The sequence below is a fragment of the Streptomyces sp. NPDC058701 genome, from assembly GCF_042715295.1.
In the GTDB taxonomy this organism is placed as follows: Bacteria; Actinomycetota; Actinomycetes; order Streptomycetales; family Streptomycetaceae; genus Streptomyces.
Map to the genome: position 1 here is coordinate 34844 of NZ_JBHXSY010000017.1, position 56754 is coordinate 91597.

Annotated in this window: 52 protein-coding genes and 1 pseudogene (1 of these 53 running past the window's edge); 28 read left to right on the top strand and 25 right to left on the bottom strand. The window is 72.7% G+C overall.

Translation table 11 applies throughout. The features are described 5' to 3' along the window. The first annotated feature begins 361 nt into the window (after positions 1-361). Positions 362-1024, top strand: a complete 663-nt coding sequence (locus ACFWW8_RS19775; RefSeq protein ID WP_386530259.1) for an NADPH-dependent F420 reductase — start codon at positions 362-364, stop codon at positions 1022-1024. Between the two features lie 90 nt (positions 1025-1114). Beyond that, positions 1115-1489 (top strand): MFS transporter, encoded by a 375-nt coding sequence (locus tag ACFWW8_RS19780; RefSeq protein ID WP_386530260.1) that lies wholly within the window; start codon positions 1115-1117, stop codon positions 1487-1489. Here ACFWW8_RS19780 and ACFWW8_RS19785 read toward each other — a convergent pair. Together ACFWW8_RS19785 and ACFWW8_RS19790 are read right to left on the bottom strand one after the other, a co-directional pair. Further along, positions 1479-1685: a cold-shock protein gene (locus ACFWW8_RS19785; protein WP_383932506.1), complete on the bottom strand. Its 207-nt coding sequence runs from the start codon at positions 1683-1685 to the stop codon at positions 1479-1481. The genes ACFWW8_RS19780 and ACFWW8_RS19785 overlap by 11 nt on opposite strands. Before the next feature lie 83 nt (positions 1686-1768). Further along, entirely contained in the window at positions 1769-2278 is a 510-nt protein-coding gene (locus ACFWW8_RS19790; RefSeq protein ID WP_386530261.1) for a DinB family protein, read from the bottom strand. A gap of 207 nt (positions 2279-2485) precedes the next feature. Between ACFWW8_RS19790 and ACFWW8_RS19795 the strand changes: the two genes are divergently transcribed. Further along, complete coding sequence (locus ACFWW8_RS19795) at positions 2486-3034, top strand: hypothetical protein (RefSeq protein WP_386530262.1); 549 nt, start codon at positions 2486-2488, stop codon at positions 3032-3034. Between the two features lie 2 nt (positions 3035-3036). Here ACFWW8_RS19795 and ACFWW8_RS19800 read toward each other — a convergent pair whose 3' ends face one another. The 3 genes from ACFWW8_RS19800 to ACFWW8_RS19810 all read right to left on the bottom strand — a co-directional run bounded on the left by ACFWW8_RS19800 (position 3037) and on the right by ACFWW8_RS19810 (position 6406). Then, the gene (locus ACFWW8_RS19800; protein WP_386530263.1) at positions 3037-3345 is read right to left on the bottom strand and encodes a hypothetical protein; all 309 of its coding nucleotides are present in this window, start codon (positions 3343-3345) and stop codon (positions 3037-3039) included. 341 nt (positions 3346-3686) lie between these two features. After that, positions 3687-5015, bottom strand: coding sequence for a hypothetical protein (locus tag ACFWW8_RS19805; RefSeq protein WP_386530264.1), 1329 nt, complete (start codon positions 5013-5015; stop codon positions 3687-3689). A 110-nt stretch (positions 5016-5125) separates the two neighbouring features. Then, positions 5126-6406, bottom strand: coding sequence for a DUF2254 domain-containing protein (locus tag ACFWW8_RS19810; RefSeq protein ID WP_386530265.1), 1281 nt, complete (start codon positions 6404-6406; stop codon positions 5126-5128). Between the two features lie 231 nt (positions 6407-6637). Here ACFWW8_RS19810 and ACFWW8_RS19815 point away from each other — a divergent pair, with 231 nt between their 5' ends. Beyond that, positions 6638-8485 carry a glycoside hydrolase family 15 protein gene (locus ACFWW8_RS19815; RefSeq protein ID WP_386530266.1) on the top strand — a complete coding sequence of 616 codons (1848 nt, stop codon included), beginning with the start codon at positions 6638-6640 and terminating at the stop codon, positions 8483-8485. Here ACFWW8_RS19815 and ACFWW8_RS19820 read toward each other — a convergent pair. The 6 genes from ACFWW8_RS19820 to ACFWW8_RS19845 all read right to left on the bottom strand — a co-directional run bounded on the left by ACFWW8_RS19820 (position 8482) and on the right by ACFWW8_RS19845 (position 16263). After that, positions 8482-10281 (bottom strand): cation:proton antiporter, encoded by a 1800-nt coding sequence (locus ACFWW8_RS19820; protein ID WP_386530267.1) that lies wholly within the window; start codon positions 10279-10281, stop codon positions 8482-8484. The two genes, ACFWW8_RS19815 and ACFWW8_RS19820, sit on opposite strands and share 4 nt — an antisense overlap. A 16-nt stretch (positions 10282-10297) precedes the next feature. Continuing rightward, positions 10298-11350 carry a cytochrome d ubiquinol oxidase subunit II gene (locus ACFWW8_RS19825; protein WP_386530268.1) on the bottom strand — a complete coding sequence of 351 codons (1053 nt, stop codon included), beginning with the start codon at positions 11348-11350 and terminating at the stop codon, positions 10298-10300. After that, entirely contained in the window at positions 11350-12858 is a 1509-nt protein-coding gene (locus tag ACFWW8_RS19830; protein WP_386530269.1) for a cytochrome ubiquinol oxidase subunit I, read from the bottom strand. The genes ACFWW8_RS19825 and ACFWW8_RS19830 overlap by 1 nt, the downstream gene beginning before the upstream one ends. Before the next feature lie 36 nt (positions 12859-12894). Continuing rightward, on the bottom strand, positions 12895-13734 hold the full coding sequence (locus ACFWW8_RS19835) for an SDR family oxidoreductase (protein WP_386530270.1): 840 nt from the start codon (positions 13732-13734) through the stop codon (positions 12895-12897). Between the two features lie 293 nt (positions 13735-14027). Further along, the gene (locus tag ACFWW8_RS19840) at positions 14028-15482 is read right to left on the bottom strand and encodes a gluconokinase, GntK/IdnK-type (RefSeq protein WP_386530271.1); all 1455 of its coding nucleotides are present in this window, start codon (positions 15480-15482) and stop codon (positions 14028-14030) included. 322 nt (positions 15483-15804) lie between these two features. Continuing rightward, the gene (locus tag ACFWW8_RS19845) at positions 15805-16263 is read right to left on the bottom strand and encodes a MarR family winged helix-turn-helix transcriptional regulator (protein ID WP_386530272.1); all 459 of its coding nucleotides are present in this window, start codon (positions 16261-16263) and stop codon (positions 15805-15807) included. Between the two features lie 69 nt (positions 16264-16332). Between ACFWW8_RS19845 and ACFWW8_RS19850 the strand changes: the two genes are divergently transcribed. Next, positions 16333-16734 carry a cupin domain-containing protein gene (locus ACFWW8_RS19850; RefSeq protein WP_386530273.1) on the top strand — a complete coding sequence of 134 codons (402 nt, stop codon included), beginning with the start codon at positions 16333-16335 and terminating at the stop codon, positions 16732-16734. 92 nt (positions 16735-16826) lie between these two features. Here ACFWW8_RS19850 and ACFWW8_RS19855 read toward each other — a convergent pair whose 3' ends face one another. Beyond that, entirely contained in the window at positions 16827-18347 is a 1521-nt protein-coding gene (locus ACFWW8_RS19855) for an MFS transporter (protein WP_386530274.1), read from the bottom strand. Positions 18348-18500: 153 nt separating this feature from the next. On the opposite strand from ACFWW8_RS19855, the gene ACFWW8_RS19860 reads away from it, so the two are divergent. After that, positions 18501-18941, top strand: coding sequence for a MarR family winged helix-turn-helix transcriptional regulator (locus tag ACFWW8_RS19860; protein ID WP_386530275.1), 441 nt, complete (start codon positions 18501-18503; stop codon positions 18939-18941). A gap of 43 nt (positions 18942-18984) precedes the next feature. Continuing rightward, a complete protein-coding gene (locus tag ACFWW8_RS19865) occupies positions 18985-19593 on the top strand; it encodes a HutD family protein (RefSeq protein ID WP_386530276.1) in 609 nt (202 codons plus the stop codon). Between the two features lie 79 nt (positions 19594-19672). On the opposite strand, the gene ACFWW8_RS19870 is transcribed toward ACFWW8_RS19865, so the two are convergent. Then, positions 19673-21538 carry a galactose oxidase-like domain-containing protein gene (locus ACFWW8_RS19870; protein ID WP_386530277.1) on the bottom strand — a complete coding sequence of 622 codons (1866 nt, stop codon included), beginning with the start codon at positions 21536-21538 and terminating at the stop codon, positions 19673-19675. A 477-nt stretch (positions 21539-22015) separates the two neighbouring features. Here ACFWW8_RS19870 and ACFWW8_RS19875 point away from each other — a divergent pair. Continuing rightward, positions 22016-22981, top strand: a pseudogene (locus ACFWW8_RS19875) (TerC family protein); the annotation flags it as partial. Positions 22982-23288: 307 nt separating this feature from the next. Here ACFWW8_RS19875 and ACFWW8_RS19880 read toward each other — a convergent pair. The 3 genes from ACFWW8_RS19880 to ACFWW8_RS19890 all read right to left on the bottom strand — a co-directional run bounded on the left by ACFWW8_RS19880 (position 23289) and on the right by ACFWW8_RS19890 (position 26669). Next, on the bottom strand, positions 23289-24335 hold the full coding sequence (locus tag ACFWW8_RS19880) for a LacI family DNA-binding transcriptional regulator (RefSeq protein ID WP_386530278.1): 1047 nt from the start codon (positions 24333-24335) through the stop codon (positions 23289-23291). A 212-nt stretch (positions 24336-24547) separates the two neighbouring features. Continuing rightward, a complete protein-coding gene (locus ACFWW8_RS19885) occupies positions 24548-26005 on the bottom strand; it encodes a glycoside hydrolase family 16 protein (RefSeq protein ID WP_386530279.1) in 1458 nt (485 codons plus the stop codon). A 445-nt stretch (positions 26006-26450) separates the two neighbouring features. After that, complete coding sequence (locus ACFWW8_RS19890) at positions 26451-26669, bottom strand: hypothetical protein (protein ID WP_386530280.1); 219 nt, start codon at positions 26667-26669, stop codon at positions 26451-26453. A 335-nt stretch (positions 26670-27004) separates the two neighbouring features. On the opposite strand from ACFWW8_RS19890, the gene ACFWW8_RS19895 reads away from it, so the two are divergent. Beyond that, on the top strand, positions 27005-27262 hold the full coding sequence (locus ACFWW8_RS19895) for an acyl-CoA carboxylase epsilon subunit (protein WP_386530281.1): 258 nt from the start codon (positions 27005-27007) through the stop codon (positions 27260-27262). A gap of 50 nt (positions 27263-27312) precedes the next feature. Here the strand turns inward: ACFWW8_RS19895 and ACFWW8_RS19900 are convergent, their stop codons facing one another. Further along, complete coding sequence (locus ACFWW8_RS19900) at positions 27313-28944, bottom strand: FAD-dependent oxidoreductase (RefSeq protein WP_386530282.1); 1632 nt, start codon at positions 28942-28944, stop codon at positions 27313-27315. Between the two features lie 275 nt (positions 28945-29219). On the opposite strand from ACFWW8_RS19900, the gene ACFWW8_RS19905 reads away from it, so the two are divergent. From ACFWW8_RS19905 to ACFWW8_RS19945, 9 genes are all read left to right on the top strand, one after another. Continuing rightward, the gene (locus tag ACFWW8_RS19905) at positions 29220-30317 is read left to right on the top strand and encodes a SchA/CurD-like domain-containing protein (RefSeq protein ID WP_386530283.1); all 1098 of its coding nucleotides are present in this window, start codon (positions 29220-29222) and stop codon (positions 30315-30317) included. 62 nt (positions 30318-30379) lie between these two features. Further along, complete coding sequence (locus ACFWW8_RS19910; protein ID WP_386530284.1) at positions 30380-30823, top strand: cupin domain-containing protein; 444 nt, start codon at positions 30380-30382, stop codon at positions 30821-30823. Then, positions 30820-32091 carry a beta-ketoacyl-[acyl-carrier-protein] synthase family protein gene (locus ACFWW8_RS19915; RefSeq protein WP_386530285.1) on the top strand — a complete coding sequence of 424 codons (1272 nt, stop codon included), beginning with the start codon at positions 30820-30822 and terminating at the stop codon, positions 32089-32091. Before ACFWW8_RS19910 ends, ACFWW8_RS19915 begins: the two co-directional genes overlap by 4 nt. Next, the gene (locus tag ACFWW8_RS19920; protein WP_386530286.1) at positions 32088-33326 is read left to right on the top strand and encodes a beta-ketoacyl synthase N-terminal-like domain-containing protein; all 1239 of its coding nucleotides are present in this window, start codon (positions 32088-32090) and stop codon (positions 33324-33326) included. Before ACFWW8_RS19915 ends, ACFWW8_RS19920 begins: the two co-directional genes overlap by 4 nt. A 38-nt stretch (positions 33327-33364) precedes the next feature. Further along, positions 33365-33619, top strand: a complete 255-nt coding sequence (locus tag ACFWW8_RS19925) for an acyl carrier protein (RefSeq protein ID WP_386530287.1) — start codon at positions 33365-33367, stop codon at positions 33617-33619. A gap of 1 nt (position 33620) precedes the next feature. Further along, on the top strand, positions 33621-34103 hold the full coding sequence (locus ACFWW8_RS19930) for an SRPBCC family protein (RefSeq protein ID WP_386530288.1): 483 nt from the start codon (positions 33621-33623) through the stop codon (positions 34101-34103). A 111-nt stretch (positions 34104-34214) separates the two neighbouring features. Further along, entirely contained in the window at positions 34215-34547 is a 333-nt protein-coding gene (locus ACFWW8_RS19935) for a TcmI family type II polyketide cyclase (protein WP_386530289.1), read from the top strand. A gap of 196 nt (positions 34548-34743) precedes the next feature. Further along, the gene (locus ACFWW8_RS19940; protein WP_386530290.1) at positions 34744-35670 is read left to right on the top strand and encodes a MurR/RpiR family transcriptional regulator; all 927 of its coding nucleotides are present in this window, start codon (positions 34744-34746) and stop codon (positions 35668-35670) included. A 317-nt stretch (positions 35671-35987) separates the two neighbouring features. Further along, on the top strand, positions 35988-36365 hold the full coding sequence (locus ACFWW8_RS19945; protein WP_386530362.1) for a hypothetical protein: 378 nt from the start codon (positions 35988-35990) through the stop codon (positions 36363-36365). Positions 36366-36484: 119 nt separating this feature from the next. Here ACFWW8_RS19945 and ACFWW8_RS19950 read toward each other — a convergent pair whose 3' ends face one another. Then, the gene (locus ACFWW8_RS19950) at positions 36485-36859 is read right to left on the bottom strand and encodes a toxin Doc (RefSeq protein ID WP_386530291.1); all 375 of its coding nucleotides are present in this window, start codon (positions 36857-36859) and stop codon (positions 36485-36487) included. Positions 36860-37507: 648 nt separating this feature from the next. On the opposite strand from ACFWW8_RS19950, the gene ACFWW8_RS19955 reads away from it, so the two are divergent. Continuing rightward, positions 37508-38011 (top strand): hypothetical protein, encoded by a 504-nt coding sequence (locus tag ACFWW8_RS19955; RefSeq protein ID WP_386530292.1) that lies wholly within the window; start codon positions 37508-37510, stop codon positions 38009-38011. A 76-nt stretch (positions 38012-38087) separates the two neighbouring features. Here the strand turns inward: ACFWW8_RS19955 and ACFWW8_RS19960 are convergent, their stop codons facing one another. Beyond that, positions 38088-40001: an FHA domain-containing protein gene (locus ACFWW8_RS19960; protein WP_386530293.1), complete on the bottom strand. Its 1914-nt coding sequence runs from the start codon at positions 39999-40001 to the stop codon at positions 38088-38090. Between the two features lie 170 nt (positions 40002-40171). Between ACFWW8_RS19960 and ACFWW8_RS19965 the strand changes: the two genes are divergently transcribed. Both ACFWW8_RS19965 and ACFWW8_RS19970 read left to right on the top strand, forming a co-directional pair. After that, positions 40172-41818, top strand: coding sequence for a serine/threonine-protein kinase (locus ACFWW8_RS19965; protein WP_386530294.1), 1647 nt, complete (start codon positions 40172-40174; stop codon positions 41816-41818). Between the two features lie 244 nt (positions 41819-42062). Next, entirely contained in the window at positions 42063-43334 is a 1272-nt protein-coding gene (locus ACFWW8_RS19970; protein WP_386530295.1) for an APC family permease, read from the top strand. 75 nt (positions 43335-43409) lie between these two features. Here ACFWW8_RS19970 and ACFWW8_RS19975 read toward each other — a convergent pair whose 3' ends face one another. The 5 genes from ACFWW8_RS19975 to ACFWW8_RS19995 all read right to left on the bottom strand — a co-directional run bounded on the left by ACFWW8_RS19975 (position 43410) and on the right by ACFWW8_RS19995 (position 48016). Continuing rightward, positions 43410-44345, bottom strand: coding sequence for a TIGR03571 family LLM class oxidoreductase (locus tag ACFWW8_RS19975; RefSeq protein ID WP_386530296.1), 936 nt, complete (start codon positions 44343-44345; stop codon positions 43410-43412). A gap of 82 nt (positions 44346-44427) precedes the next feature. After that, a complete protein-coding gene (locus ACFWW8_RS19980; RefSeq protein ID WP_386530297.1) occupies positions 44428-45045 on the bottom strand; it encodes a pyridoxamine 5'-phosphate oxidase family protein in 618 nt (205 codons plus the stop codon). Between the two features lie 4 nt (positions 45046-45049). Continuing rightward, positions 45050-45586, bottom strand: a complete 537-nt coding sequence (locus ACFWW8_RS19985) for an HPP family protein (RefSeq protein WP_386530298.1) — start codon at positions 45584-45586, stop codon at positions 45050-45052. A gap of 154 nt (positions 45587-45740) precedes the next feature. Next, the gene (locus ACFWW8_RS19990) at positions 45741-47150 is read right to left on the bottom strand and encodes a vanadium-dependent haloperoxidase (RefSeq protein ID WP_386530299.1); all 1410 of its coding nucleotides are present in this window, start codon (positions 47148-47150) and stop codon (positions 45741-45743) included. 248 nt (positions 47151-47398) lie between these two features. Continuing rightward, a complete protein-coding gene (locus ACFWW8_RS19995; RefSeq protein WP_386530300.1) occupies positions 47399-48016 on the bottom strand; it encodes a CGNR zinc finger domain-containing protein in 618 nt (205 codons plus the stop codon). 246 nt (positions 48017-48262) lie between these two features. On the opposite strand from ACFWW8_RS19995, the gene ACFWW8_RS20000 reads away from it, so the two are divergent. The 6 genes from ACFWW8_RS20000 (at position 48263) to ACFWW8_RS20025 (ending at position 55545) form a co-directional block, all read left to right on the top strand. Then, positions 48263-49183, top strand: a complete 921-nt coding sequence (locus ACFWW8_RS20000) for a LysR family transcriptional regulator (protein ID WP_386530301.1) — start codon at positions 48263-48265, stop codon at positions 49181-49183. 176 nt (positions 49184-49359) lie between these two features. Then, positions 49360-49779 carry a cupin domain-containing protein gene (locus ACFWW8_RS20005; protein ID WP_386530302.1) on the top strand — a complete coding sequence of 140 codons (420 nt, stop codon included), beginning with the start codon at positions 49360-49362 and terminating at the stop codon, positions 49777-49779. 147 nt (positions 49780-49926) lie between these two features. After that, positions 49927-50427, top strand: a complete 501-nt coding sequence (locus ACFWW8_RS20010; RefSeq protein ID WP_386530303.1) for a cobalamin B12-binding domain-containing protein — start codon at positions 49927-49929, stop codon at positions 50425-50427. Beyond that, positions 50424-51737 carry a methylaspartate mutase gene (locus ACFWW8_RS20015; RefSeq protein ID WP_386530304.1) on the top strand — a complete coding sequence of 438 codons (1314 nt, stop codon included), beginning with the start codon at positions 50424-50426 and terminating at the stop codon, positions 51735-51737. Before ACFWW8_RS20010 ends, ACFWW8_RS20015 begins: the two co-directional genes overlap by 4 nt. A 128-nt stretch (positions 51738-51865) precedes the next feature. Then, on the top strand, positions 51866-53848 hold the full coding sequence (locus ACFWW8_RS20020) for an FAD/NAD(P)-binding protein (RefSeq protein WP_386530305.1): 1983 nt from the start codon (positions 51866-51868) through the stop codon (positions 53846-53848). Beyond that, positions 53845-55545, top strand: a complete 1701-nt coding sequence (locus ACFWW8_RS20025; RefSeq protein ID WP_386530306.1) for an AMP-binding protein — start codon at positions 53845-53847, stop codon at positions 55543-55545. Before ACFWW8_RS20020 ends, ACFWW8_RS20025 begins: the two co-directional genes overlap by 4 nt. A 76-nt stretch (positions 55546-55621) precedes the next feature. Here the strand turns inward: ACFWW8_RS20025 and ACFWW8_RS20030 are convergent, their stop codons facing one another. Beyond that, the gene (locus ACFWW8_RS20030) at positions 55622-56194 is read right to left on the bottom strand and encodes a CGNR zinc finger domain-containing protein (protein WP_386530307.1); all 573 of its coding nucleotides are present in this window, start codon (positions 56192-56194) and stop codon (positions 55622-55624) included. Between the two features lie 153 nt (positions 56195-56347). On the opposite strand from ACFWW8_RS20030, the gene ACFWW8_RS20035 reads away from it, so the two are divergent. Next, positions 56348-56754, top strand: the 5' portion of a protein-coding gene (locus ACFWW8_RS20035) for a VOC family protein (RefSeq protein ID WP_386530308.1). 49 nt of this gene lie beyond the right edge of the window; 407 of the gene's 456 nt are visible here — the first part of the coding sequence; the start codon lies at positions 56348-56350; its stop codon lies beyond the right edge, outside the window.

Sequence of the window (56754 nt, forward strand, 5' to 3'; positions counted from 1 at the left end):
ATGTCGTCGGGTCGCTGGGGCGCGCGGGCGTCGCGGGTGCTGGCGCGGCTGTCGCGGTCCTGCCGGGCGCCCGCGGGCGGGCCCCCCCCCCCCGGCCCCACCGCTCCGGTGCGTCCCATGCACCGTGCCCGGTCGGTGGCCGGACAGGGCCCCGGGCTGGTCCCGCACGGCGCGAATTGGCCGGAATCTTTCCCGGGCAGGGAAACCGGGCACGTCAGAGCGGCGGTCCGCCGCAGGCGCGGCCACCCACCGGCGCGATCGGGACGCCCGCCCCCGGGTGCGGCCCGCTCCGTACGGAATGCGCCGCGGGTCGGCGGAGTTGGCACCGGCGCGACACCCGACACCGTGCACTGGAGGGCTCATGAAGATCGGCATCATCGGAGCGGGCAACATCGGCGGCAACCTGACCCGCCGGCTCACGGCCCTCGGGCACGAGGTGTCCGTGGTGAACTCGCGCGGCCCCGCCACCCTGACCGCTCTCGCCGAGGAGACCGGCGCCACCCCCGTCACCGTCGCGGAAGCGGCCCGCGGCGCGGAGATCGTCGTGGTCACCATCCCCTTCAAGAACATCCCGGACCTGCCCGCGGGCCTCTTCGACGGGGCCGCCGACGGCTTCTCCGTGATCGACACCGGCAACTACTACCCGCAGCAGCGCGACGGCCGGATCGCCGGCGTCGAGGACGAGGGGCTGACCGAGAGCCGCTGGACCGAGCGCAACCTCGGCCACCCGGTGATCAAGGCGTTCAACGGCACCTTCGCCCAGGACATCGTCGAGAGGCACCGCCCCGCGGGCTCCGCGGACCGGATGGCCCTTCCGGTGGCGGGCGACGACGAGACGGCCAAGGCGGCCGTACGCGCCCTGATCGACGAGATCGGCTTCGACACCGTCGACGCGGGAGGGCTCGACGACTCCTGGCGCCAGCAGCCCGACACCCCCGTCTACGGGCTCCGCGAAGGCGTCGAGGGCGTCACCAAAGCCCTGGCCGCCGCCTCCCCGGAGCGCCCGGACGGCTTCCGGGGCTGAGCCGCCCCCGCCCTGCCCCGCCCCGGCGTGCCGGGTGCCCCGCTCCGGGCGGTGCCGGGATGGTCGCAGAAATCGAAGGCGGGTGGTGGCATGAGCGCCTCCGCACGGGCGCAGTCGCGCCAGGGGCTCTTCTCCCGGCGCGACCAGGCCGTGATCGCGGCCGCCGCCATCTCCATGCTGCTGGTGCAGATGGACCTGCTCGCCCTCAGCCTCATGCCGCCCGTCATCGCCCGCGACGTCGCCGCCCCCACCCCCGACCTCCAGTGGCTGGTCAGCGGCTACATGCTGGCGCTCGGTGCCCTGATGATCACGGGCGGCCCGGCTGCCGACCTTCGGGGCCGGCGCCGCGTCCTCGTCGCCGGGCTGACCGGCTTCGGCGCCGTGTCCGTCCTGCGCGTCGCCACCCTGCTCTCGGTGCTCGGCGCGGCCGCGCTGGCGGTGCTCGTACGCCGGGTCAGGGTCTGACGCGGCGCGCCTCCATGCGGCCCCGGCCGAGTTCGATGGCGAAGGTGACCTGCTGTTCCTCCGAGAGGACCCTCGGCTCGGCCTCTATCTCCTCCCGCTCGACGTAGACGGGTGTGGTCTCGCCGAGGGGGAGGATGAACCCGTAGCCCCGCTCCCGGTTGTACGACTGGACGAACCCTGTGACACGCGGTTCCATCGTGCACCTCCCGTGCAACGACCCTGGCGCATCGGCACGGGTACCGCCTTCCGGGCGACTCCGTACGGGTGGCCGGCCCCTCCTTAGCGCCGCTCCAGCACGCCCCGTACGAAGGACGCCTGACCCGCGTGCTGGAGGTCGTCCGCCAGCACGCTGACCAGGCGTGCGCCCAGCGTCACCGGGGGGTCCCATTGCTCGTCCACCACCCGGTCCAGGTCGGCGGCGACCAGCCCGCGGACGTAGCCCAGGGTCTGCTCGTGCACCGCGTCGAAGTACCCCAGCAGCAGCTCGCCCGAGTCGACCCGGACCGAGCCCGCCTGCCGGGCCGTGTGCCCGTACCCGGTGGACCCGGACGGCAGACCCAGCGCGAAACGGGCCGCCCAGCCCTGGGACAGCCAGACCTGCTCCCGCCCGGCGGCGTCCGCCACGTGGTCGTCCTGGACGCGGGTCAGGTGCCACACGAGCCAGGTGACCGAGTTCGCGGCCGGATCGACCCGCGCGGCGAGCTGCTCCGCGGAGAGTCCTTCGACGGCCTCGTGCACGATCTCGTGGACGCGTTCGAATCCGTCGGCGATGACGTCCGTAGCCTTCATGCGCCCCACCATGCAGTCCGTACGGGCCCGCCCGCCGCGAACGACACGCCGCGGCCGGGCGGTGTGCACCCGGCCCGCTCCACCCGGGACCCGGGCCGGGCGGCCCGCTCCGGCCCGGCCGAAGTGTGGCCGTGCCCCGCGGATGCCATGCTCGGCTGTACGGGCCCGGGGGCCCGACCGCGTCACCCGAGTCCAAGGGGGTGTGCCGTGCCCGCTCCGCAGTCCGGATCCGGCCCACCGCCCGGGCCCCTGGCGCCGCCGCCCGCGCAGCGCGGACGCACCGGCCTCATCGTGGCCTTGGGCGTGCTCGGGGCGCTGTGCCTGGCGGCCGTCGTCGGTCTCCTGACCGGCCTCGGCGGGGACGGCGGACGCCCGGCGACGGACGGGGAGAGCGCCGCGCCGACGTGGCCCGGGACGTCCCCGTACCGGACTCCTGACCGGACTGCCGCCGTCGTGGAACCCTCCTCGGACCGGGGGCCCGTCGAGGACGTCACGATCACCTCGTGCGCCGTGGACCCCGCGACGGGCTGGCCGTCTGCGGCGCTCACCCTCACCAACTCCGGGGACCGGACCCGCACCTTCCTCGTCGGCGTCGAATTCCTGGCTCCGGACGGCGTCCGCCTCGCGGAGGGGGCCGCCGTCAGCAACGACCTCGCCCCGGGCCGGCGCGCCCACGTGACGGCGGCGGCACTCGTGCAGCTCAAGGGCGCCATCCGGTGCGAGGTGCTCAAGGTGGCCGTGCTGCCCGGCTCCTGAGGTCAGAACTCGCCGTCGATGCCGGTGACGGCCGGGGGCCCCAGCGGCGCGTCCTTCTCGGCGAACCCCGACCGCTCCAGGGCCCCGGCCGTGATCCGGACGGCCTCGGCTTCGGCGCCGGCCCGGTCGTGGGCCTCTACTTCGAGGCGGACGGAGAAGGTTCCCTCGTCGCCCAGCGTCAGCAGGTTCAGGTCCTCGGTCTCGCTCAGGTCGCTGTGGTGCGAGGACAGCCTCCGGACCAGGTCCGAGCGCGCCGCATCGCTGACGTCCGTCAGGAACGTGCCGGGCACGGTGATGACATAGGTGGTCACTGTTGCCTCCTCGTGTGGACTGGCAAGGCGGGTTCGCCTCGTTCAGGTGCCCCGGACTCGCGCTTCGAATCCTCCCGGACGACCGCCCGGATCCTCCGCGGGCCGGAGCCGACCCGCGGCGCCGGCGCCGCGGAGGGACGCCGCGACGGTCAGGGTACGGTTCGGACCGCCCGGGGACAGGCAGGCGAAGCGGACCGGGTCGGCGAGCCACGACAAGAGGGACGACAGGCCCTCGCCGGGCACCGCGGCGCGAGGTCAGCAGCAGGAGGAAGGCGCTGTCGTACGGGGGCCGAGGGTGATGGCCGTGCCGATCACGGCCGGGTCGAGGACCCTCGGCGCGTTCACCGACGTGGGTCGAGGCCGTCCGCTCGCCGGGGCTCCGTGGCCCGGCCGGTCCCGTCGTCCGCCAGGAACTCCACCAGGGCCAGGACCACGAGGAGGACGAGGGCGATGCCGAGGATGACCCAGCCGGTCGGATAGCTCCACAGGAAGACCGTCAGCACCGCCGCCGCCACCAGGATCCAGGTGATCCAGCTCCGGTGGCGCCGGACGAACGGGCCGACGGGCCCGGTGCGCAGCCCCGCGTGGTCCGCCGTGCCGCGGACCGCGCCGATGCCCGAGCGCCACAGCTGTCGCACGACCGTGGCCGAGCGGCCGGGACCGGTCAGCCAGGCGGCCAGGGCGACCACCACGCCGAGGACCACCGCCATCCGGACCGTCGTACGGAGGTAGTGCGTCAAGGCGTCGTAGATGCTCCCGGCGGCGGGCTGCGAGACGGTCTCGGGCAGCGCGTTCAGGTAGGCCACGCGGAAGACGGTCAGGGCGACACCGAGCATGAGCGTGGCGAAGGCGAAGGCGAGCGCCGCCGTGACGAGCACGCGGCGCCGGTGGCGGGAGAGGAGCACCCCGGCGGCGATCAGGAGCACCGAGAGCACCGGCAGCCAGTTGCCGGCGATCTGCAGCAGCCGGAAGCCGGTCTTGACCTTGCCGATGTCGTCCGCGCGCAGGACCGTGAAGTCGGTCTTGACCTCCGGGATCTTGCCGGCCGCGGTCATGCCCTCGTCGACGAGGCGTTGTTTGACCTGGTCGACGACCGGGCCCAGGTCGACGGTCACCGAGTCGTCGTTGATCTTCACCGCGCCGCCGCCGCTTCCGGTGAGGGCCTTGTCCACCGCGGCGTGGATGCGGCGGTTGGCGTCGGTCCAGATCCGGTCGAAGGTGTCCGAGGCGATGACGTCCTGCGCCTTGTCCCGGACGAAGCTGCGGACGGCGCCTTCGAGGGAGTCCCCGAGCTTGCCGAGCGCCTTCTCCAGGAGCGGACGGTCGCTCGGCGCCACGCCCTCCAGCAGCGTCGGGATGTCGATGTGCTCCATCACCGCGTCGGTGACCCGGGTTGCCGCCGCCGCCTGGACGTCCGGATCGGAGGCGAGCGGGGCGACCGTCTGCACGTAGCGGTCCGTGTCGCCCACCACGCCCGACGCCCACGCGGAGACGGCGGCGAGCGGGGCCAGTACGCAGCCGACGACGATGAGGACGGCGGCGAGGAACGCCTTCCACCGGTGCCGGGGCTCCCGGGCCGCCTTCTCCGCCTCCAGCGCCGTCACCCGTGACTGGAGCCGGTCCAGTTCGGAGGGCTCGGGACCGGGGGCCGCTCCGCCTTCGTGCGTCATGGCGCGTCCTCTCCTGCCGGTGGGGGTCACCTTGCAGCGCACCGCACGGCGGGCCCGGGCGCGAGCGTTGAACGGCCAAAGGGGTGAAGGACGCGTCCGGTCGGGCGGGATCAGCGCTCTGGGCGCCGACCGGTTCCGATGCCCTGCCGGTCGGCGGTTCGGGCGTCGGCGCGGCGGACGGGGTCCGCGAAGGCCCGCCCGACGGCCTCGTCGAGGAGGGCGAGTTCCGCGCGGACCGCGGGCAGGTGCTCGGACGGCTGGCTCCGGAGGAGGTCCTGGAGCAACGCGCGCAGCCGCCTGCACACCTGGAGGGAGGTGGATCCGTACTCGCGGATCTCGGTGACTCCGAGCTGCAGGTAGTCGTCCCAGCCGCGGCCGGGCACCACCAGCCGCGGCAGGCCGCGGCCGTCGGCGAGCACGTACCCGTCGCGCAGCCGCACCCGGCCGATCGCGTGCAGGAAGGAGTCGATGTGGTTGAGCACCTGGACCGCGGTCGTGGGGTCGTTGACGGCGGGGGAGAGCGCGCGGATCGCGATGTCGACGAGGATGCGCAGGGCGAAGCCGGGGTCCTGCTCGATGGTGCGCTCGGCTCCGAGGGCGACGAGCCCCGTCACGCGCCGCGGGTCGGGATTCCGCTCGGCCCCGTACACCTCGACGAGCGCGGTGCCGGGAGGCACGTAGTCGCCGACGTGGCAGGTCAGGACGAGGACGCAGTCGTGGCGGACGGCGGCCTCGACCAGCCCGGCCGCGTCGAACGCCTGGAGGACTCCGCCCCGCGCGGTCTCGACGCCGGTCACCGGGCCGGCGGGTGGCACGGAGACGCCCTCCGCGGCCAGGGAGCGACGGAGGTGATCCGCCGAGCGGACCACCACCCTTTCCCCCATGCGCCCCACGAGCTCGGCGATGGCCACCGGTCTGAGGTTGTGGGTGAACCGGTTGAGGTAGACGAGCAGGAGCAGGAGGCTGACGGACACGGCCACCCCGGACAGGGTCACCCCCACATCGGGGACGTGGTCCGACTCGATCTTGCGCAGCAGGGAGAAGGCGTACGCGAACGTCCCCGTGAAGGTGGCCAGCACGGCCTTCTGCAGGCGGTCTCGGTACCACAGGCGCATGTAGCGGGGCGACAGCGTTCCCGTGGCCTGCTGGATGACGAGGACGCCGATCGTCACGACGAACCCCAGCAGGGCGACCATGGCCCCGACGACGGCACTGAGCACGCCGCTCGCGGTGGTCGCGGAGTAGCGCCAGTCACCCGGCAGGAAGCCCGCGTCCACCCCCGAGACCCACTCGGCGAACGCCGCGCCCAGCAGGAGTCCGATCATGGGGACGATCCACAGACTCGCCTTGGCGTACTGCCGCAACCGGAACCGCACCGACCAGGACATCATCAACGGCTCCCCGGATTCGGCCCTGCATGGCGGCCCGGCCCTCCCACGCGGCCCTCCCATGCTAGGAGGGTGTCGTCGCATGCGCTCCTGGCGCGCCCGTCCCCCGGGCGTACGGACGACTCTGACGACACCCCCGGTCCGCCTCCCGGCCCCCGCGGCGCCGCGCCGTTCGGAAGGCCCGCCGGGAGTTCCGCCCTTACGCTGATCGGGTGAGGTCGGAAGGGGTCGTCCATGGCTGACTATCCGCTGATCGAGAACCACGGGCTGATCGGTGACCTGCAGACCGCGGCCCTGGTGACCACGGGCGGCACGATCGACTGGTTCTGTTGTCCGCGCTTCGATTCCCCCAGCGTGTTCGGTGCCCTCCTCGACTGGGAGAAGGGCGGGCACTTCAGCGTCAGGCCGGCGGACGACACCTACACCACCAAGCAGTTGTACCTGCCGGACACCGCGATCCTCGTGACGCGGTTCATGACCGAGTCCGGCGCCGGTGAGGTCGTCGACTTCATGCCCGTCACCGGCGGGACGGCCACCGACCGTCACTGCCTGGTCCGCATGCTGCGGTGCGTCCGCGGCAGCATGACCTTCCGGATCGAGATCGCCCCGCGGTTCGACTACGGGCGGCGGCCGCACACCCTGCGCGCCACCGAGAACGGCGCGGTCTTCTCCTCGGACGGCCTGGAGCTCACCCTGAGCGTGGTGCGCGAGCCGCAGGACGAGCGCCTGGTGCACTCGGTCACCGGAGGCGTCGACCTGCGCGTCGAGCTCGCCCTCGAAGCGGGGCAACAGCGCGGCCTGGTCATGATGTCGGCCGCGCCGGGGCCGCCGCGCGAGATCCGCGTCGCCGAGTTCCAGGAACTGTTCGACGAGACCCGGAACCACTGGCGCACCTGGCTGCGGCAGTCCCGGTACACGGGCCGGTGGCGCGAGACGGTGGAGCGCTCCGCGATCACCCTGAAGCTGATGACGTACGCGCCCACCGGCGCCATGGTGGCGGCCCCCACGGCCGGCCTGCCGGAGCAGCTGGGCGGCGAGCGGAACTGGGACTACCGGTTCACCTGGATCCGTGACGCCTCCTTCTCCGTGTACGCCCTGCTGGGACTCGGGTTCACGGAGGAGGCGCGGGCGTTCATGGGCTGGCTGGGCGACCGCGTGAAGGAGAAGGCCGGCAGCGACAGCGCCACGGGGCCGCTGAATGTCATGTACCGGGTGGACGGTTCCTCCGACCTGTACGAGGAGACCCTGGAGCACTGGGAGGGGTACCAGGGATCCGCTCCGGTGCGGATCGGCAACGGAGCCGCGGACCAGTTGCAGCTGGACATCTACGGCGAGGCGCTCGACAGCATCTCCTTCGCCCACGCGCACGGCATCCACCTCGACGTCCAGGGCTGGTCCTCGCTGCGCACCCTGCTCGACTGGCTCGTGGACCACTGGGACCAGGCCGGCGAGGGGCTGTGGGAGACGCGAGGCGGACGCCAGGACTTCACCTACGGCCGCGTGATGTCCTGGGTCGCGTTCGACCGGGCGCTGCGCCTCGCGGTCGCCCACGGCCGGCCCGCGGAGAGCGGGCGCTGGACCGCGGAGCGCGACCGCATCTACGACCAGATCCTGGAGCGGGGGTGGGACCCGGCGCGCAACGCCTTCGTCCAGCACTACGGCAGCGACGTGCTCGACTCCGCACTGCTGCGGATGCCGACGGTGGGGTTCATCACCCCCGACGACCCGATGTGGACGTCCACCCTGGAGGCGATGGACCGGGAACTGGTCAGCGACAGCCTCGTCTACCGCTACAACCCGGAGGCCTCGCCCGACGGACTGCGCGGCTCCGAGGGGACCTTCTCCCTGTGCACCTTCATGTACGTCGACGCCCTGGCCCGCGCCGGCCGGGCCGATCAGGCCCGGCTCGTCCTGGAGAAGATGATGACGTACGCGAACCACTTGGGCCTGTACTCCGAGGAGATCGCGCTGACGGGACGGCAGCTCGGCAACTTTCCGCAGGCGTTCACGCACCTGGCGCTCATCGACGCGGCCATCACCCTGGACGCCACGCTCAACCGCACGCGGCAGGGACCCGGTTAGGGCGAGTCCGGGCCCGCGGGCGGGTGCGGCCGGTCCGCGGGTGCGGGGGCCAGCACCACGACGAGGCCGTCCGCCAGCGGGACGTCGGAGCGCGTCGCGTCGACGGGTTCGAGCCGGCCGTCGACCCGGACCAGGAACAGCCGTTCGTGCCCCGGCGGGAGGGGCCCGGCCGCGGGACGGACCTCGAACCGGGCGCCCTGCTCGTACCGGTCCGCCAAGACGTGGCGGACGAGCGCACCGCCGAACAGGACGGCGCCCCCGGTGTACGGGGCGACGGCACCGTGGCTCTCGTGCGGTGGCCCCACCCGGTAGACGGGTCCTCCGACGTTGTCCTCGACCAGCACCGAGGCGAGCGCGTTGAAGTCGTCGTCATCGGTGAGCAGGTAGACCGCGTTGACCCCTTCGAGGCGGGCCCTGGGATTGGTGGCCGTGGCCAGCAGGTCTCCTCTGGCGAGCGTGATGCCCGCCTCCTCGATCCGCTTCCTCTCCTCGTCCGTTCCCGCCCACATCTGTACGTCGACTCCCGCCGATCGCAGGGCCTTGCCCAGTCCGACCGCCCACGGAGCGCCGCCCACCAGGAGGGGCAGCGTACGGTTCGGCCGTGCGACGCCGAGCATCCGGGCCACGGGGCCGGCGGTCAGGGCGTACAGCCCGACCGTCGAGACGATCACCAGAAAGGTGATGGGGAGGATCTCGGACGCCCCGGGCAGTCCCAGTTGGACGAGGGGGGCGGCGAAGGCCGCCGCGGTCGAGGCCGCCACGATGCCCCGCGGGGCCATCCATCCCGTGAACGCCCGTTCCCCCCTGGTCATGTCCTTCCCCAGGGTGGACACGAAGGCGACGAGCGGGCGCACCACGAGCACGAGGAGCGCGACGAGGGCGAGGGTCGGCAGGAGCACCGGCGTCAGCGAGGCCGGCGTGACGCTGGAGGAGATGGAGATGAACAACAGCCCGATGATCAGCTGGACCAGCGTCTCGAAGAAGGGCCGGCGGGCGGGCATGTCGAAGCCCCGGACGTTGGCCGCCGCCATGCCGGTGACGATGGCCGCGATGAGGCCCGTGTCGTCGCGGATGATGTCGCACCCCGCGGACACCGCGATCACCGTGGCGAGTTGGGCCAGGGTGCCGAGTGCTTCGCCGAGCCGGAGCACGTTCAGGGTCAGCCACAGGAGGCCGACTCCGACGGCTCCGCCAGCCAATCCGACGGCCAGGCTGATGACGAATTGACCCAGCTGGTAGCCGCGGCCGATGTCGATCTGGTGCGTCGTGGCGATGGCGTGGAAGACGAGCGCTCCGAGGATGGCCCCGATCGGGTCGGTCAGCGTGCCTTCCCAGATCAGCAGTCGCCTGACCTTGTCCGTCGGCCGGACGTACTGGAGCAGGGGACCCACGACGGTGGGCCCGGACACGACGAGGATCATGCCCACCATCGAGGCCACTCGGAGCGACATGTCGAACAGGGCCGGGCCGACGGCGCAGACCGCGAGGAAGGTGAACGCGACGCCGAAGAGGAGCAGTCTGCCCACGATCGCGCGGGTGTCGCCCGTGAGGTTGCGCAGGTCGAGGCCGAGACCGGCGTCGTACAGGATCACCGCCACGGACAGGGAGACCAGGGCGGAGAACTCCTCCCCGATCAGCTGGGCGGGATGGATGACGTCGGTCAGGGCGCCTGCCGCGAACCCGACGGGCAGGAGGAGGATCAGGGCCGGGACGCGGAGTTTGCCGGCGAGGATCTGGCAGACGGCGGCCAGGGCAACGATCAGGGCGATGCCCAGGAGGATGTCGTCCTCGCTCACGGCGCTTTCCTTTTCGTCAGGGGGTGTCGGACCGGTTGCCACGCGGGGGGACGGTCCTTCGCAGGTCGGCGTCGGTGAGGGGTTCGAGCTCGCCGTGGGTGTCCATCCAGTAGAGGAGGAAGACGGCCGGCCCGATGAGCAGCAGCGCGACGGCGCTGACCACCGTCAGCCAGGCCAGGGTCTGCGAGGCGCCCGCAGCGTCCGACACGGTCAGGGACGTGGGGATCAGGTAGGGGCGCTGCGCGAAGCCCCAGGCGAAGACCGCCGCGCCCACGACACCGACACAGGTGAAGCGGGCCCAGTGGGCCTTCGACCGCAGTACGAGCAGTGCCGTGGCGGCGAAGAACACCGCCGACACGACGGCGAGGGCGAGGCCCGCGCCGTGGGTGAGCCCGTGCCACACGTGGGGGGCGTCGGCGCGGGCGACGAGGAGCACGCCCACGGCCGTCGCGGCGACCGCGCCGAGGCTGACGAGGGCGCGGAGCCGGAAGTACCCGACGAGGTCGGGTGCGTCGAAACGGGCGGCGTCGGCGGTCAGGAACACGGCGCCCAGGAGCGCGGTCGCGGCGACGGTGAGGAGCCCGAACACGAGGGAGGCGGGGCTGGCCCACGCGTCGGTCGACGCCTCGGTGCCCGGGGCGATCCGGCCGGACGCGACGGCTCCGACCGCCGCCCCGAGGAAGAACGGGGTGAGCAGGGAGGCGACGGCGAACACGGCACCGTACAGCCGCCGTCGGGACAGCCGGCGAACGGGCTTGCGCAGGGCGAACCCCGCGCCGCGCAGGACCATGCCGAGGGCGGCCAGGGCGAGCGGGAGCCACAGCGCGGTGAACACCGTCTGGAACAGCACGGGGAATCCGGTCCACATGAGGACGAGGACGAAGGCCAGCCAGACGTTGTTGACCTCCCACACGGGGGCCATGGCGTGGTCGATCAGCCAGCGGGGGCGTTTGCCGCGCTCGGCTCCGCCGGCCGTCAGGTCCCAGAAGCCCGCCCCGTAGTCGGTTCCGCCGGCGCAGGCGTACGCGGCCACGGCCAGGAGCAGCACGAAGGCGACGAGGCCGGCCATCAGGCTCCACCGGACCCGGTCGGAGCGGATCCGTGCGACCCCGGCGCAGCGGGTCCGCCGTCCTCCGGGGACCGGTCCTGGCCGGCCGGGACCGCGGCACGCGGCCCGTAGGGCGTGACGGCCTCCGGTGCCTCGCCCGGTTGCCCGTCCGCCGCCTCGTCGGCCAGGCGCCAGCGGTCACGCATCTTCAACAGGACCATGAGGAACGCTCCGAAGACGGACAGGTACACCAGGATCACCAGGACGAACATGATCCAGAGGGTGGTGGAGCGCGTCGACGTCACGGCCTCGGCGACGCGCATGTTCTGGTAGACGATCCACGGCTGGCGAGCCACCTCGGTGGTGATCCAGCCGCACTCCACGGCGATGACGGAGCCGACGCCGGCGCACGCGGCGCTGCGGTAGAACCACTCGGAGCGCGGCAGTCGCCGGTGGCGCAGCCACACCAGGCCGTACCACAGGACGAGCAGGAGGAGCACGCTGCCGATGCCGACCATGATGTCGAAGGCCCCGTGGGCGATCGTGGCCTGGGTGGCGTTGGGCCGGTCGCTCGCCGGCACGGAGGACAGTCCCTGCACCACGGTGTCCGGGCTGAACCCGGCCAGGATGGAGTCGAGTTGGGGAACCTTGATGCCGCCGGTGACCGAGCCGTCCTCGTGGAGCCGGCCGAAGAGGTACTCCGGGACGTGGCTGTCGGTCTCCCAGACGATCTCGATGGCCGCGAACTTCACCGGCTGCTCGCGGAAGACCGCCCGGGCGATCGAGTCGCCGAGCACGATCTGCAGCGGGGTGGCCACGGCGGCGACGGTGAAGGGGACCGTGAACCCGAGCCGGTGGTAGCGGTCCCGTCGGCCGCGGAGCCATCCGACGGCGTAGACGCCCGAGACGACGAAGCCCGCGGTCATCAGCATCGCCATCACGAAGTGCCAGTACTGCGGCCCGAACATCGGGGTGAAGAGGGCCCTCCAGACGTTCACGTCGACCGGCTTGCCCTGCGCGTCGAGGGTGAATCCGCGGGGGGTGTTCATCCACGAGTTGGCGGCCAGGATGCCGAAGGTGCCGAGCAGCGCGGTGGCCGGCAGCGGCAGGCCGAGGAGGAAGTGCGTGCGGGGCCTCAGCCTGCGCCATCCGTAGAGGTAGATGGCGATGAGGACCGCTTCGAGGAAGAACGCCCATGCCTCGATGCCGAAACCGATGCCGAAGACGTCGCCCCAGCGGCCCATCAGCCCGGGCCACAGCAGGCCGAACTCGAACGAGAGCACGGTGCCGGTGACGACGCCGATGGCGAACTGCACGGCCATCACTGCCGACCAGCGCCGGGCGAGCAGCAGGGCCGTGGCGTCGTTGTGGCGCAGGCCGCGGTAGTGCATGACGAGGGTGATCAGCGGCAGTGCCACCCCCATCGGCACCAGGATGATGTGGGAGGCGAGGGTGAACGCCATGAGCTGCCTGGCCGGCAGCAGTTGGGAGGGCGCGTCCGCCGCCAGCAGGTGGACCAGGGTGTCCATAGGTTCCTTTGTCGCTCTGGAGACGCCGGAGGAGGCTCAGCCGCCGGTGCTGAAGCCGGGGTAGAGGGTCATTCCGCCGTCCACGTAGAGCGTCGCGCCCACGACGTAGTCCATGAGGTCTGAGGCGAGCGCGACGGCCGCGTGGGCGATGTCCTCGGGCTCGCCGACGCGCTCGTACGGGATGAGGCGGAGCAGGTCCTTGCGGGCCTCCGGCGTCTCCCACGCACTCCGGTTGATCGGTGTCCGGACAGCTCCCGGTGCGATCGCGTTCACGCGGATCTTCCGGGGGGCGAGCTCCTGGGCCAGGGTCGCCATCATCATCTGCACGCCCCCCTTGGACGAGGCGTAGTTCACGTGTCCCGCCCAGGGAATGACCTGGTGCACGGAGCTCATGCAAATGATCTTCCCGGCCGAACGGGACACCTCCGGGACCACGCCGCGCCGCAGGAACTCCTTCGTCGCCTCGCGCGCGCAGAGGAACTGGCCGGTGAGGTTGACGTCCAGCACCTTCTGCCACTGGGCGAGCGTCATCTCCTCGAACGCGGCGTCGCGCTGCAGCCCGGCGTTGGCGACCAGGATGTCGATCGTGCCGAACTCCTGGACCATCCGGTCCATCATCGCCACGACCTGGTCCTCCCGGGACACGTCCGCCTCGTACGCGGCGGCCCGCACACCGAAGGAGGCGATCTCCTCGACGACCTTCGCGGCTTCGTCCGCGTCGGCCACGTAGTTCACGACCACGTCGGCGCCGGCCCGGCCGAGGCCGATGGCCGTGGCCTTGCCGATTCCGCTGTTGGCGCCGGTGACCAGCGCCTTCTGGCCCCTGAGCAGGCCGGCGGGGATCACTTCCCGCGGTGCGCCCTCGGTGGAACTCACGATCGACTGCCTCCTCGACTGTCCGATCCGGTCCGCCGGACAGCGGCCCGACCGGTCCGCAGGCCACGCAAGCACCCTCGGCGCGGATCGTCCGGCCAGCTCGCGGCGCCCTTGCGCCACACGGCCGAGCGGCAACGCCCGGTCGGGGCAATGCGAGGCCCTCACCTGCGCGAGCCTCAGCCGAGCCGCGCGTCCCCCCCGTGGGCGCGGGGGCCGCTCGCGCGGCTCCTCGTACAGTGCGCGGAAGACGTCGGCGCCGGTGGGACCCGGCGTCGACGCCGAGGCGTCCGCGGTCACCAGGAGCCCCACGGCGTCAGGCCCCACCGGAAGACGTGGCGTGCGCCCGGCTCCAGCACCGTGAGCGCGGTGCCCGTGCGGAAGGCGTCGGCCGGGCAGGACATCGGCTCGACGGCGACACCCCGGCGGCGCCGCGCGGGCTCGGCGAGGGTGTCCCCGGTGTAGATCTGCACGTACCGGACGCCCTCGACGAGCCGTACGTCGATGCCGTGCCGCCCCGACGGGTGCGCCAGCCGGACCACGCCGTGCCCGGCCCGGTCCAGGGCGAGGCCCGTGTACGCGGTGTCCAGGCGCGCCTCGCCGATCGGCCGGGCGGTGCGGAAGTCGAGGGCCGTGCCCTCGACCGGCTCCTGCCCCGCCGGCAGGCCGTGTGCGTCGGTACGGAGGCGGTAGTGGGCCGGCACGGTGAGCAGCGCGGTGTCCACGAGGTCGGTTCCCACCGTGAGGTAGGGGTGCTGGCCGATGCCGTACGGCGCGGCCGTGGTGCCGGCGTTCGTGGTGGTGACGGTGGTTTCGAGGCCCGCCGGACCGAGCCGGTACGAGGCGGCGACCTCCAGGCGGTGCGGGTAACCGGGCTGCGGGAAGAGGGTCGTGCCCACGGTGATCGCGTCCTCGGCGCGGGCGAGCAGCCGCCACGGCACCCACCTCAGGAGGCCGTGGATCGCGTTGCCGTTCTCCGGTTCGGTCAGCGGGAGGCGCCGGTCCTCGTCGCGGAAGCGGTAGCGGCCGCCCGCCACCCGGTTCGGCCAGGGCACCAGGAGCTGGCCCCGGCCGCCGGTGACGGGCTCATCGGCGGCGAATCCGTCGAGCAGCGGCCGCCCGTCCACCTCGTAGAGGCGCAGTGCTCCGCCCAGTTCGACCACGACCGCCGCCTGGGCGCCGTGGTGGAGCCGCCACTGCTCTCCGGACGCCGTGGCCGTGGGGGGAGCGTGCGGCTCCCCGGTCGGGACGACGGGAGGGGCGGGCGCGTCCGCTGCGAGCCGTGCGACGACGGCCGAGACCACGGCCCCGGGCGGCCGGTCGACGTCCACGACCCAGGCACACTCGTCGGGTCCGGGTTCCTGCAAGTCGGCGAACTGGCTGTCCAGCAGGGCAGGGGGGAAGAAGTGTCCGTGTCTCGACAGCAGCCGGGAGCGGATGAGTTCGGGCGAGCCGTGCAGGTGCACGAGGCGTACGGCGGGACGTCCCGCGACCAGCTGGTCCCGGTAGGCGCGCTTGAGCGCGGAGCAGGCGACCACGGCGGGTTCCCGGGCTTCGACCCGTCGGCCGATCCAGCCGGAGACGGCGGCCAGCCACGGGCTCCTGTCGGCGTCGGTCAGGGGTTCGCCGGCCGCCATCCGGGCCCGGTCGTCCGGGGTGTGGAAGACGTCGGCGTCCTGGTAGGTCCAGCCGAGCCGCTCGGCGAGCAGCCGCGCCACCGTGGACTTGCCCGACCCGGCCACGCCCGTCACGATCACCACGATCGCGGGCGCGCTCGCGCCGGGGTCCCCGAAAGGGCCAGGGGTGGCCGGGGCCGCCGGCGGTGACTCGCCGCGTGGCGTCGCTCCGAGCCGGACCGCGTCCTGCGGCGGCCTCCGCGGAGTCCCCGAGCCCTCGTGATCCACCCGTACGCCCTCCTTCGCGCGGCTTCACCGGCACGAACGGCCGCGTCCGGTCCTTCCACTCTCGGCGCGCGCGGCCCGTCGTGCATGTCGTGCGTGTCGTGCCCGTCGTGCACGACGGTGCCCCCGAGGGCGGCAGCGGCGCGCTGCCGTCCGGCCGGGGGCGGGGCCCTCACCAGACCGGTCGCAGCGGCGGCGGCTCGCGGCCGTCGGTCAACGCGCCCACCAGCCGTCCGAGCTCGCGCCGCAGCGCGGCGAGGTCCGTCTGCCCGGCGAGTTCGGCCTCCAGCCCGTGCAGGATCCGTCCGGCGACCGCGAGGTGCCGGTACGCGGCGTCGGTGAGCACCACGAGCTTGCGCCGCCCGCCGGCGGGGTGTGGCTCGCGCCGTACGTAGCCGCGCTTCTCCAGGTCGTCGACCAGCTGCCCGGCGGCCTGTTTGGTGACGCCCAGCCGCTCGCCGAGCTCGCTGCTGGTGGCGCCCGGGCCCTTCAGGATCTGGAAGGTCATGCCGTGCACCGGTCTCAGGTCGGCGTATCCGGCCGCTGCCAGGCGCCGGGTGAACTCGGCCAGCACCAGCTGGAATCCCAGCCCGAGCAGGAAGGTCAGTTCGGGTCCTTCGTCGGTCTCCACGGAAACATGGTGGCACAGGTGGGTCAATGTGCTTTACTCGTGGCGAGTAAAGTTTCTTTACTTGTTGTCGTGTCGTATCGATCCACCTCGGGAGCCACCATGCGCGTCGTCCGTCCCTCGGCCGAGAACGTCACCGTCTCGCCCAACGCCACCATGACCGGGCACGCCTCGCCCAGCCGCGGCAGCGCGGAACTCAGCACCTGGCACGTGGTGATGGAGGCCGGTTCCGCCGGACCCGAGCACCTCGTCAGCCGCGAGCAGGTGTGGACCGTCACCGCCGGCGCCCTGGACGTCACCTGCGCCGGCCGCACCGAGCGGGTCTCCGCCGGGCAGATCCTGATCCTTCCTCCGGACGTCCTGCGTCAGGTGCGTGCCGCGGAGGGGTCACAGGCGTACGTAGCGATGCGCGCCGACGGCGTCGTCGAGGTGCCCGGCACCGAGGGCACCCGGGTCCTGCCCTGGGCAGCGTGAACGCCCGACCCGGGCGCCGGCCGCGGGGCGGTCGGCACCCGGGGGCGGGGGAGCGGTGGCCGGTCGGGCGGGGCGCCGGACCGGCCACCGCGTCATACGGTCGCGGCCGGCACGGTCGCCTTCGCCTTCGCCTTGGCCTTCGCCGCCCGGGCGGTCTCGGCGGATCCGGCGGCCACCGTCCCGTGCCCGTCCCGCAGGCCGAGCCAACTGATCAGCGCGACCAGGGCGAAGGCGGCCGCCCCGATGCCGAAGGTGAGGGTGAACCCGGATTCCGCGGGCAGCGGCGGGACGCCCGCCGACAGGTGCTCGATGGTCTTGGACGCCAGGATCGTCGTCACGACCGCGCTGCCGATCGCGCTGCCCGTGGAGCGGGAGATCGAGTTGATGCCGTTGGCGATGCCGCTCTGGTGGTGCGGGACGCTGGCCATGATCACGGCGGGCATGGCCGCGTAACCGAAACTGACGGCCGCGCCGACCACGAGGCCGGCTCCGATCACCGAGGCGCTGTGCTGGTGGTCCAGGGCGAGCCAGGCGAAGCCCGCGGTGCCGAGCCCCGCCGCCAGCCCCAGGGCCGCACGCGGGCCCCGGTGCCGGACGAGCCGCCCGCCGACGGGCGAGGCGAGGAGCGAGACGATGGCGCCGGGCAGCAGGAACTGCACGGAGGCGCGCAGGATCGAGGCGTCGAAGCCGTAGCCGGTGAGGGCTTCGGGCATCTGAACGAGGTACGAGACGCCCAGGAAGTTCGCGAACATGCCGAAGCCGACGAGGATGCCGGCCGCGTTCGCCATGAGCACCGGGCGGTGGACGAACATCCGCATGTCCACGAGGGGCTCGCGGACCTTGAGCTCGGTCAGCACCCAGACGGCGGTCATCACGGCGGCCCCGGCGAAGCTGCCCAGCGTGCGTCCGGAGGCCCAGCCCCACTCGTGGCCCTGGGAGATGGGCAGCAGGAGCAGCAGCAGGGCGGCGCCCAGGGTCAGGGCGCCGAGGAAGTCGGTGCGCCCGCCGGTCTTGTGGCGGGTGGCGGGGACCAGGAGGACGACGGCGAGCAGCGCGAGGGCCGCGAAGCCGGTGGCCATCCAGAACGCGTTGCGGTAGTCCGCGCCGGCCCCCGAGGTGAGCAGCCCGGTGGCGACGAGCGCGAGCCCGCTGCCGAACGCGAGCGTGCCGCTGACCAGGGCCATGGCGCCCGGCAGCTTCTGCGGGCGGACCTCCTCGCGCAGGACGGACAGGGCCAGCGGGAAGATCGCGGTGGCCGCTCCCTGGAGCACCCGGCCCAGGATCAGCAGCGGCAGCGAGGACGCCAGGGCGGCCACCACGGAACCCGCGACCATCACGCCGAGCACGGCTACCAGGGTCGGCTTCTTTCCGTGCTGGTCGCCGAAGCGGCCCAGGAGCGGGGTGAAGACGGCCGCGGAGAGCAGGGTGGCGGTGGTCACCCAGCTCGCGTTGGCGGTGGAGGTGCCGAGGTCGTCGCGGATGAGCCCCAGGATCGGGACGGGCAGGGTCTGCATCATCGACACGACCATGGCGGCCAGGCTCAGTGCGAAGACGATGACCGTCTCGTTCCGGTGCCCGGAGTCCGGCGGGGCGGCGGGGGAGGGGGTGCTCATGACGGGCGGGACCTCTTAGGGCGTCTAGGGCTTCGGTGCTTCAGATCGCAGATGCTTGATGTCATCAAGCAACTCGGCCGACGGTAGACGTCAATAGTTAAGGTGGTCAAGTAAACAATTGATAATGTCAAGGATCCTGCGTACGCTCCAGGCATGAGCCACCCCGTCCCGTACGCGCCCTCCAAGCTCGAACTGCTGGAGCTGCTCGCCGCCATCGGCACCGCCCAGTGGCGCGACTTCGCGGCCGCAGCGGCCCGCCACGGCCTCACCTCCACCCAGGCCAAGGTCCTCGCCCAGCTCGAAGGCCCCCTGCCGATGCGCGGCCTCGCCGCGCTGCTCGTCTGCGACGCCTCGAACGTCACCGGGATCGTCGACCGCCTGGAGGCCCGCGAGCTGGTGCGCCGCGAGCCCGCTCCCACCGACCGGCGGGTCAAGAACGTCGTCGCGACGGACGAGGGCCGCGAGGTCATCCGCCGCGTACGGGAGGAGATGCAGGCGACCCGGGGGGCCCTCGACACCCTCGACGCGGCCGAGAGCGCGACCCTCTACGCCCTGCTGGAGCGCCTGCGGCCCACGATGGAGCAGGACGCCTGAGCGGCGTTCCCGGAACGGTTCGCCGCCCGATAGGGTCGGCGTCGTGAACAACGGCGACGGGGTCCGGATCCTGAGGGCGGCCGGCCGTACGGCCACCGCGTGGAAGAACGGCGGCGGCGTCACCCGCGAGATCGCGGTACGCCCCGAAGGAGCCGGCGCCGACGACTTCACCTGGCGCGTCAGCCTCGCCGAGGTCGCCGCCGACGGGCCGTTCTCGGCCTTCCCCGGCGTCGACCGCACCCTCACCCTCGCCGAAGGCGCCGGCATGGACCTCACGGTGGGCGGGGTGCGGCGCGTCGTGGACGAACGCTTCGCCCCGCAGGACCTCCCGGGTGACCAGGACACCGACTGCGGGCTGCTCGCGGGCCCGGTCGTGAACTTCAACGTGATGTACCGCAGGGACGCCGTGCGGGCGCAGACCGCCGTCGTGCGGGGCCGGCTCGGCCTCGCCGTTCACCCCGACGAGACGCTCCTGGTCGTGGCACTGGACGGGCCCGCCGCGCTGGAGCCGCCCGACGGATCCGGCGGCGAGGAGCTGGCCCCGTACGACGCCCTGCTGGTGGCGGGGCCGTACGACGGTGTGCTGCGCGCGGACGGGCGCACGGCGGTGGTGCGCTTCACGGGGTCCGTCACCGGCGCCGCTCCCCGGTAGCCGACTCCGTCCGCTCCGCGTGCTCCGTCCGTACGGGCGGCCGTCGGCCCGGGTGCTGGCCCCCGCCCGCGGTGCCGCGTCAGCGGACGCCCAGCTTGACCCACTTCGCGGCGCTGGGAACGCCCTTCGCGTCGAGCAGGAACAGCATGTAGTACCCGGGCGGGGCGTCGGCCGAGGTCGGCGGGGTCCGGAGCCCGATCACCGTGCCCCGGGTGCCGGTGCGGCGGAGTTCCAGGTGGCGCTGGCTGGTGTTCACCGAGTGCGTGACCGTCGACGGCGCCAGCAGCACGGCCCGCACGACGTCCGCGGCGGTGGAGCTGACGACCTCGAAGACCTCGTCGTGGCCGAGCTCGCGCGCCGGGACCCGGTCGAGCGCCGGGCGGGTGCCCCGGTGCAGGTAGGCCGGCTCGTACAGCTCGATGCTGCCGTCCATCGTGTCGTCGATGTCCGGGTCGTTCGCGATCTGCTGGAGCTCGTCCCCCGTGACCATCACCCGGCCGTCCGGCATCACCAGCGCGTTGGAATGGTAGCCGCGGGGCAGCCGCTGCGCCGGCCCGAGCCGCCACCGCCCGTACGCGTCCCGCAGTTCGACCTGCCGGTACTTGCCATCGGCCCGGGGGTTGAAGGGCCCGTGACCGTAGTCCCGGGTGTCGAGGGCGCCGTTGACGGTGAGCAGCGTCCCGTCCGGCAGGATCAGCGTGTCGTCCTGGGTGCGGCCGAAGGCCCGCGGCGCCTCGGTCGTCCAGCGCCCGCCCGACAGCCGGTACGTGGAGGGGTCGCGCGGATCGCCCCCGAGGACGAGCACCGAGTCCGGGCCGCGGAAACCGGCCGGCAGCGGTACCGCCGAGCCGTACCCCCGGAAGTCGGCGGGCCGGCGCGGGAGGTCGGTGCGCACCTCCCTGACCGGGTCGAACAGCCACTGCTGGTCGGCGTCGCGCCCCAGGCCGTAGATCATCCCGTCCCGCAGCGAGAACAGGTGCGGATAGTCGTTGCGGAACGGCGCGTCGGCGCGGAGCCGTTCGGCGGAGAGGTCCACCGGGATGTCGAACGGCCGCCGGGGAACCGGATGCTTCAGCGCGGGGAAGCGCTCCACCACCGGGGTCGGAGTGCCCGTACCGCGCTCGGACTGGCCGGACATGATGATCTGGCGGCCGTCGGCGGCGGTCACGGCCGAGGGGTACCAGCGGCCGACGGCCATGTCCCGGTTGCGGTACCAGTGCTCGGTCCACGGGTCGAACACGAACGAGAGCTTCGCCCCGCTGCCGCCCTTCCCGCCGACGTTGCCGCCGAAGACGCCGAGCATGCCGTTGGGGAGGTAGGCGTGCCCGGCGCAGAAGAACGGCGCCGGGCGCGGGGCGTGAGCGCCGTCGGGCATCAGGACCACGGGCGGCGCGACCTTCTTGAAGGCGTCGGCGCCGGTGCCCCTGGACGGGTCCCAGAGATAGCCGCGGCCGGCGTTCGTCCGGCCCACCGTGCTGGTGGGGCCGGTCTCCTTCGTGGGATCGGCCTCCACCCGCTCGAAGGAGAAGAGCAGCACCTTGCCCGTGGGCAGCTGGGCCACGTGGACCCCGAAGTCGGGCGAGGGGAAGAACCGCGTGAAGCGGCCGTACCGCGCCGCGGGGAAGGCCTTGTTCGCCTCCAGCTGCGACTCCTGGTGTGCGGCCAGGCTCGCCGTGCGCTTCGCCTGCGGATAGCCCTGGGTCCCCTTGACCGTCTCCCGGAGCCGTGCGTGCGTCCGGGCGTGCTCCGCGCCGAGGACGGCGGCCTCGTCGGCCCTCGGCGCGGGTCCGCCGCCGTGACCGCGGCTCCCTGGGCGCCCGTCGGCCGCGGGCCCCTCGTGCCGGGCCGGGGCGGCGAGGGCCGGGGCGGCGGCCGCGGCCGTGAGGATCAGGGCGGAGGCGATCAGCCATGCCGCCGCGGTGGCGGACCGGTGGGCGCGGGACATGGAACTCCTCACCGCAGGAGGCCCGGCGCGGTCCTGGCCGGCTCCGGAGCCCCTGAACATCGGATTGATGGCGCCGATGTTAGGAGAAACCGGACCCGCCGCACCGATGCGACGCGGCACGGAGCCGTTCGGCCGACACCACCCCCTCCGATCGCCGTCCGTCTTTCGTTCGGGTCAGCCCCGGATCGCCGGCCACTGCCTCCGCCGCCCCTCGGCCGGAGGTGGCGGACGGCCGCGACCCCCGGGGCGGCGACGCCCCGTTCACCGCCGCCGAGCCGGAGCAGCCGTTTCCCGCTGCCGTCGGGGGCCGGGGATCGGCCCGACCGTGCGTCGAACGGGAGGTCCACGGGCACTGGCCGCCCGGGGGCGTGCCCGGTTCCCTCGCCGGCTGCTCCGCGTGCCCGCGCGGGCGTGATGCCGCACACTGCGGTATAGGGGTCCGCCTACCCGCGTGCGGGCCGTGGCGAGGTGTCGGACGTGCTGGAAGTACCGCTCTGGTTGTGGGCAGCGTTCGCCGTGACCGTGGTGGTGGCGCTGGCGGTGGACCTGCTGGCCCACCGCACCGCGCACGTCATCGGCTTCAAGGAGGCCGCCGCCTGGAGCGTGCTGTGGGTGGGGCTCGCGCTCGTCTTCGGCGCGGTCGTCTTCGTGATGCTCGGCGTCGAGGCCGGCACCGAGTACACGACCGCCTGGCTGCTGGAGAAGAGCCTCTCGGTCGACAACCTGTTCGTCTTCGCCGTGATCTTCGCGTACTTCAAGGTGCCCCGCGCCTACCAGCACCGCGTGCTCTTCTTCGGCGTCATCGGCGCGCTCGTCTTCCGCGGGATCTTCCTCTCCCTCGGCGTGGCCGTGGTCAGCCGGTTCACCGCCGTGCTGTTCGCCTTCGCGGCGGTGCTCTTCTACAGCGCCTACAAGCTCCTCAAGGACGCGGAGGACAGCTTCGACCCGGGCAAGAGCTTCGCCGTACGGATGCTCCGCAAGATCATGCCGGTGAGCGACGAGTACGCCGGGGCGAAGTTCTTCGTGAAGAAGGCCGGCGTCCGGATGGCGACGCCGCTGCTCGCCGTGGTCGCCGCGATCGAGGCCGCGGACCTGATCTTCGCCGTCGACAGTGTCCCCGCCGTCCTCGCGGTCAGCGACGACGCGTTCATCGTCTACACCAGCAACGCCTTCGCCATCCTGGGCCTGCGGGCCCTCTACTTCATGCTCGCGGGGCTCCTGGACCGCTTCCAGTACCTCAGCAAGGGGCTGGCGATCATCCTCGCCTTCATCGGCGTCAAGCTCATCCTCCAGGCGTCCCACAAGATGATCAGCCCGAGCATTCCGGAGATCCCCTCGCCGGTCAGCCTCGCGGTGATCGTCGTCATCCTGTCGGGATCCGTGGTGCTCAGCGTCAGAAGGCCGCCTGCGGCGACATCGGGCGGGGATGACGGCGCGGATGACGGTGGGGATGCCGACGCGGATGACGTCGGTGGGGATGAAACGCGGGGATTCACGCGGGGAACGAAGCCAGCACTTCCCGACCCGCCGGTTCGGGCTTATCGTAAAGAGATGGTCAAGGCAAAGAGTGCGGTCGACACGTACACGTGTCCGACCTGCAAGCAGTCCGTGCCGTCGGCGGTCCACCGCCACAAGTCCCTCGGTGTCTTCGTTCCCACGTGGGGCCCGGGGCCCTGCCAGAACCGCGATTGCGTCAGCTACCGGCTGGAACCCGACCGGAAGTCTCCCCGGACCCCGTAGCGAGCCGGCTTCACGCCGAGGAACGCTCGACCAGGGACGTGGCGGTGATGACCGGGCCGGGCGCGGGGCGCCCGTCGCCCGCGCCGCCGTTCAGGATGCCCAGCAGCAGCCGGGCCATCAGCCGCCCCATCCCCTCGACGTCCTGGCGTACGGTCGTCAGCGGCGGATCGGCGCTCTCAGCCACGAGCTCCGCGTCGTCGAAGCCGACCAGCGCCACGTCCCCGGGAACGGTCAGACCGCGTTCGCGCAGCACCCGCAGTGCGCCCGTCGCCATGAGGTCGTTCCCGGCGAACACCGCGTCGATTCCGGCGTCGCGGTCCAGCAGCCGCGCCATCGCGCGCGCCCCGCCCGTCGCGGTGAAGTCCCCCTCGACGATCAGCTCCGGGTCGGCCAGCGGCAGCACGTCCCGGTACCCGCTCAGCCGGTCGGCCGCCGACGTCTGGTCCAGGGGCCCCGCGATGTGCGCGATCCGCTGCCGGCCGCGGTCCAGCAGGTACCGGACGGCGTCGCGCGCGCCCCCGCGGTTGTCCGCGTCCACGTACACCACGTCCTCGGCCTCCCCGGGCCCGGCCGTCCACTCCGGCCGCCCGCCGTAGACGGTGGGCATCCCGATGCGACGCGTGATCGCGGGCAGCGGGTCGTCGGTGTGCAGCGAGAAGGCGAGCGCCCCGTCGACGTGGCCGCCCGCCAGATAGCGGTCGATGCGGTCGTAGTCGCCGCTGTCCTCCACGAGCAGTAGGACCAACTGGGTGTCGTGCGCCGTCAGTTCCTTGCTTATGCCGCGCACCTGCCGGGAGAAGAAGGGGTCGGAGAAGATCCGGATCTCTGGCTCGGCGATGATCACCGCGACGGCGCCGGTGCGCCGGGTCACCAGGGCCCGGGCCGCGGGGTTCGGTACGTACCCCAGGTCACTGATGGCCTCGCGCACCTTGTCCACCAGGCGCGCGCGGACCCCGTCGCCGCCGTTGACGACGCGCGAGGCGGTGGCGCGGGACACCCCCGCACGTGCGGCGACCGCCTCCAGGGTGGGGCGGTTCCCGGGACGGGGTTCGGGCACGGGTGCTCCTCCTGATGTCCGGGGCGCTCGCCTCGCCCGCCGGACAGCAGGGTAACCGGTACGGCCGGGAGGCCCCGGCCGTACCGGCAGGTCACCAGCCGATGCCCGGGAGCGGGCCGGTCGGCGGGTCGGCGTCGTGCCCGCGGAGCGGACGGCGCGGGCCGCTCCGGTGCATGGCGCGTGCGGTGTGCATCAGGGCCTCATCGCTCGGGTCAGTGGCCGAAGGCGAACCAGTTGACGTTGACGAAGTCGGAGGGCTGGCCGCTGGTGAAGGTCAGGTAGACGTCGTGGGTGCCCGTCACGGCGGTGATGTTGGCCGGTACCGTTCGCCAGCTCTGCCAACCGCCGGTGTTCGCCACCGAGAAGCTGCCGATTGGCGGAGCGGTCCTGCTGTCGAGGCGGACCTCCACGAGGCCGCTGACCCCGCCCGCGGCGCCGCTCGCCACCCGGCCGAGGAACTGCCGCGCGGGGGTGGCGCCGAAGTCCACGCCGTCGTAGCGCGCCCAGTCGCCGTTGCCGATCGTCGTGAGGTCTTGGCCGCCACCGGTGTCCGTGGTCGTTTCCCGCTGCACGCCCGCCTGGCCGTCGTGGGACTCGGCCTGGATCGCGGCGTACGCGTCGCGGCCGCCGGGCGGGGGTGTGGTGGGGGGCGTTGTCGGCGGCGTGGTGGGCGGGGTGGTCGGGGGAGTCGTCGGCGGGGTCGTGGGCGGGGTGGTGCCACCGGTCGAGCGGAGGACCGACACGTAGTCGACGACCATCGGGTGGCCGGGCTGGGTGCCCGCGTCGGGGCCCCCGCCGAAGGCCGCCGGGAACTCCCCGCCCATCGCCACGTTCAGGATGATGAAGTAGCCGTGGTCGGTCGCGTTGGTCCAGGTCGCCGTGTCCACCTGGCTCGCCCGTACGGTGTGGTAGTGGGAGCCGTCGACGTAGAAGCGCATCTCCTCCACCGCCGTCGACCTGTCCCACTCCACGGCGTACGTGTGGAACCCGGACTGGCAGCTGGTGCCGGGGCAGACGGTCTGGCCGCCGATGCCGGACTTCTCGTTGCAGGGGCCGCCCGGGCTGGTGCCGCAGTGCATCGTGGCCCACACCTGGTTGATGCCCTGGACGTTCTCCAGGATGTCCAGCTCGCCCACGCCCGGCCAGTTCCACCAGTTGCCGCGGTAGGGCGCCCCCAGCATCCAGAACGCCGGCCAGTACCCCTTCGCCGCCGGACCCGTCACGTTCGGCATCTGGATGCGCGCCTCGGTGCGCATCTTCCCGCCCGCCGGAGGCTCGAAGTCGGCCCGTCTCGTCTCTATCCGGCCCGAGGTCCAGTTGCCGGCCGCGTCCCGCCTCGGGGTGATGCGGAGGTTGCCCGCGCCGTCGAGCGAGACGTTGGCGGGGTCGGCGGTCATCGTCTCGATCTCGCCGGTGCCGAAGCCCCCGGGCCCGCCGGGGTAGCTCGTCCCGGTCGTGTACTGCCAGTTCGCGGTGTTCACGCCGGAGCCCGCGGCCCCGTCGAAGTCGTCCAGGAACACCTGGGACCAGCCGGCGGGGGCGGGGGGAGCCGCGGCGCTGGCCGGCAGGGTCAGGGCCGCCGCGGCGGCGGCGATCACGGCCACGGCGGCCAGTGCGGCCGTGCGGGCCCGTCGGACGGTGGTCCGTCCGCTGTGGGATGTCCGGTGCATGGATGCCCTCTCTGAGGCGCCGCGAGGCGCCGGTGGGGGAGGATCAGAGGCGGGGGAGCGATGGATCACGCCGCTTGAGAGCGCTCTCAAGCGGTGCCGCTGACACTGTGCTCCCCACCCCACGGGGCGTCAAGACATCGCGCCGGTAAAGGGCGTGGCGGGGCGGGAGGGTTCAACCGTTGAACGCCGGGCGGGCCGGACCACGCCCCGGGGGGACCGGTACGGGGCGGCCCGCGCCGGGCACCGCGCGCCTGGCACCGCGTGTCCGGTCCCGCGCGCCGGACGCCCGGCCCGCGCGCTCGACAACGCCTGGGCGACCACCGCCCACAGCCCGCCGACCGTCGGCCGTCGCCCACCGGTCCGGGCCGTACCCGGCACCCACCGGCCGCCCCCGGTGCCGGGCCGGGCGGCCGTCACCCGTCCGGGTCAACCCGCCGCGCCCGGATCACTCCGGCGGCCAGAGCACCTCGTCGGCGCCGGGCAGGTCGTGGACCGCCGACGCCGTTCCCGTCAGGGGCAACAGCCCTTCCAGCGGGCACACCACCGCGGTCTCGTGGTCGACCTCCCACTGGCCGGCCGCGTTCCCGCCGGCCCGGTCCGTGGTGCACACCGCGTACAGGTGGCCGGAACATCCCCGGCAGAGCAGGGTCTGGTGTCCGCTCATGACGGGCCCGCCTTCTGGAGTGCGGCCCCGGCGAACACCCGGGCCGCGGGGGACTTCGGAACCTCCGGCAGGGCCGGCGAGATGCGCCGCGCGCCCCGTTCCGCAGTCCGGGGGCCGCGCCGCGCCGGAGTGCCGGGTGCGCGCAGCGCTTGTAGCGTCGGTCGCGTCGGGAGACCGGGTGACCCGACGAGAATCCGCCGGCCGGTTCGCGTGCGCGGAACACCTCCCGTCAGCGTGCCGCGCCACCCGTGCGCCCCCCGAGTCAGCGCCGAGCAGGTTCGTCCCCCGCGCCGCCACCGGGCACACGGGCAGCCCCCGTACGAGAGGCCGTGCCGATGTCGAACGATGCCGCGACCGCCCCGATAGCCCAGGTGGCCCCGTCGGCCCCGATCGCGAGTCTGATCCGGGTGGAGAGGGGCCTGGCGGCCCCCGAGGAACTGGCCGCCATCGCGGTCGTGGTCGCCTGCTACGCGCGCCGGACCGGGCGCGTGCGCGGGGCGGCCGAGCCGAAGGGCGGCGGTCCCGGGCGCGGCGGACGCCGTCCCGCCCGGGCGAACGCCGGCTGCTGGGCAGGCTGCTGGGCCTGCCGCTGAACCCCTTCCGCCGGCCGCGCGCACGGCCGGCGGAAGGGGGAGCGTGGTCCTCACGCCCGGCGCAGCACCGTAGACATGACGTCGAGCAGGACCGCCCGGGGATCGGTGACCGCGTCCTCGGACCGCCACGCGACGAACCCGTCCGGCCGTACGAGCACGGCGCCCTCGGGCGTCAGCTCGTGGGCCGCGGCCCAGTCGGCGTCGCCCTCCGGCACCAGGTCGGCGTCCCGGCCCGAGCCGATCCCGTAGGCGTCCAGCCGCACCGACAGCTGCCCCGCCACCTCTTCGGCGGCCTCGCGCCACGGCGTGCCCGCCGCGCTGAGCAGGACGAAGGACCGCTCGTACAGGTCCAGGGTGGAGACGCGCTCACCCGCCCGGGTCACCCACAGGTGCGGTGCCCGGGTGCCCGTGTCACCCGTCAGGCGCAGCGCCTCCGGGATGATCGGCCGGCCGGGGTCGCCCCCGACGACCGCACCCTGCGGGTAGCTGTAGCCCATCGCCGTGGTGAGGACCCCGCTGCCGGGCCCGCCGCCCATGGTGGGAGGGGGCGCGTACCCCGGGTGGCTGTGCTCCGCCGAACGGGCCGAGGCGCGCTCGCTCGTGGCGCGGGCCACCGGGAGCCGCTCGGCCTCGTACGTGTCGAGCAGCTCGATCCCGGCCGATCCGTCCAGCACGGCGGCGATCTTCCAGGCCAGGTTGTGCGCGTCCTGGATGCCGGTGTTGGAGCCGAACGCCCCCGTGGGGGACATCTCGTGGGCCGCGTCCCCGGCGAGGAACACCCGTCCGGACGAGTACCGCTGCGCCACCCGTTCGGCCGCGTGCCACGGCGCCTTGCCTTCGATCTCCACGTCCAGGTCCGGTACGCCGATCGCGTTGCGGATCTGGGCCACGCAGCGCTCGTCGGTGAAGTCCTCCAGGGTCTCGCCCCGGTCGGGGTGCCACGGGGCGTGGAACACCCACTGCTTGTCGTTGTCCACCGGCAGCAGCGCCCCGTCGGCTCCCGGCCGCATCAGGTAGCAGACGATGAACCGCAGGTCGCCCAGGGCCTCGGCGAGCCGCTCCGAGCGGAAGGTGACGCTCACGTTGTGGAACAGCTCGCCGTTACCCGTCTGGGGGATTCGCAGCTGCTCCCGGACGGGGCTGCGGGGCCCGTCCGCCGCGATCAGGAAGTCGGCGCGCACGGTGGTGTGCTCGCCGGTCTCCCGGTCCTTCACCACGGCGCTCACCCCCGTCGCGTCCTGGTCGAAACTCATGAGTTCGGTGGAGAACCGCACGTCGGCGCCCTGGGCCCGGCTCTGTGAGGCGAGCACCGGCTCGATGTTGTTCTGGCTGCACAGGCACCACCCGGTCGGGCTGAAACGCCGGAGCGCCCCGGACGGGTCGACGGCCTTGACCAACCACTTGTGGTTGTCACCGGTCAGTGACTCGGTCTGCAGAATGCCCTGGTTGCCCTCCAGTACGGACGCCGCCCGGCGGATCACGCTCTCGACTCCCGCGGTACGGAAGAGCTCCATCGTCCGGGCGTTGATGCCCCGGCCGCGCGGGTGCGCGGAGGTGCCGGAGTGCTTCTCGACCAGCAGGTGGCGCACTCCGTGGCGACTCAGGAACAGCGAGGTGGACAGGCCCACGAGGGAGCCGCCCACGACGAGAACCGGTACGCGAACATCGGCTTTGTCTTCCATCAGCTGCGGGCTCCTGTTTTCTGTGTGGGGGAGTGGACTCTTTATGCCCCCGATCGAAGATCAGGCCCGGTCGATTCGCCGGTTGTCACCCGCTTGATCCGGACATGTAGCGGTACGCGCCCTTCCGGATGACGATGAGCGACAGCGGCTCCCCCTGAGACGCGCCGGCCTGCCCGTCCCGATCGTGGCGGCCGCCGGCCCGGGAGACCGCCACCGGTGACGGACGAGGGGTCCGTACGCGATGGATCTCCACCCCCTCATGAAGGAGTGAGTAGATGACAACCACCCTGTCCGAACGGGTGTCGCAGTCAGCCTTCGACGGTTCCATGCTCCGGGTCGTCCTCCTGATGGACCTCCACGAGGGGACTCAGCAGCAGTTCTTCGAGGCGTACGAGAAGCTCCGCCACGACATCGCGTCGGTCCCCGGCCACATCAGCGACCAGCTGTGCCAGTCCTTCGAGAACCCCTCGCAGTGGCTCATCACGAGCGAGTGGGAGAGCGCCCCGCAGTACCTCGCCTGGGTGAACAGCGAGCACCATGCCGAGCAGGTCAAGCCCCTGGGCGCCTGCGCCCGCGCCATGCGCCCGCTGAAGTTCACCGTCCTGCGCGAGACGGGACGCGGCTACGACCAGGCGGCCCGACCGGCCTCGGCCCGGCTCCAGCCCGTCCCCCGGCTGGGCGCGGGCATCGTGCGCCACGCCCTCACCTTCACGGTGAAGCCGGGCAGCGAGAAGGAGGTCGCCTCCATCCTGTCGAGCTACACCTCGCCGGAAGCCCGGGTCGACGACCACACCCGGCTCTGCCGGACCTCGCTGTTCATGCACGGCAACCGCGTCGTGCGCACCGTGGAGGTCCAGGGTGACCTGATGGCGGCACTGCGCCACGTGGCCGAGCAGCCCGGGGTCCGGGCCGCGGAGGAGGCGCTCAACCCGCACCTGGAGAAGGACCGGAACCTGAACGACCCGGAGTCCGCCCGCATGTTCTTCATGCGCGCCGCCCTCCCCGCGGTCCACCACATCGCGGCCGGGGAACCGGAGAGCGCCGACGTACGGCGGCACGCGCTGTTCTACCCGGCGAAGCCCGGCTGCGGCCCGGCGCTCGCCAAGTTCCTCGCCCGACAGGACGAGGCCGCCGCGCAGGGCGCCGACAGCCCCGTGCGCAGCAGCAGCATCTTCCAGCGCGACGACATCGTCGTCCGCCTGGTCGACGTGCGCGCACCGCTGGGCGCCGAGCCCGACGCGGCCTACGGGCTCCAGGACCCCCGCAAGGCGGCGGTGCTGGCCCGGCTGACGGACGCACCCGCCGAGCGGGCCGGCGCCGCGCACCGCACGATGGACCTGGTCACCGACCGCCGGGCACCCGCGCGGTCCTGACCCCCGGCCCAGCCCATCCCCAGCCTCGTCCAGGCTTCCCACACGCCAGGAGGAACCCCGTCATGACCAGACAGCGCCCACGCATCGTGGACCTCAGCGAGACGCCGCCCAACCGCAGGCGCGGAGGCGATCTCCGGGCGGTGCTCACCCCCACCTCGGTGGGGTCCACCAGCGGCTTCATGGGTCTGGCCATCATGGCCCCCGGGGAGTCCATCGCCGAGCACTACCACCCGTACTCCGAGGAGTTCGTGTACGTGGTCGCCGGACGGCTGGAGGTGGACCTCGACGGCGAGGCCCACCCGCTCCGCACCGACCAGGGGCTCCTCGTCCCGCTGAACGTCCGCCACCGCTTCCGCAACGTCGGCGACACCGAGGCCCGCATGGTCTTCCACCTGGGACCGCTCGCCCCGCGTCCGGAGCTCGGCCACGTGGACACCGAAGAGGCGCCCCACCCGGAGAGCACCGCCTGGGAGCAGCCCCCGGACCGTACCGGGGTGGTCTCATGACGCGCCGCCGGGTGGCGGTCACCGGGGTCGGCGTCGTCGCCCCCGGCGGGATCGGCGTGACGGCCTTCTGGGACCTGCTGGCCAACGGACGTACGGCGACCCGCGGCATCACCCTCTTCGACCCGGCCGGGTTCCGCTCGCGGATAGCCGCCGAGGTCGACTTCGACCCCGCCGAACACGGGCTCACCGAGGGCGAGGCGGCCCGCGCGGACCGGTACATCCAGTTCGCCCTGGTCGCCGCCCGCGAGGCGGTCCGGGACTCCGGTCTCGACCTCACCACCGACGAGGCCTGGCGGACCGGGGTCTCCCTCGGCACCGCCGTCGGCGGAACCACCCGCCTGGAGCACGACTACGTGGCCGTGAGCCAGTCCGGCGCCTGGTGGGACGTCGACCACAAGCTCGCCAGCCCCTTCCTGCACCGGGCGTTCACGCCCGCCACCCTCGCCTCCGCCGTCGCGGAGCAGACGGGTGCGCGCGGCCCGGTGCAGACCGTCTCCACCGGCTGCACCTCCGGGCTCGACGCCGTCGGGTACGCCGTCCACTCCATCGAGGAGGGACGGATGGACGTCTGCATCGCCGGCGCCTCCGACTCACCCGTCTCGCCCATCACGGTGGCCTGTTTCGACGCCATCAAGGCGACCTCCCCCAACAACGACGACCCGGCCCACGCGTCCCGGCCCTTCGACGCCGACCGGGACGGCTTCGTCCTCGGCGAGGGCGGCGCCGTCCTCGTCCTGGAGGAACTGGAACACGCCCGCGCCCGCGGCGCGACCGTGTACTGCGAGATCGGCGGCTACTCCACCTTCGGCAACGCCCACCACATGACCGGGCTGACCACCGAGGGCCTGGAGATGGCCCGCGCGATCGAGACGGCCCTGGCCCAGGCCCGCATATCCCCGTCCGACATCGACTACGTCAACGCGCACGGCTCCGGGACCAAGCAGAACGACCGCCACGAGACGGCGGCCGTCAAGCGGGTCCTCGGGGACCACGCGTACAAGACGCCCATGACGTCCATCAAGTCGATGGTGGGTCACTCCCTCGGCGCCATCGGGGCGATCGAACTCGCCGCGTGCGTCCTCGCCATGACCCACCAGGTGGTCCCGCCGACGGCGAACTACGAGACGCCGGACCCCGAGTGCGATCTCGACTACGTGCCCCGCACCGCTCGCAGCCGCACGCTGCGCAGCGTGCTCTCGGTCGGCAGCGGCTTCGGCGGGTTCCAGTCCGCCGTGGTCATGAGCCGGCCGAAGGAGGAGGTCTCGTGAGCAGCCGTACGGTCATCACCGGCATCGGGGTCGTCGCGCCCAACGGCATCGGCGCCGACGCGTTCTGGAAGGCCACCCAGTCCGGCGTCAGCGTCCTGGACCGGGTCACCCGGCCCGGATGCGAGCACCTGCCGCTGCGCGTCGCGGGCGAGGTGCGGGGCTTCGAGCCCGGCGCGATGGTCGAGGACCGGTTCCTCGTCCAGACGGACCGGTTCACCCACCACGCGCTCGCCGCCGCCGACCTCGCCCTGGAGGACGCCCGGCTCGGCCGGGCCGACTACGAGGACGACCCGTTCTCCGTCGGCGTCGTCACGGCCGCCGGCTCCGGCGGCGGCGAGTTCGGCCAGCGCGAGCTCCAGCACCTGTGGGAGCAGGGCCCGCGCTTCGTCGGCCCGTACCAGTCGATCGCCTGGTTCTACGCCGCGAGCACCGGCCAGGTCTCCATCCGCCGCGGCCTCAAGGGCCCCTGCGGGGTCGTCGCCAGCGACGAGGCCGGCGGGCTCGACGCCTTCGCGCACGCCGTCCGCGGCATCCGCCGGGGCAGCCGGGCGATGCTGGCCGGCGCGACGGAGGCACCGCTCGCGCCGTACTCCATCGTCTGCCAGCTGGAGTACGAGGGACTGAGCACCCGGGACGATCCCGAGCGGGCCTACCGGCCGTTCACCGCCGGCGCCTGCGGCTACGTACCCGCCGAGGGCGGCGCGATGTTCGTCGTCGAGGACGAGCGGGCCGCACTCGCGCGCGGAGCCACCGTGCGCGCCGTCCTCGCCGGCCACGCCGCGACCTTCAGCGGCACCCGGCGGCCCGACGAGGCGGGCGAGGGCCTGGCCCACGCCATCCGCGGCGCCCTGCGGGAGGCCGACTGCGCACCCGAGGAGATCGACGTGGTCTTCGCCGACGCCCTGGGGACCCCGCAGGCCGACGCGGCCGAGGCGGCGGCCCTCGCCGACGCCCTCGGCGGACACGGACGCAGGGTGCCCGTGACGGCGCCCAAGACCGGTACGGGCAGGGCCTACTGCGCGGCCCCGGCCCTGGACACCGCCGCGGCCGTCCTGGCACTGGAGCACGGGGTCGTTCCGCCGACCCCGAACGTCTTCGACGTGTGCCACGACCTGGACGTGGTGACCGGCAGCGCCCGCCCCGCGGCGCTGCGCACCGCGCTCGTCCTCAGCCGCGGCCGGATGGGATCGAACTCCGCGCTCGTGCTGCGCAAGGGCCCCTCGGCGTCCGCGTAGCAGCCCAGCAGTCCCCTCACAGGAAGAGAGACGCCACCATGTCCGACCGACTGACCATGGAAGAGCTGGCGGTCCTGATGAAGACCGCCGGCATCACCGTCGACCCCGCCGAGATGGCGACCCGCCCCGACTCCGCCTTCGAATCCTACGGACTCGACTCGCTGGGCCTGCTCGGGATCGTCGGCGAGCTGGAGAACCGGCGCGGACGGGCGCTGCCCGCCGACGCCGACCGCTGCAAGACCCCCGGCGAGTTCCTCGACCTCGTCAACAACAGCCTGATGACAGGAGCTTGAGATGGCAGGCCACACCGAGAACGAGATCACCGTCAACGCCCCCCTCGACCTGGTGTGGGAGGTGACCAACGACCTTCCCAACTGGCCGCGGCTGTTCAGCGAGTACGCCGCGCTGGAGATCCTGGAGGAGGAGGGGGACACCACCCGGTTCCGCCTCACCATGCACCCCGACGAGAACGGCACCGTGTGGAGCTGGGTCTCGGAGCGCACCACCGACCGCGCAGCCCGCAGCGTGCGCGCCCGCCGGGTCGAGACGGGCCCCTTCGCGCACATGGACATCCACTGGCAGTACGACGAGGTGCCCGGCGGCGGCACCCGGATGAAGTGGACCCAGGACTTCGCGATGAAGCCGGAGGCACCCGTCGACGACGCGTGGATGACCGACAACATCAACCGCAACTCCAAGGTCCAGATGGCGCTCATCCGGGACAAGATCGAGCAGCGCGAGCGCGAGACCACCGCTCCCGCCGTCAGCCGTCGCTGAACCGGTACCGGTGAACCGGGATGGGCGGTCCGTCCCCGGTACCCGGCCCCGCGACCCGCCCTGTGATCCGCTCCCCGTGATCCGCCCCCGCAGCGAAAGGCAGCAATCCGGATGCACCGCGCTCTCATCGTCGCCCGCATGGCGCCGGGATCGGCCCCCGACATCGCCGAGCTGTTCTCCGGCTCGGACGCGGGCGAGCTCCCGCACCTCGTCGGGGTCTCGCGCCGCAGCCTGTTCCAGTTCGGCGACGTGTACCTGCACCTGATCGAGTCCGAGCGGCCGCCGGGCCCGGCCATCGCGCAGGTCACCGAACACCCCGAGTTCCGGGACCTCAGCGACCGGCTCACGGCGTACATCAGCCCGCACAACCCGGACACCTGGCGCAGCCCCAAGGACGCCATGGCGCACGAGTTCTACCGCTGGGAGAACCCCGCCGCCCGGTGAACCGAGCGGTACGGACGGGACCCGCACACTCCGGTGTGCGGGTCCCGCCGCGCGTTGCGGCCCGGGCCCGGCCGGGGGAGCGCGCCGCGTCGGGAGCCGGGGGGCCTCCGGCTCCCGCGGGGGCCGTCCGGCGCGTCGGCGACCACAGGGCGTGAGCTATGTTTGAACGCGAGTGACATGAGAAGGAGGCCCGCCGGTGTCATCGGGGCAGCAGGCACGCGCACAGGCGGCCGCGATCACGCCGAGCGGCCGACAGCCGCTGGAGCCGGGGCAGGGGAAGCCCCCCGCCGACCGGCTGCTCGCGCTCTTCGACGGCCACCGGCTCTCCCCGGGGCAGCGCCGGATCGCCCAGTACCTGATCGACCACCTCACCGAGGCCGCGTTCCTGTCGATCACCGAGCTCGCCGAGCGGGTCGGCGTCAGCCAGCCGTCGGTGACCCGGTTCGCCGCCTCCCTCGGGTTCAGCGGCTACCCCGCGCTGCGCGACGTGCTCCAGCCGATCGCCCTGAGCGCGGTCGCCGGGTCACCGGACATCCGCGAACAGATCCGCCGCAACGAGCTCCAGGCGGCCGTCGACGCGGAGATCGAGAACCTGGAGAACGTGCGCCGGCTGCTCGCCGACACCAACCAGGTCCTCGACATCGGCCGCGAGCTGGCGGCCTCGGTGCCCCTGACCGTGCTGGGGCTGCGGATCTCGGTCTCCCTGGCGGAGTACTTCGCGTACGCGGCCCGGCGCATCCACCCCGACGTACGCCTGGTGACCCGCGGCGGCAGCGTCGCCTTCGACGCCCTCCTGCAGTCCCGGGCGGCCGGCGGGACCTGGGTCCTGGCCTTCGCCATGCCGCGGCACGCCAAGGAGACCCTGGCCGCGATCCGGGCCGCCCGCAGCACGGGGCTGCGCGTCGTGCTGATCACGGACCCCACGCTGGGGCCGCTGGTGGACGAGGCGGACGTCTCGCTGACGGCGGGGACCGGCTCGCGCCTGGTGTTCGACTCGTACGCGGCGCCCGGCATGCTGTCGGCGGCCCTCTTGCAGGCCATGGCCGACGCCGACCCGGAGCGCACGCAGGCCCGGCTCGAAAGTTACGAGCAGGTCGCCGACCAGCACGGATTCTTCCTGTAGCAGCCGGTCACGACCGGTCAACCGAAGGGGATATTCAAACCTGCTGGTGCATGAAATTTTTCATACGCTTGCTTACTCAACGGTATATATGTTTACTGGCGACGGCGCTCCGGATCCACCAGATGCCAAGGAAGGCGTCCCCACGCCCTCCTGAAGAGACACCCGGCACGACGAACCTCCTCAGGTCGCGGCCCGGGTGCCGAGTCCAGGCTTTCGGATCCCGCCGAGCGCCCCGGCGGCCTCGGTCAACCCCTGGGCCGAGGCCGCCCACCCTGCACGTCTCGATCAGAGTTCGACACCCCTCGGAAGTGACGAGAATGCCCCAGACGGCCACCATCACGCGCAGTCCGGACTGGCCCCTCCAGGTCAAGGCGCCCGGGACGCACGACTGGGAACGCACGGCCTCGCGCTGGCTGAGGGACCTGCTCCCGGCCCGCTACGGCAGCTACCTGACGCTGAACCGTCACCACGCGATCCTCGTGCGGCACGTGCAGCTCCAGCTCCAGCACGAGATGCGCGCGGTCCGCGTGGCCCTGCAGACCAGCCGGGCCGAGCTGCCCACGCTGGGCGTGGCCGAGTCCGTCATCGAGAACACCATCCGGATGTACGCGGTCGAGCTCGAACAGCTCAGCCGCCTGGCCCGCGGCGTCCGCCTCGTGGACGAGGCGCTGAAGGCCGCGCAGCGCAAGCGGTGAAGGCCGCGCAGCGCGGGCGCTGACGTCCTGCCGAGCGGGCGCTGAAGGCCCGGGAGCCGTCCCGCAATCCCCGGCGGGCGCGCAACGCCAGGCGCCCGCCGGGGATTACGGGACAGCCCTTAGGCGCGCCACGACCGCAGGCGGTCGGCGACGTCGAAGACGGTCACCCGCAACAGCCGGATGTCGGTGAGGAGCTCGCGCCACTGCTCGTACGCGGCGTCGACCGCCCCGCCCCCGGAGGCCTCGATGTAGGCGACGGCCACCCCGTACGCGAAGTACTCGTTGTGGTCGGGGAGCGGCCGCAGCAGCACGATGGCCTCCAGGAGCGCGGCGGCCCGCCAGAAGGCGTCCGGGGCGTCCACCCGCAGACTCGGGGTGTTCACCCGGTGCCGGGCGACGGCCGCGACGAGCGCGGAGTGGTCGGCGACCTCCACGTCCTTGAACAGGGCCTCCTGACGCTCCAGCAGCCAGCGGTGGTCGATGTGCAGTTCCACGCGCCTCACGCCGCCCGGAGGCCCGGGCGGCCGGTGGCGCCGGCGGGCGGGCGGGCGGTGGCGTGCGGGGGGACGGTGGTCTCGGCCATCCCCCGAGTATCCACGCCCGCACCCCGTCCCGGAGGCCATTGCGGCACGGGGTGCGGGGCGGCCGGCGAACGCCACGGCTTCGGCAGGGTGCGCGGACGACGGTGCCCGAGCGGTTGCCGAGCGCCACGGTCCCCGCGTACGTGACGGCGACGGCGCCCCCCGCGCCGCTGCCACCTGCTCGCACGGTGGCCGAAACCCGCCCTTGGGGTCGTGGTGGTTCCGGCCCGCCCCGGCGGTGGGGGCGCGGGCGTACCGCCCGGGCCCCGCCGACCGTCCCGCCGCAGCGGCATCGGCGCCTCGCGAACGGGCCCTGGGGGACACTGCCGTGGTCAGAGACCCGCGAAGGCGCGAGGCGTGCTCCGGAGCGGGGCGAGGGACTTCGCACGGACCCCGATCCGCGGCGGTGGTCCGTCGTTCGGGACGGCGCGGGTGCACGGTGGACGGCCCGGTCGCGGGCTCTGGCCGGAAACAGCATGATCTCGCTATCGCAAAGGTGTTCCATACCGGACCCTTTGCCTCCTACGGTCGGTGCAGCACAGTTCCGGACCAGGAGGCAGCGTGGAGCGCGAGATCGGCATCGATGAACTGGTGGCGGCGATGAAGGCCGTCGACGAGGCGGGTCGGCTCTTCGAGGACGCCCTCGCCGTGTACGGGGCGCGCGGCCCGAAGCGGACCGGCGACGACTTCAAGGTGGCGGGCGGCCCGGTCCAGACGCTGCAGGGCGCCGAGGAGATGGCCCGCGGCGCACGCCGGCACCTCGCGGACCTCGCGGTGATCGTCGGGTACGCGGCGGCCGGCCTGGAGGACCCGGTGGGCGGCCGCCTGGACGCGGTCCGCAAGGGTTTCACCGCGCTCTCCGTCGGCGGCTCCCGCATGGCCCGCCCGCTGCTCGAACCGACCGTACGGGGGCTGCGGCTCCTGCTCACCGTGGACCTCTTCGAGCCCGGCTTCCGGGAGGAGATCGAGGAGGTCGTCCGCGCGGACAAGGCCACCTACCCCGACCCGGCGGCGTTCCGGGTCCCCGCATCCGCCGCCCGCCCCGCGACGACCCGCCCCGCCTGAACCCGGCTGCGGGGGCCGGCCGCGCCCGTGGCCGCCGCCGGCCCCGTCGTCCTCGCCCACCCGGCGCCGCCCGGGGTCAGCCCACCGCGGAGGGGCTGCGGGGGTCGGTCGGGCGGGGGACGAAGACGGGGGAGTCCGACTGGTAGAAGAGGTCGATGTCGGCCTCCTCACCGCCGACGATCAGAGTGTCCCAGGCGCCGCTCTCCCGCAGGGTGCGGAGGGTGGACGGCGCGATCGGGGCGAGGTGGGCGCGGAGTTCCGCGTCGCCGGGAAGGCCGGGCATCCGGGGCGCCAGCCGCTCGCGGATCCCGATCATGCGCTCCAGCAGCGCGTCCAGGTCGCTCCCGCCGCCCGCGGCGGCGGAGGCAGGGCCGGCGCCGGCCTCCGCGCTGCGCGCGATGATGTCCTTGATGGCGTGGGTCACGCCCTGTTCGTCGGTGGTCACCATGGCGTTCCAGGCCCGGCTCTTGTGCCGGTACTGGAGCATGGACATCGCCGCCTCGTGCCGGATGAAGTCGGCGTCCCGCAGCGGCTTGCCCCGCCAGGAGCGGCTGAGCGAGCGGGCCAGCGAAGTGGCAGAGGCGAGACCGCTGTTGAGGCCGCGGCCCGGCCAGAAGTGGATCGCGTTGGCCGCGTCGCCCAGCAGGAAGCCGTAGGTGCCGGGGGCCGTCCCGGTCGGCCGGTGCAACTGCGCGGTGAACCGCGGGCGCTGCACCATGTCCAGCCGGAACGAGGTGATCGCGGACAGGTCGTCCTCGGCCACCCCGAACAGGGACAGGCCCTGCCGGATCTCCTTCCACAGGGGTGAACTGCGCAGCAGGGCGGGGAGGAAGAGGGTGCCGTGGGTGGGGCAGCGGAACTCGTTGTCCTCCTCCTGTCGGCTCATCAGGCACGGGCGGGCGGCGATGCACTCCTCGAAGACCTGGCGGACCGGGTCGATGCCGATGACGTTCCTGGCCTCCTCGCGGGTGAGCCGCATGTTCAGGAAGCCTTCGCCGCGCAGCGAGTTGAGCAGGAAGCGGTTCTGCGACACGGTGAGCAGCACGCTCATCGGGTCCGGCAGCTTCGACTTGACGCGCAGTCCCAGCACGATGTCCTGGAGGTGCTCGCCGTTGAGGGAGTAGATCGACGCGTCGGCCGTGCCGAAACGGTCCGCGTAGTGCTCGCGGGTGCGGGAGCGGCCCCCCTCGGCCACGACCAGGACGTGTTCCTGGGCGATCCGGCCCTGCTGCTCCGCCACGTCGAAGGGCTTGGGCACCAGACGGATCGACGGTCTCCGGTTGGCCAGGTCGAGCAGCCGGTCCTCGATGTGGGCGATGCGGATGTTGCGCGGCGGGCGGCCGTCGACCGAGTCGGGGCCGACGGGCCACATCTCGGAGTAGGCGGCGCCGTCGTCGAACAGTGCGGAGAGCACCTCCTCGGGCAGGGCGAGGTACTGGCGGCTCTGTACGGTCACCACCTGCTGGCGGCGGAAGTTGCCCTGGGTCTCGTCCTTCCAGACGACCGTGGAGCCCTTCCGTGTCCAGCGCCCGTCGTAGAGGGTGATGGCGGTCCGCCCGGGCAGCATCTCGTCGAGCGCCAGGGCGAAGGCGAGCCCCACCGGGCCGCCGCCCGTGACGGTGACCCGCAGCGTGCCGGGGTCCGCGGCGCTCGGCCGGGGCACGTCCATGAGGGAGAGGTCCATGACCGTCTCCATCGCGTCCTGCGCCTCGTAGAGGAACGTCTCGTCGCCGATGCGGATGCAGTCGTTCGGACGCAGCACGTGCCGCGTGACGCGCTGGTCGTTGACGAACGTTCCGTTCCGGCTGTCCCGGTCGTAGAGGACGAAGCCGGCGTCCTCGGTGAGGATCTCGGCGTGCAGCCGTGAGGCACTGGGACTGACGATGACGACGCTGCTCTCGCCCTTGCGCCCGAAGCTGATGGGCTCGTTGCCCAGGACCACGCTCTGCCCCGTGAAGGGACCCGTGCGTCCAACGATGACCGAAGGCACTCCGACACTCCTCGCATGAGACGCCTGCTGACTGCTCGTAGACAGCAACACGCCATCGAGAACGCGTTCGGTTCACTCATTCTCGAAAGAGTTTCGTGAGTTCGTGAACCGGACGCGCCGGTTCGTACGTGATGGTGACGTCGGTAGGCGATCAGAGGAGACCCGCCCCCATGCACAACGAGGATTCCGAGACCGTGACGGAGAGAACGCTCGCGGCCACCACCGCGGCCTCGCCGGCTGCACCGGGCGGCGAGCCGGAACGGCTGGTCGCCGGCCGGTACCGGCTGCTGTCCCGGCTCGGCGAGGGCGGTATGGGCACCGTGTGGCGGGCCCGTGACGAGACCCTGCACCGCGAGGTCGCGGTGAAGGAGGTCCGGGCCCCGGCCCACCTGCGGGACGGCGACATCGCGCGGATGTACAGCAGGCTGGAGCGCGAGGCGTGGGCGGCGGCCCGGATACCCGACCGCAACGTGGTGATGGTCCACGACGTGGTCACGGAGAACGACCGGCCCTGGATCGTCATGGAGCTGATCCGCGGGCAGTCGCTGGCCGACCTGCTGCGAGCCGAGGGGCCGCTGACCCCCCGGCACGTCGCGCACATCGGCGCGGAGGTGCTGGGTGCACTGCGTGCCGCGCACGCAGTCGGTGTGGAGCACCGCGACGTGAAGCCGGCCAACGTGCTGATCGCCGAGGACGGGCGGGTGGTGCTCAGCGACTTCGGCATCGCGGTGGTCGAGGGCAGCACCGCGCTGACCATGACCGGCGAGGTGGTCGGCTCGCCCGAGTACCTGCCGCCGGAGCGGGCGCTCGGCCGCCCGTCGGGACCCGAGTCCGACCTGTGGTCGCTGGGCGTGATGCTGTACGCGGCCGTGGAGGGGATCTCCCCGTTCCGCCAGGACACCGCGCTGAGCACCCTGCGGGCCGTGGTGGACGAGGAACCGCCGGTGCCGACCCGGGCGGGCCCGCTCGCCCCGGTCATCGCCGGGCTGCTGCGCAAGGAGCCGGGGGAGCGGACACCTGCCGCCGAGGTGGCCGGGGTACTCCGGGCCATCGCCCACGAACCGGATGCCACCACGGCCGCCTCCCGCGTCCTGCCCGGGCCGGTGGAGCCCGTCACGGTTGCGACGGCCGCCCCTGAGGCAGCCGATACCGCGGCGGCGCACCCGGCCGGGCCGACGGACGGCACGGGGACCGGGAGCACGGGGACGGCCGCCACGGGGACGGCCGCCACGGGGACGGTGCGGCCCGGCGCCACCGCGGGGGCTTCCGCGGAGTCCGTCGCGCGGGATGCCGCGCCCGCCGTGACTGCGCCCGCCGTGACCGCGGCCGCCCCGCCCGTTGCTTCCGCCCCGTCCGCCGGCCCGTCCCGCAAGGGCCGTACGGCCCTCTTCGTCTCGGCCGGCGCGGCCGCCTGCGTACTGACCGCCGGCGGTCTCGTCTACGTCCTCAGCGGTAACGGCGAAGCATCCGCCGCCGGTTCGGGCGGCGTACGGATGTCGGTGGCGGGAGCGAACACCACCTACACCGGCCGCTGCCCGACTCCCCAGAGCCAGGCTCCCGCGTTCACCGCGACCTTCACCGCCTCCGAGCCCACCCTGATCTCCTACCGCTGGGTGTCCGGAGACGGCTCGGTGGTGGATCCGCACTGGCGCACCCTGTCCATCGGGAGCAAGGCCAACCCCACCGGCCACGACACGGTGCGGCTGACGACCTACGCGAAGGCCGGCACCCTGACCACCGGAATGGCCGTGGAACTCCAGAGCCCCACCCGCACCACGTCCAACCCGGTCCCCTTCTCGATCACCTGTACCGGCTGATTCCGGCCTGGCGGTCGACCACCGCGGCGATCCACCGCGCCCGGGAACCCGTGTGCTTCGGCGCGGGTCCCAGCGCGTCGACGAAGACCGGTCCGCGCGTCCCCTCCGGGTGCTCCGGCGCCTACCGCGGGGCGAGCACGCCGCCGAAGGAGTGCGCCCCACCCGCGGGTACGATCTGGGCACCCGGCCGGCGGTCAGGATCCGTGCGCCGGCAGTTGTCGCGGGCGTGGTGGGGGAGCAAGGAATGGGTGTGGCGGAGGGACCCGCGGGCGCGGGCGAGTTGAAGCGGCACCTGGGCGTGTTCGACGCCGTGGTGATCGGTCTGGGGTCGATGATCGGAGCGGGGATCTTCGTGGCCCTGGCTCCGGCGGCCGACGCGGCCGGGTCGGGGCTGCTGCTCGGCTTGGCGCTGGCAGCCGCAGTGGCGTACTGCAACGCGATGTCCTCGGCGCGCCTGGCAGTGCGCTACCCCGCCTCCGGGGGGACGTACGTCTACGGACGTGAACGGCTGGGCGAGTTCTGGGGGTACCTCGCCGGATGGGCGTTCGTGGTCGGCAAGACCGCCTCCTGCGCGGCCATGGCGCTGACCGTCGGCTCCTACGTGTGGCCCGGCCAGGCGCACGCGGTCGCGGTGGCAGCCGTGGTGGCGCTGACCGCCGTCAACTACGCCGGTGTGCAGAAGTCCGCCTGGCTCACCCGTGTCCTCGTCGCCGTGGTCCTGGCCGTGCTGGCCGCCGTGGTGGTCGCCGCGGTCGCAGGCGGCGACGCGGACGCCGTCCGCCTCGGCATCGGTGCGGACGCGACGTTCGGCGGGGTGCTCCAAGCAGCGGGCCTGCTGTTCTTCGCCTTCGCCGGTTACGCCCGCATCGCCACGCTGGGAGAAGAGGTCCGCGACCCCGCCCGCACCATTCCGCGGGCCGTCCTGATTGCCCTCGGTATCGCTCTCGTCGTCTACGCCGCCGTAACCGTCGCCGTCCTGGTCGCGCTGGGACCTCAGCGGCTGGCGGATTCGACCGCTTCGCTGTCCGATGCGGTACGGGCCGCGGGTGTGGACTGGTTGGCACCGGTCGTGCGGGTGGGCGCTGCGGTGGCCGCGCTCGGATCGCTCCTCGCCCTGATCCTCGGCGTCTCGCGCACCACCCTGGCGATGGCCCGTGACCGGCACCTGCCGCACGCCCTGGCCTCCGTCCACCCGAAGTTCCAGGTGCCGCACCGCGCCGAACTCGTGGTCGGCACCGTCGTGGCCGTACTCGCCGCGAGTGCCGACGTACGCGGGGCGATCGGCTTCTCGTCCTTCGGGGTGCTCGCCTACTACGCCATCGCCAACGCCTCCGCCTGGACGCTCGCCCCGGAGGAGGGCCGGCCGGCACGGATCATCCCGATCGTCGGACTGGCCGGATGCCTCGTCCTCGCCTTCGCCCTCCCGGCCTCCTCGGTGATGTCCGGCGCCGCGGTTCTCGCCGCCGGCGCCGCGGCCTACGGGGTACGCGGTGCGGTGACCGCCCGCAGGGCGTGACCGGTTGATGCCGGCCGGGACGTCCTCCTCACGGGTTCCCCGGCTTCCTTCAACCGTGGCGCCCGCGCGCGGGGCCTACTGGTCGGGCCCCGGAGGGAAATGCGGCAGCAACCATTCGGCGATCTCCGCCATCACCTCGGCCGCGGGCCGGGTGTTGTGCCGGAGGTTCATCATCAGCTGGTTGACCCCGGCCGCCTCGTACGTCTTGAACAGTTCGAGCAGGGGCTCGCGCCCCATGGACCAGCCCTGGACCAGCGGGCGCGGAGCAGACCGCGGGTTGTCGTGCAGGACCACATATCCCGCCTGGGCGTACGGCTTGAAGCGGCCGCTGCCGGGCTCGCCGGTCAGGCGTCGCCAGCGGGCGGTGTTGGCCCGCTGGCGCTCGGGGTCGAGTGCCGTGTACAGCCAGCCGTCGGCATGTTCCGCGGTCCACTCCGGTGTCTGTCGGCCCCGCCCCGTCATCAGCATGGGCAGCCGCCCGTACGGCGGCTTGGGCAACAGCTGTATTCCGGGCGCCACTTCGCCGAGAGGAGACACGAAGCCCTCCGAGGACGGGCCGGTGACGCGGCGCACGTAGTGCCAGCCGTCTCGCAGCCGGGCCCCCAGGTCCGCCTCACCCGGGCCGAAAGCCGAAACCTCGCCCGGACGGTCGCCGCAGGCGAGGCCCAGCAGCATCCGGCCGGACGACAGCCGGTCCACCGACGCCGCGGCCTTGGCGACGTGGGCGGGGTGGCGCAGCGGCAGCACCGTGCTCGCGGTGCCCAGGGTGATCCGCCGGGTGACGGCCGCGAGTGTCCCCAGGTACACCCAGGGATCGAACAGCTGGCCGCCGTCGCCCTCGCCGGGGACCAGGAAGGGGACGTCCCTCACCCACAGCGAGGCGAACCCCGCATCCTCTGCGGCGCGGGACAGTTCCAGGTGGCCCGCCATGACGGGGACGTCACCGGTGAAGGACTCCAGGGGCGCGATCAGACCGAGGGCCATCCTGCCCTCCGGGAAGGCTCGTGCCATCCCGGGATGCGGTGGGTCGTCGGGGCGGGGGTCCGTGGCGGCCGGACTGCCGGTGGGGAGCGTGTGCCTGTTCACGAGTACGTCAGCCCGCCACCTGCTCCGGCGCGGGTTCCCCTCTGAGCCGCGCGTTCTCCTCTTCCAGCCGGGCCATGCGCTCGCGGATCGGCGCGAGTCGGTCCTCCAGCTCCGCCACGGTGTACCGGGGTTCGATGTGCTGGGGGCAGTTCCAGTCGTACGCCTCGACGTCGATGAGCACGACGCGCTCGACGACGGCCCGGTGTTCCTCGGGAGCCGGCCACCGGTCGGGCCCCACCACGCGGGCCCTGCCCAGGATCTTCAGGCGCGCCCGGGCCGGGTAGTCCATGAGGATCAAGGACACCCGGTCGTCGGTGTCCAGGTTTCCCGTGGTGATGTACTGCTTGTTCCCGCGGTAGTCGGCGAAGGCCAGCGTCCGGTCGTCGAGGGCCCGCAGGAACCCCGGCGGCCCCCCACGGTGTTGCACGTACGGCCAGCCCGTCGAGCCGGTACTGGCCATGTAGAAGCTGCCCCGGGTGGCGGCGAAGGCCATCTCGTGCTCACCGAGCCGGTCCGCCTCCCGGGGCCCGCGGGCCATGTTCTCGTAAGAGGCGCGGCTGCCGTGCTCGGCCTGGTGCCGTTGCACGGAGGGGGTGAAGAGGAGCTGCGCGTATCGGCTGGTCATCGGGCTACCACCAGTAGGTGGGGTAGCGCGGGGTCTTGCCGCTGCGGCCGGCCAGGATTCCCACGCCGACCAGGACCAGCGTCGCGAGCAGCAGCAGGACCAGGAAGGTGACGGTCGCCGGCTGGGTGAGGACCACGATGACCGAGGTCGCGGCGGCGGGGGAGTGCGGCGTCCGGGCCAGGGCCATCGCGCCGATGGCCAGGCCGCCGGCGACGGCGGCGCTCCACAGGGAACGTCCGGCGACCGCGAGGACGACGAAGCCGACGACGGCGGAGATCAGCTGTCCGCCGATGACGCTGCGGGGCTGGGCCAGCGGAAGAGCCGGGGCCGCGAAGACGAGCGCGGCGCTCGCGGCGAGCGGGGGGATGAGGACGGCCTGGTCGAGCGCGTAGCCGATGGCGACCAGCAGGACCAGGGCGACGACGCCCCCCGCGGTCGCCACCGTGATCGCGGCACCCGCGGCGCGCGCCGGGGCTTTGCCCGCGAGCAGCTTGGCCAGGCTGCGCGGGGCAGCGGCTTCGGATACGGGGGTGTCGGACATGGTGTCCCTTCCGCGGAGTTCGGACGAAGGATGGGGCGAGGCGCCGGCTGACAGCGGACCGTCTCCGGCAGCGTATGTGTGGCCGGCCGTTTGCGCGGGGCACGCGGGAGGCCTCGCCCTCCCGCGTGCCCCGGTCGGCGACGGGCCGCGGCGACTAGTTGATGATGGTGGCGTAGACCTGGTCGGAGACCTTGTAACCCAGGTCCAGCGCGGCGGCGTTGTCCCACTCGAAGTGGACGCCGATGTACTTGCGGCTGTCGGCCTTCTCCTTCGCGGCGGCGCTCAGGCTCGGGAAGGAACGGGTGACTCCCACCGCGTACGGGTCGTCCGTGCCGGCGGTGAAGGACAGGTCGTCACGGCCGAAGTAGTTGCGCAGGATGCCGGCCCAGGCGGAGGCCACACCGGAGTGCCCGGAGACGTAGGTCGGGAAGTTGGGGCTGAAGCTGTTGCCCGCCAGGTCCTTCTCCTCCGGCTTCCAGTTCGGGTCGGCGACGATGCCCGGGTTCGGGACCAGGTCGGCGCGGGTGATGGCGTCGGCCGGACGCCATACGTCCCAGTCGGTGCCGTACTTCGAGTCCCAGACGGAGATCGCCGCGTCGGCCAGGGACACCGAGGTCAGGGCGAACAGCTTGGCGCTCTCGAAGGAGGTGCCGGACGGACGGTATTTGCGGAAGATCACCGCGGTGTGGTCGTACTGCTGGCCGACCGGCTTGTAGGTGCCGTCCACGTCGTTCGCCCAGTAGTGCGCGAGCTGCGTCTGGTCGGCGGTCCGCTCGGTGGAGTCCCTGCCGCCGATCCGCTTGATCTCGTTGACCTGCGCCGCGTACTCCGGGCTCTGCAGGAGGGCGGTGGGGTTGGCGAACCCGCCTATGTTGCCGGGGCGGAACTGGGAACCGGACGTCAGGGCGAAGGGCTTGACCTTGCCCCAGTTGGGGGCGCCGGCGGGCTTGCCGGGTGCCGGACGCCAGTGGCCGGGGGCGTCGATCGTGAGGTACGGGGTGGTATCGGCGGAGCCGTCGCCGGTGCGCTTGGCGATGATCGCCTCGGCGGTCTTGACGCCGAGCTTGCGGCCCCGCTCCTTCGCGGCGGCCGAGGCGTAGTCGGGCAGGGCACGTGCCTGCTGGAGCTTGGCGTCGAGGCTGGCCACGGGGTAGCCGGGGAAGGCGTTCCGGAGGGTGGTGTACGCGGCGTAGTCGATGGCCGTGTTCAGCGAGCTGTAGGCGCCGGCTGCCGTACCGTCCTTGACGGCGTACGGCTTGCCGATCGTGTGGACGGAGTTGACCGCGTCGTAGACGGCCAGGTCCATCATGGCGCCGCCGCGGGTCAGCGGGCCGGGAGTGCCGCCGACGTGGCGGAAGACGTCCAGGATCGCGTTGTTCCAGTACAGGACGTGGTCGTTCGAACCCTGCCAGGTGGCGGTGACCGCGGCGGTGGGGGCGGTGGTCCCGTCCTCGGGAGGAGTGGCGGCGCTGGCGGGGACCATGGGCGCGATCCCCGCGAATGCCACGGCGGCCACTGCTGCCTTCAGGACGGTCTTCTTGCCCGGACGTACGGAGCGGAGCATCGGCTGTTCCTGTCTGTGGGAGGCCCTGGTGACACTGTCGACTCGCTGTCGCCACGGGCGGTGCGTTCTCGCCTTGAAACGTATGGCGGTGCGGCACCCCACAACGGGGCGTTCGTAGATGCCAGGAATCGAAAAACCTGATGGGTCAGGGCTCGCTGCGCTGAATTCATCCCTCGGCCACCGGGTTCTAACGTGTTCGATAGGAGCGAGGCGTTACACCTGGAGGGGGCAGGAGGGGCTCAACCGGATCAGTAGTCCCGGTGGTGGTGGCGCCGGGCGTAGTGGCGGGCGGCCCGGGCGCGGTTCCCGCAGCCCGTCGAGCACCACTCGCGGCGAGAGCGGGCGTGGTCGAAGAAGAAGACGCAACCGGGCGCGGTACAGGCCTTGGGCTCCACACCGGAGGATCCGGTCAGGAGGAGGAGCGTGGCGTGGGCGATCTCGCTCTGCACGGCGATCAGGGGCGCGGCGGTCGTGACGTGCACCGCGACGGGGCGTTCCCCGGCGTTCCAGCACAGCAGAGGCCAGCACCGGTCCATGGTGATCGCGCGGTTGAGGTGGGCGACGTCCCAGGAGTCCGCCTCGTGGAGGTTGACGAAGGCGTCGATCAGCCGGCGGCTGGCGTCCCGGAGCATGACGAAGGACTGCACGTCGACGGCGCTCAGGGAGTCCACGGCGTCGTCCGGCAGAGGGGTGACCAGGCTGCCGCGGCAGGAGCGCAGCCACCACGCGAGGTGGTCCGGCGTCCGGAAACCGTCGGTGAGGACGCCCCTGACGGGGAACACCGTGTTGACGAACTCCAGCGGGAGGGGCTCCCCGTGCAGGGGCGGGACCCCCTCGGGGGGCGGGGTGTGGGTGTGCGGAGGCATGTCGGTCCTTCGCCGCGTCGGGGCAGTCGGGGTTGCCGTGGGCACTTGCCTCATGGCAGGATCTTGAGCATAACGGTTTCATACCTATGAGACCGTTAGTCTACCGTGGAGACGAACCCCGGGGGGCGGGGTCGTCCCGACTGCGCGAAAGCCGCTCCGAGGGCATCGGTCGCACCGACAGGTGCGGCCGGATCGCCCAGGCTCGGCCGAAAGCGAAGTAGGTCTTGTGTCTCATGGGGGAAGTAAGTGACCTTCGATCTTGCGCTTTATCAACTGAGAACCTTCCGGGAGGTGGCCCGGCTGAGCAGCTTCACCAAAGCCGCGCGAAGCCTCGGCTATGCCCAGTCCAGCGTCACCTCGCATATCCGCTCTCTCGAGTCGCGTGTTGGAATTCAGTTAGTCCAGCGCCTTCCGCACGGCGTCAGACTCACTCCGGCCGGGGAAATCTTCCACGACTATACGGGGAAAATATTTCACGTCGTGGACGAAATGGCCAGCGCTCTCAATCCTTCCGGTGAAATGGCCGGCCGCGTATCGGTGGGGGCATCGGCGCTCCTGCTGGAATCGCGGGTCGGTTCCCTCATTCGCGACTGCCGCTACCGATATCCGAAGGTGCAGGTCTCACCCCGGCAGCTCGTCATCAGCCAGGCCATGGAGTCCGTCCGCGAGGGAGAGACCGATCTCGCCCTGGTGCACGGCGACTTCTCGGCGACGTCCGAACCGTCGTCCAGCGGCATCGTCGTGGAGGAGCTGCCACCCCTCAAAGTCGTGCCCGTCTCCTCCATCGCCCTGGCCGACGCCGCCGACCAGGCGAAGGCGCTGGCATCCGTCCGCGTCCTCGCGGTGGACCCCGACTGCGCCTCCCACCAGGTACTGGTGGGAGCGCTGAGGGAGTTGTACGGCATCGACCCGATGGTCATCGAAGCGGGATCGGTCGGCGGCGCGAGGGAACTCGCCCGCAGCGGGTACGGCATCGCCATGCTGCCCGCGGAGTCGGTTCGGCCGGCCGAGGAGGGCAGCGGCCTCGCCGTGGTACCCGGCCTGCCCCGGGTGCACCTCGGCGTCCGCGCCCTGTGGGCCGGTCAGGACAAGGCGATGTCCGCGGTCGCCGCCGTGTGCGGCGTGGCGGCGCGCATCGGCCGGGAGCAGGCCAGCCAGATGGTCTGACCGGCCGGCACGGGCACACAGCAAGGGTGAAACGGAATTCCGTTTCACCCTTGCTGTTTTTTGTTCCCGAAGCCAGCCGGAAACCCATCAGAAACATCGATACCGGCGATCGATTGATTCGCTCATCCGGACGCGGCATCACGCATAGCCTTGAAACGTATCCGAAGAGAGGCGAAATGATGTCGGGTGTTTCCTATATCGCGAACGCGTTCCGTAGCGGCTTCGAGCTGAACGACCTCACCTGGGTGGCGTGGAGCGAGCCGGGACGGATCGGTGTCGAGCACCACGTCCTGTGGGCCCCGGACGAGTCCGCGGGCGAGGACTCCGTCGGCCTGCTGCTCCGCTTCCCGCCGGGCGCGCACGGCGACTTCCACGAACACCTCGGCCACGAGCTCATGCTGGTGCTGGACGGCGTACTGGACCACAGCGACGGGATCTCGTACGTCAAGGGCGACCTGGTCGTGGAAGGCCCCGGCACAGAGCACCAGATGTCCAGCCGTACGGGCTGCACCGTGCTCGCCATCCGTACCCGGCCCGCCGCCGCCCGCGAGCCCCAGAAGCCGATCCGCGCGGTCGGCATCACCGCGGCCCCCTGACCGGACGGGGCGGGGCGGCTGTCCATGCCCTGACTCCCGCGCCCCGCCCCGCCCGTCTTCCGCGGCCGGCCGACCCGCGCCGGCCCACCTCGCGCCACCCGCGCTCCATCGCACCCGCCCACTCCCGCTGACCGAAAGAGCACTGCCTTGTCTGCGCACCCTTCCCAGACCCGGACCACCACCCCCGCCGTCCAGTCCCCGCACGCGGTGCAGCGCTCCGGCCGTCGCGTGCTCGTGTCCAGCGTCTCCTCCGACTCCCACACCTGGAACCTCGTCTTCCTCCAGCTGCTGCTGGAGGAGATGGGCCACGAGGTGGTCAACGTCGGCTCGTGCGTACCCGACGAACTGCTCATCGAGGAGTGCCGCCGGGTCCAGCCCGACCTGGTGGTCGTCAGCAGCGTCAACGGTCACGGAGCACTCGACGGAGCCCGCGCGATCCGCAGCCTCCGAGAACAGCAGGACCTGCGGGACCTGCGCGTCGTGATCGGCGGCAAGCTCGGGGTGCGCGGGGCGGAGGCGGGCACCTACGGGCCGGAACTCATGGCGGCCGGGTTCGACGCCGTCTTCGAGGACGCGGCGGGGATCGAGGAATTCCGCCGCTACCTCGCCCAGTCCGCCGTACCGGCGCTCGAGCCGAGTGCGGCGTGAACGCACTCACCACCACGACCACCGGGCCCACCGCGCCCCTCGGTCCGTTCGCGGCGGCCATCGCGGCGGCCGGGCGGGCCGGAGAGCTGGTCGTCCAGCCCCGCATGGGGTTCGCCGACGTTCCTCGGATGCGGCAGGGCCTGCACGCGGTCAAGGCGGCCCGCGCCCGCACCGTCGGCACCCTCACCATCGACAGCTACACGCGCGTCGGCGACGACGAGTCCGCCCGGCGGGCGCTGACCGAGGGAACCGACCTCAACGGCTACCCCATCGTCGCGCACGGCCCCGCCACCACGCGCGACCTCACCGCAGGCCTCATGGGCGACGGGTTCGCCGTCCAGGTGCGCCATGGATCCGCCAACCCGATCGGCATCGTGCGCGCCCTGCTGGACGCCGGGCTCGACGCCACCGAGGGCGGACCGATCTCGTACTGCCTGCCGTACAGCCGCACCCCCATCCGCCATTCCGTCGAGGCGTGGGCACGCACCTGCGAACTGCTGGCGTCCCGCCCCGGCACCCACCTGGAAAGCTTCGGCGGCTGCATGCTCGGCCAGCTCTGCCCGCCCGGGCTGCTCGTCGCCCTCTCCATCCTGGAGGGCATCTTCTTCAAGCAGTACGGGCTCCGCAGCATCTCCCTCAGCTACGCCCAGCAGACCCACCACGTCCAGGACGTCGAGGCGTTGCTGGCACTGCGCACCCTCGCCGGAGAACACCTCGGCGGCCTCGACTGGCACGTCGTGCTCTACACGTACATGGGAGTCTTCCCGCGGACGACCGGCGGGGCGCTGGGCCTGCTGCGCGACAGCGCCCGGCTGGCCGCGCTCACCGGTACCGAACGCATGATCGTCAAGACGCCGGCCGAGGCGCACCGCATCCCCACCATCGAGGACAACGTCCACGCCCTGGAGGAAGCAGCAGCGGCAGCGGCAGCGTACCGGGGCCGGCCACCCGTGGTGAGCGACGAGTTCGGGGTTCTGAACGAGGCCAGGGCCCTGGTCGAAGCCGTACTGGAGATCCACCCGGACACCGGACGCGCGCTGACCGAGGCCTTCCGGCGGGGCGTCCTGGACGTCCCGTACTGCCTGCACGCCGACAACGCCCAGCGCTCGCGCAGCTACATCGACGCGCGCGGCAGCCTCCAGTGGCACACCACCGGTTCCATGCCCGTCCCGGCCCTGCCGGCACCCGGTCGCGCGAAGCTGCGCGCCGACGACCTGCTCGGGATGCTCTCGTACACGCAGGAATCCTTCGACCGGGCCGCCCTGGCCGACGGCGACCGGCGCGACGGGACCGCCGCGCTCCCGGCCTGACCCGCCGCCCCCACCGCCCCACCGCCTTTCGACGCCCGATCCCCGCGTGCGCCGACGCCCGCGCCCTCCGGCGCCCGTCCCGGTGCGCCCCCGTGCCGCGCGTCCTCCTCACCCTTTAGGAAGCCCCTGTGCCCGGATACTCATCCGATACGCGCCCGCTCGTCCTCGCCGTGATCGGCAGCGGCCCGCGCGGCATCTCCGTCCTCGAACGCCTCGCCGTCCGCACGACCGCAGAGGCGGCGCAGACCGGCGGCGTACCGCCCCGGCCCGTCCGGATCCACCTGATCGACGCGACGGAGGTCGGCGCCGGCCGGGTATGGCGCACCGACCAGGACGACTGGTTCACCATGAACACCGTCATCAGCCAGGTGACGATGTACTCCGGCGACCCCGACGGCGGCCCCGCCCGCCCGGGCGCGGGCCCCTCCCTGGGACAGTGGATCGAGGCCCGCGCCCTGCTCGGCGAGGAGCCCCTGGGTCCCGACGACTACGCACCCCGCGTCCGGTACGGCCACTACCTCACCGACGTCTACCGGACCATCGCCCGCAGCCTGCCCGACCACGTCGAGCTGGTGCCCGTCACCGGCCGCGTCACCGCTCTGCGCACCGGACCGGACGGCGGCCACCTGCTCAGCCTGGACACGGCGCCGCACCTGCTGGAGGCCGACCGGGTCGTACTGGCCACGGGACACCCGTTCAACGCCCCGGACGACTTCGAGCGCGAGATGCTCGACTTCGCCGAACGCACCCCCGGCACCCACTACCTGTGCGGTGACTCGGCGGCCGACATGCCGCTCGACGAGGAGACGATCCCGGCCGGCAGCGCCGTCGGAATCCGCGGGCTGGGCCTGTCCTTCTACGACGTGATGCTCTCGCTGACCGTGGGCCGCGGTGGTGAGTTCTCCACCGAGGAGGACGGCACGCTCGTCTACCGCGCCAGCGGCCGCGAGCCCAGGATCACCGCCGGATCGCGCAGCGGATTGCCGATTCCGGCGCGGGGCCGCAACCAGAAGGCGCCCTCCTTCAGCCACCGCGCCCTGTTCCTCACCGGCGCCGCCCTCAGCGCCGCCCGGGCCCGCCGGAGCATGACCGGCAGCGGCCAACTGGACTTCGCCGAGGACGTACTGCCTCTGCTGCTCCAGGAGATCGAGCACGTCTACTACGTCACCCACGTGCGGACCTCCCGCGGCCGAGAGGCCGCCGACGCGTTCGCCGGGGAGCACGCCGCCGCCCTGCGTGCCGGTGCGGACCGGTCCGCACTCCTGGCGGGGGCCGGGCTGGCCGACGTCCCGCCCATCGACCTGGACGCGCTGGCCCGGCCCTTCGGCGACACGCGGTACGCCTCTCCCGAGGAGTTCCGCGGGCAGCTGCTGGAGGTCATGGAGCGGGACCTCGACGCGGCCGCGCTCGGCACCTCGGACGGCCCGCTGAAGGCGGCCCTCGACGTCCTGCGCGACATCCGCAACGTGGTCCGCGAGGCCGTCGACTACGGCGGGCTGCTGCCGGAGTCGCACACCGGCTTCTTCCACCGCCGCTTCCTGCCGGTCAACGCCCTCCTGTCGGCCGGCCCCCCGATGTCCCGGGTGGAGCAGCTGCGGGCCCTGATCCGGCAGGGCGTCGTGGAGGTCACCGGTCCCGCCACCCGGTTCGAGACCGACGAGGCGGCAGGCGGCTTCCGCGTGGTCTCCCCGCAGGTGGCCGGCTCCGAGCGGATCGTCCGGACCCTGGTCGACGCCCGCATCCCCACCCCGGACCTGCCGCGCGACACCTCCCCCCTGACGCGGCAGCTGCTCGGGGAGGGCGTGGTCCGCCCGTACGTGATCGACGGGCCGGCGGGCACCGCGTACGTCACCGGGGGCCTGGACGTCACGGAGGCCCCGTTCCACGTCGTGGACGCGGACGGGGACGCGCAGCGGGACCTGTACGCCATCGGGATCCCCACCGAGCACACGCGCTGGTTCACCCAGGTCGGTTCCAGCCGCCCCGGTGTCAACACGCTCTTCTACCGGGACGCCGACGCCATCGCGGCGGACGCGCTGCGTCCGGCCGCACTCGCGGACCGCGGCATGCCCGAGAACCGGTCCGTCCTCGTCCCGGGGGACGCGGCATGAGCGGGGCGCCGGGTGCCGGCCTCTCGCCCACCGAGCGGTTCCGGGCGGCCCGGGACGTACTGCTGCTGCACCGCACCGACCTGGACAAGGCGGTGCGGGAATTCCGCTGGCCCGAGCTGACCGAGTTCAACTGGGCCCTCGACTGGTTCGACACGCTGGGCGCCGGACCGGACCGGCCGGCGCTGCGGATCGTCGGTCACGGCGGGCCCGGCACCGACCGGGTGCTCACCTTCGGCGAGCTGGCCCGGCGCTCGGACCGGGTCGCCACCTGGCTCCGCTCCCTCGGGGTACGGCGCGGCGACCCGCTGCTGCTCATGCTCGGCAACCGGGTGGAGGTGTGGGAGACGATGCTCGCCGCCATCAAGCTCGGCGCGATCGTCATCCCCACCTACATCACGGCCACCCCGGCGGAGATCGCCGACCGGCTGGAGCGCGGCGACGTGCGGTACGTCGTCGCCGAGGCGGGTGTGACGGACCGCTTCGCCGGAGTCCCCGGGGACTGGTCCGGCATCAGCGTCGGCGACCGGGTCCGGGACTGGATCCCGTACGAGCGCGCGGACTCGGCCGACCCCGGATTCATCCCCGACGGCCCGACCCCGGCGGACGGGCCGCTCTTCCGGTACTTCACCTCGGGCACCACCTCGAAGCCGAAGATGGTCGAGCACACCCACGTGAGCTACCCCGTGGGCCACCTGTCGGGCATGTACTGGAACGGCGTACAGCCCGGCGACGTGCACCTCAACATCTCGGCGCCCGGATGGGCCAAGCACGCGTGGAGCTCGCTGTTCGTTCCGTGGAACGCGGAGGCGACCGTCATCGCCCTCGACACGGCCCGCAGCGGTCCGGCCGACGTCCTGGAGATCCTGCGCACCCGCGAGGTCACCACCTTCTGCGCACCCCCCACCGTGTGGCGCGGCATGGCCGCCCAGGGCCTCGGCGCCCGGCCGCCCGCGCTGCGCGAGGCGGTCGCCGCGGGCGAGCCCCTGGAGCCGTCGCTGATCGAACTGGTCAGGGCGCGGTGGGGGATCGACCTGCGCGACGGATACGGGCAGACGGAGACGACCGGCCAGGTGGGCAACCCGCCGGGCCGCACCCCCGCGCCCGGCAGCATGGGCTTCCCGCTGCCCGGCTACGCGGTGGTCCTGCTCGACCCGGAGACCGGCCTGCCCGTTCCCCCCGGTGAGCCGGGCGAGATGTGCCTGGACCTCTCGGTGCGCCCGCTCGGTCTGATGCGCGGCTACGTCGGGGACGCGGCCCGTACGGCGAAGGCGCTGGCCGGGGGCCACTACCACACGGGTGATCTCGCGGTCCGCGCCCCGGACGGCAGCCTCACGCACCTGGCCCGCTCCGACGACATGTTCAAGGCCTTCGACCACCGGATCTCGCCGCGCGAGCTGGAGACGGTGCTCCTGCGCCATCCGGCGGTGGCCGACGCCGCGGTGGTTCCGGTTCCCGACCCGGTGGGCCTGTGGGCGCCCAAGGCGTACGTGGTCATCGCGCCGGATCACCCGGCCGGGGCGCGGAGCGCGCGCTTGATCCTCGATCTGGTGCGGGGGGAGCTGCCGCCCGAGAAGTGGGTGCGCGTGCTGGAGTTCGTTTCCTCCCTGCCTCGGACGACCTCGGGCAAGGTCCGCCGCGCCGAGCTGCGGGACCGGGCGCCCGGGAGCGGCGGCACGGAGTACTTGATCGGCGATTAGTGTGCCCCGGCGCGAAGGCCCGGGGCCCGGGTTCGCGCCCGGGCCCCGGGCCTTCGGCGGTTCCGTTCCCGCACCGTCAGGCGGGGTTGTGGCGCGCGTAGTGCCGGTTCGCCTTGGCCCGGTTGCCGCAGCCGGCCATGGAGCACCAGCGCCGGGTGCCGTTCTTGGAGACGTCGTAGAAGTGCAGGACGCACTCCGGGTTGGCGCACGAGCGGATCCGTTCGGGGCGCTCGCCGAGCAGGTGCAGGAAGTTTTCGGCCACGGTCCAGGCCACCAGCCACGAGGGCGCGTCCACCTCGACAGCGGTACCCGCTCCGTCGGGCAGCAGCAGCCGGCGGACGCGGCCGTGCGCCAGTACGGCGTTGAGCGTGCCGATCGTGGCCTCGTCCCAGGGCGTCGGGGCGTCGATGAGGGCGTCCAGCGCCCCGCGGACCTGGAGGAGCGCGTCCAGGGTCTGGCGGTCGGCCACCGCCTGCCGGTCTCCGAGCTCTTGGCGGACGAGTGGACCGGCGAGCCAGGTGCCCAGTCCCTCGACGGATTCCAGCAGGTCGTGCCGGCCGGCGCCGTCGATCCAGCGGGTGTTGAGGAGATCGATGGAGAGCGGTTCGCCGGTCAGCGGCCGGGGGTCCGGCTCCGGGGGTGGCAGCACAGGGGGCTCCCTTCCTTCTCTGTGGGGACGCCCGACCAACCATAACCGGTCATCCGAAGATCAAGGGTTGACGATCTCCAAATCTAACCACTAAAGTTAATTTCAGCGGTTGAGAGAACGCCTCGAGACCCCGACCGAAAGCAGTGATCGACCATGGGCAAGGCAAAGACCCTGCAGACCGGGCACGTCGGCCTGAACATCACCGACATGGACCGCTCGCTGGCCTTCTACCGCGAGGTCTTCGACTTCGAGGTGCTGGCGGAAGGCAAGGAAGAGGACCGGCGCTGGGCGTTCCTCGGCCGCGACGGCCAGATGCACGTCACCCTCTGGCAGCAGAGCGCGGGCACGTTCGGCACGGACCTGCCGGGACTGCACCACCTCTCCTTCCAGGTGGAGACGATCGACGAGGTCCGTGCCACCGAAGAGGTCCTGCGCGGCCTGAACGCCGAGTTCAACTACGCCGGCGTCGTCCCGCACGGTGAGAACGGCGCCTCCGGAGGCATCTTCTTCACCGACCCCGACGGCATCCGCCTGGAGATCTACGCCCCCACCGGGGCCAA

Bases quoted from the DNA above. Each gene is read 5' to 3' on its own strand.
- ACFWW8_RS19825 (WP_386530268.1), bottom strand. From the start codon at position 11,350: ATGGCCGGCCTCGTCGCCTTCGTGCTGCTCCTGGCCGTGGCCGCGTAC.
- ACFWW8_RS19945 (WP_386530362.1), top strand. From the start codon at position 35,988: ATGCCCCAGACGGCCACCATCACGCGCAGTCCGGACTGGCCCCTCCAG.
- ACFWW8_RS19900 (WP_386530282.1), bottom strand. From the start codon at position 28,944: ATGGAAGACAAAGCCGATGTTCGCGTACCGGTTCTCGTCGTGGGCGGC.
- ACFWW8_RS19915 (WP_386530285.1), top strand. From the start codon at position 30,820: ATGACGCGCCGCCGGGTGGCGGTCACCGGGGTCGGCGTCGTCGCCCCC.
- ACFWW8_RS19895 (WP_386530281.1), top strand. From the start codon at position 27,005: ATGTCGAACGATGCCGCGACCGCCCCGATAGCCCAGGTGGCCCCGTCG.
- ACFWW8_RS19885 (WP_386530279.1), bottom strand. From the start codon at position 26,005: ATGCACCGGACATCCCACAGCGGACGGACCACCGTCCGACGGGCCCGC.
- ACFWW8_RS19990 (WP_386530299.1), bottom strand. From the start codon at position 47,150: ATGCTCCGCTCCGTACGTCCGGGCAAGAAGACCGTCCTGAAGGCAGCA.
- ACFWW8_RS19860 (WP_386530275.1), top strand. From the start codon at position 18,501: ATGAGCCACCCCGTCCCGTACGCGCCCTCCAAGCTCGAACTGCTGGAG.
- ACFWW8_RS19925 (WP_386530287.1), top strand. From the start codon at position 33,365: ATGTCCGACCGACTGACCATGGAAGAGCTGGCGGTCCTGATGAAGACC.
- ACFWW8_RS19965 (WP_386530294.1), top strand. From the start codon at position 40,172: ATGCACAACGAGGATTCCGAGACCGTGACGGAGAGAACGCTCGCGGCC.
- ACFWW8_RS19830 (WP_386530269.1), bottom strand. From the start codon at position 12,858: ATGGACACCCTGGTCCACCTGCTGGCGGCGGACGCGCCCTCCCAACTG.
- ACFWW8_RS19980 (WP_386530297.1), bottom strand. From the start codon at position 45,045: ATGACCAGCCGATACGCGCAGCTCCTCTTCACCCCCTCCGTGCAACGG.
- ACFWW8_RS19910 (WP_386530284.1), top strand. From the start codon at position 30,380: ATGACCAGACAGCGCCCACGCATCGTGGACCTCAGCGAGACGCCGCCC.
- ACFWW8_RS19785 (WP_383932506.1), bottom strand. From the start codon at position 1,685: ATGGAACCGCGTGTCACAGGGTTCGTCCAGTCGTACAACCGGGAGCGG.
- ACFWW8_RS19870 (WP_386530277.1), bottom strand. From the start codon at position 21,538: ATGTCCCGCGCCCACCGGTCCGCCACCGCGGCGGCATGGCTGATCGCC.
- ACFWW8_RS19890 (WP_386530280.1), bottom strand. From the start codon at position 26,669: ATGAGCGGACACCAGACCCTGCTCTGCCGGGGATGTTCCGGCCACCTG.
- ACFWW8_RS19905 (WP_386530283.1), top strand. From the start codon at position 29,220: ATGACAACCACCCTGTCCGAACGGGTGTCGCAGTCAGCCTTCGACGGT.
- ACFWW8_RS20005 (WP_386530302.1), top strand. From the start codon at position 49,360: ATGATGTCGGGTGTTTCCTATATCGCGAACGCGTTCCGTAGCGGCTTC.
- ACFWW8_RS19985 (WP_386530298.1), bottom strand. From the start codon at position 45,586: ATGTCCGACACCCCCGTATCCGAAGCCGCTGCCCCGCGCAGCCTGGCC.
- ACFWW8_RS19995 (WP_386530300.1), bottom strand. From the start codon at position 48,016: ATGCCTCCGCACACCCACACCCCGCCCCCCGAGGGGGTCCCGCCCCTG.
- ACFWW8_RS19815 (WP_386530266.1), top strand. From the start codon at position 6,638: ATGGCTGACTATCCGCTGATCGAGAACCACGGGCTGATCGGTGACCTG.
- ACFWW8_RS19855 (WP_386530274.1), bottom strand. From the start codon at position 18,347: ATGAGCACCCCCTCCCCCGCCGCCCCGCCGGACTCCGGGCACCGGAAC.
- ACFWW8_RS19975 (WP_386530296.1), bottom strand. From the start codon at position 44,345: ATGGCACGAGCCTTCCCGGAGGGCAGGATGGCCCTCGGTCTGATCGCG.
- ACFWW8_RS19790 (WP_386530261.1), bottom strand. From the start codon at position 2,278: ATGAAGGCTACGGACGTCATCGCCGACGGATTCGAACGCGTCCACGAG.
- ACFWW8_RS19775 (WP_386530259.1), top strand. From the start codon at position 362: ATGAAGATCGGCATCATCGGAGCGGGCAACATCGGCGGCAACCTGACC.
- ACFWW8_RS19935 (WP_386530289.1), top strand. From the start codon at position 34,215: ATGCACCGCGCTCTCATCGTCGCCCGCATGGCGCCGGGATCGGCCCCC.
- ACFWW8_RS20025 (WP_386530306.1), top strand. From the start codon at position 53,845: ATGAGCGGGGCGCCGGGTGCCGGCCTCTCGCCCACCGAGCGGTTCCGG.
- ACFWW8_RS19805 (WP_386530264.1), bottom strand. From the start codon at position 5,015: ATGACGCACGAAGGCGGAGCGGCCCCCGGTCCCGAGCCCTCCGAACTG.
- ACFWW8_RS19970 (WP_386530295.1), top strand. From the start codon at position 42,063: ATGGGTGTGGCGGAGGGACCCGCGGGCGCGGGCGAGTTGAAGCGGCAC.
- ACFWW8_RS19810 (WP_386530265.1), bottom strand. From the start codon at position 6,406: ATGATGTCCTGGTCGGTGCGGTTCCGGTTGCGGCAGTACGCCAAGGCG.
- ACFWW8_RS19930 (WP_386530288.1), top strand. From the start codon at position 33,621: ATGGCAGGCCACACCGAGAACGAGATCACCGTCAACGCCCCCCTCGAC.
- ACFWW8_RS19780 (WP_386530260.1), top strand. From the start codon at position 1,115: ATGAGCGCCTCCGCACGGGCGCAGTCGCGCCAGGGGCTCTTCTCCCGG.